Source organism: Pantoea stewartii (assembly GCF_011044475.1).
GTDB lineage: Bacteria > Pseudomonadota > Gammaproteobacteria > Enterobacterales > Enterobacteriaceae > Pantoea > Pantoea stewartii.
In genome coordinates this window covers 576715-634385 of sequence record NZ_CP049115.1, presented here as the reverse complement: position 1 = coordinate 634385, position 57671 = coordinate 576715, and the positions used below count along the sequence as shown (strand labels likewise).

Here is a 57671-nt window from a genome sequence, read left to right as displayed (position 1 = left end):
TCAACTCTATTTCTACTATTCGGCAATGAACGCGGGTAAATCAACCGCGCTTTTGCAGTCTTCCTATAATTATCAGGAGCGCGGTATGCGGACCCTGGTTTATACCGCTGAGATTGATAATCGCTTTGGTACCGGTAAAGTCAGTTCACGCATTGGCTTGTCATCACCGGCCGTTCTTTATAATGCCGAAAGCCAGCTGGATGTGGAAATTGCACAAGAGCATGCGCGCCAGCCCGTACACTGTGTGTTAGTGGATGAAAGTCAGTTTCTGACACGGGAACAGGTGAAGGCCTTGTCTGACGTGGTGGATAATCTGGATATTCCGGTGCTGTGTTATGGGTTAAGAACCGACTTTCTGGGAGAATTGTTTACCGGTAGCCAGTATCTGCTGGCCTGGGCCGATAAACTGGTGGAGCTTAAAACCGTATGTCATTGCGGACGTAAAGCGGGCATGGTGCTGCGTCTCGACAGTGAAGGCAAACCCTTCCGGGAGGGGGAGCAGGTGGTGATTGGCGGCAATGAGCGCTATATCTCGGTGTGCCGTAAGCACTATAAAAAAGCGATTGAGCAGGGCTGTTTGCAGGCTATCCACGGCGCGCAAACGCCAGTCGCGTAATCCTGTTCCTCACCTCAGGTTCACGTGGTCGCAAAAGTCTTTCCTGGTGAACCTCATTCGTCTCTTTATCTTTATGGCAACCTGGGTGTCGGTCTGTCCGTGTGTGGTAGCGATTGCACTATTGCACATTCACTGACAGCGGGCAAACAGCCTGCTTATCCTCAACAGCCATAAAAAACCCCCTTGTGACCGAGCCACAAGGGGGATGGCGCACCCGCGCTAACGGGCTTGTTCCTGATTAGGCTTTTTTGACCTTTTTAGCGGCTTTGATATCGCTGACGGGCTGAGTCAGCGGCTGTTCAACCTGGGCATAAGGCTCAACAAATTTGCGGCCGTAGTAACTGTCCAGCATGATCTGTTTCAGTTCAGCAATTAACGGATAACGTGGGTTAGCACCGGTACACTGATCGTCGAACGCATCCTCAGCCAGTTTGTCCACTTTCGCCAGAAAATCCGCTTCCTGCACGCCAGCTTCACGAATCGAGGCGGGAATACCCAGTTCCGTTTTAATTTCATCCAGCCAGACCAGCAGTTTCTCAATTTTCTGAGCAGTACGATCGCCTGTGGCGGTCAAACCAAGATGATCGGCGATTTCCGCATAGCGACGACGCGCCTGTGGACGATCATACTGACTGAATGCAGTCTGTTTGGTCGGGTTGTCATTTGCGTTATAACGAATGACGTTGGAAATCAGCAGCGAGTTAGCCAGTCCGTGGGGAATATGGAACTCGGAACCCAGTTTATGGGCCATCGAGTGACATACGCCGAGGAAGGCGTTGGCAAAGGCAATACCGGCAATGGTGGCGGCATTGTGCACACGTTCACGCGCAACCGGATTTTTGGCGCCTTCGGCATAACTGGCGGGCAGGTTCTCTTTCAGCAACTTAAGCGCCTGCAGAGCCTGACCATCAGAATACTCATTCGCCAGAACGGAAACATAGGCTTCCAGTGCATGGGTAACCGCATCCAGACCGCCAAAGGCGCAGAGTGAACGCGGCATATCCATTACGAGGTTCGCATCCACAATGGCCATATCCGGAGTCAGTGCATAATCTGCCAGCGGATATTTTTGACCGGTGGCATCATCCGTGACCACCGCAAACGGGGTCACTTCTGAACCGGTGCCGGAGGTAGTGGTGATGGCTACCATGCGGGCTTTGACGCCCATTTTCGGGAACTTATAGATACGTTTACGAATATCCATAAAGCGTAATGCCAGCTCTTCGAAGTGGGTTTCGGGATGCTCATACATCACCCACATGATTTTCGCCGCATCCATTGGCGAGCCGCCGCCCAGCGCAATGATCACATCGGGTTTAAAGCTGTGCATTTGCTCTGCGCCTTTGCGAACAATGCTCAGTGTTGGGTCTGCTTCGACCTCGAAGAACACTTCCGTTTCAATACCGTGGGATTTCAGGACGCGGGTAACCTGGTCGGCATAGCCGTTATTGAACAGGAAGCGGTCAGTCACAACAAATGCACGTTTCGCGCCGTCGGTAGCGACCTCTTCTAAGGCGACAGGCAATGACCCACGACGGAAATAGATAGATTTCGGAAGTTTATGCCACAACATATTTTCAGCTCGCTTGGCGACGGTTTTCTTATTGATCAGATGCTTAGGTCCGACGTTTTCGGAAATTGAGTTACCTCCCCAGGAGCCACAACCCAGCGTCAACGAAGGCGCGAGTTTGAAGTTATATAAATCGCCAATCCCACCCTGAGAAGCGGGGGTATTAATCAGGATACGGGCCGTTTTCATTTTGTCGCCAAAATAGTGGACACGTGCGGACTGGTTATCCTGATCCGTGTACAGGCAGGAGGTGTGGCCAATGCCGCCCATGGCGACCAGTTTTTCCGCTTTACTGACGGCGTCTTCGTAATCTTTAGCCCGGTACATCGCCAGCGTTGGCGACAGTTTTTCATGGGCAAAAGGTTCGGATTCGTCGACCCGTTCAACTTCACCAATCAGAATTTTGGTATCGGTTGGTACCGTAATGCCCGCCATCTCAGCAATTTTTACTGCGGGCTGGCCCACAATCGCGGCGTTGAGGCCGCCATTTTTCAGGATAATATTCTGAACCGCCTGAAGTTCATGGCCCTGCAGCAGGTAGCCACCATGACTGGCGAAACGTGCCCGAACGGCATCGTAAATCGCATCGACAACAATAACGGACTGCTCTGAGGCACAAATCACCCCGTTATCAAACGTTTTCGACATCAGGATGGACGCCACCGCGCGTTTAACATCTGCCGTTTCATCAATCACGACAGGTGTATTCCCGGCACCGACACCAATAGCCGGTTTGCCGGAACTGTAAGCGGCTTTCACCATGCCCGGTCCACCTGTGGCAAGAATCAGATTGATGTCCGGGTGGTGCATCAGCTGATTCGACAGCTCAACAGAGGGCGCATCGATCCAGCCGATAATGTCTTTAGGGGCGCCAGCAGCAATCGCGGCCTGCAGCACAATATCGGCGGCTTTATTGGTGGCATCTTTGGCGCGAGGATGCGGCGAGAAGATAATACCGTTGCGGGTTTTAAGGCTGATCAGGGCTTTGAAGATGGCGGTAGAGGTGGGGTTGGTGGTCGGGACGATCCCACAAATCAGGCCGATGGGTTCGGCAATCGTAATGGTGCCAAAGGTATCATCGGTTTCCAGTACGCCGCAGGTTTTATCATCCTTATAGGCGTTATAAATATATTCGGACGCAAAATGATTTTTGATGACTTTGTCTTCGACAATGCCCATGCCCGATTCTGCGACCGCCATCTTCGCTAAGGGAATACGGGCATCAGCAGCGGCCAGTGCGGCTGCGCGGAAAATAGCATCGACTTGTTGTTGAGAAAAACTGGCGAACGCTTGCTGGGCTTTTTTTACCCGTTCAACCAGTGCATTGAGTTCAGCGACATTAGTAACGGCCATTGTGATCTCCTGAGGAAGTTAAACTTTTTTAGGAAACAAGCCTGAACGGAAAGTATAGCCAGGGTAAAAACCGCTCAATCACGGAGCATGAAAGTGCGGTTTTTCAGTTGTTTACTAAAAGAATTTTTTTCTCCGGTGGTATCGTGGCTGACAACAAAAGAGTATCGGGTTTAGGGGACAGCAATGATGATCCAAATCAATTTAAACCACAGCTGACACCTTTCAGCCTGCGGTTCATGAGGGGGAGGGCGATGAGGTTAAAAGCGCTAACAAAAGTAACATCTGCCAGCCTTTGTGGAATGGCTGGTTTAACGCCCTAAACTGTAAGTAAATTAACAGAATAAATAACTCTCGCTTCAACTGGCGTGCGCGGCGTTTTTACCTTACATTAGGCGCGTTTTTCATCTGGGATGGGGAGTGAACCGTGAATCCTGCGCTGTTAGATCTTTCTGGCTATATCAAGTTTTTCGTAGGCCTGTTTGCACTGGTGAATCCCATTGGCATCATTCCGGTGTTTATCAGCATGACGCGTTATCAGGGCGTGGCAGAACGTAATAAAACGAATCTCACCGCAAACCTTGCTGTGGCCATTATTCTCTGGACGTCGCTGTTTTTAGGGGATGCCATTCTGCATGTGTTTGGCATCTCAATTGATTCTTTCCGTATTGCCGGGGGCATTCTGGTTGTCACGATAGCGATGTCGATGATCAGCGGAAAGCTGGGCGAAGATAAACAAAACAAGCAGGAAAAAACAGAAACCGCGATTCGCGAAAGTATTGGCGTTGTTCCGCTGGCTTTACCGCTGATGGCCGGGCCCGGCGCAATCAGCTCAACTATCGTCTGGAGTACGCGCTATCACAGTTGGTTAAATCTGCTGGGATTTACCGTGGCAGTGGCCATTTTTGCCTTCAGTTGTTGGTTACTGTTTCGTGCCGCCCCTATTATGGTCAGAGTACTGGGGCAAACGGGCATCAACGTCATCACCCGTATCATGGGGCTGCTGTTAATGGCGCTGGGCATCGAATTTGTGGTAACAGGCATTAAAGCGATTTTTCCAGGGCTGGTAAGCTGAATACCCACTTATTTTAACAAGCATAAAAAGACAGGCATCAAAAGAGTGCAATACGACACAATATTGCACTCTAAACGGGCAATTATTTGCACCGCTGTATATCCCCTCCGGGTTATCACTTTCCCTAATACTCAGTGCGCGTCCCGATAGTACGCGCCTGGCCTTCCTGTCATCAATCTCACCTTATATTCTGCTTTGACGATGCATGTTGGCATGATTAATGCTGGTAAAGGCCCATTAATGCCTTTTTAAATGGCACATCGGGAAAGAATGACGCTACAACAACGCAGTCAAAATCGGTGAATGTAATATTCTGGTTAGAATAGCATCAAATCTATGAATATTTTTATAATTCAGTAGGTTAATGTATTTTTAGGCTAAAAATTAACACTTCCACTGGGAAAAATCTCATGATAAAAGAGAAACAGATAACATTTTAACTATTTAGTTTTGGCGCCGTCATTCAGCTTCTGCTAATTTTCGGCGCATTGAGCATGTTTTCCCGAAGGTCGAAATAGCAAGATTTTTTTCTTGATGCAGACGGGATTGCAGAATAAAAACGGGCAGGTCAACAAGGTGTGGTAAATGAACGCTCAGCAATATTGGTCTTGTCTGGCACTAGGTGTGATGACTGCTTTACCCGTCTGTGCGGCCAGCGTACCCGCCGGCGTGACCTTATCGCCACAGCAGCAAATTGTCATAAACAATGGCTCCGAAGTGGCCTCGCTTGACCCGCATAAGACGGAAGGTGTGCCGGAATCCAATATTATCCTGAATCTGCTGGACGGGCTGGTTAATACAGATAATAACGGTAAGGTTGTCCCCGGTGTGGCTGAGAGCTGGGAAAATCAGCAAGGAAAAATCTGGACCTTCACGCTGCGCAACGATGCAAAATGGAGCAACGGCGAACCGGTAACGGCTAACGATTTTGTTTACAGCTGGCGACGCCTGGCCGATCCGAAAACTGCATCTCCTTACACCAGTTATCTGCAGGCGGCGCATATTGCCAATGCCGACGAGATTATTGCGGGTAAAGCGGCACCAGACCAACTGGGCGTAAAAGCGATTGACGATCACCATTTACAGGTCACTTTAACAGAGCCCGTTCCCTATCTGATTGCCATGCTGGCGCATACGGCCATGAAACCCGTATATGCGCCCGCTATCCAGAAATGGGGCGAGGCGTGGACTCAACCCGGGCATTATGTTAGTAATGGTGCTTATACCTTAAGTGACTGGGTCGTCAACGAAAAAATTGTCCTGAAGCGCAATCCGCTATACTGGAACAACGCGCAAACCGTGATTGAGCAAGGGACGTTTCTGCCGATCAGTTCTGAGAACAGCGACATCAACCGCTATCGCAGCGGTGGCCTGGATATGACCAACAGCGCCATCCCGCCCAATATGTTCGCGAAGCTGCGTAAGGACATCGGCGACGAAGTCAAAGTCAGCCCCTTGCTGTGTACGTTTTATTATGAAATCAACAACAAAAAGCCGCCTTTTACTGATGCGCGCGTGCGCGCGGCTATAAAGATGACGCTGGACCGCGACATTATCGCCAAAAAGATTATGGGACAGGGCCAGATTCCGGCTTACAGTTTTACACCGCCCTATACCAATGGGGCCGCGTTAGCCACACCGGAATGGATGACCTGGTCCCAGTCGCAGCGCAATGAGGCGGCAAAGAAACTGCTGGCAGAAGCGGGTTTCGACAGTAAAAATCCTTTGCGTTTTACGCTGCTCTATAACACCTCCGATCAAAATAAAACCCAGGCGATTGCTGCAGCGTCAATGTGGCAGCGCAACCTCGGGGCGCAGGTCACCTTACAAAATCAGGAATGGAAAACGCTGCTGGAAACGCGTCATCAGGCACAGTATGACGTGGTGCGGGCCACATGGTGCGCGGATTATAACGAGCCCTCTACTTTCCTGAATATGTTCCTGAGTCAGTCGTCGACCAATACCGCGTTTTATCGTAGTGCGGTCTTTGATCGGCTGATGGCAGACACGCTAAGCGCCACAAAGGATGCTGACCGCGCGGCATTGTATCAGCAGGCTGAAACACAACTCGACAAAGACTCGGCAATTGTGCCAGTTTACTACCGCGTCAGCGTGAGGCTGGTTAAACCCTGGGTTGGCGGGTTCACCGGCCACGATCCGCAGGACATGACAGATCTGAAATATTATTTCATTAAACAACACTGATAACGCGCTTATCCGGCGGCACAGCCGGGAAGGGCGTTACCGTGCTGACCACGCTACAGGGTCAATGCTCCCCAGGTGAAAACACCGGGGCCCGAATACGGGGAACACTGAGGTCGCAAACACCCTCGGTGAAAATAAAAAAACTGGAGTTAAGAATGAACAACATCACGAAGAAAACCCTGATTGCTGCCAGCGTCTTTGCAGCGATGAGTGCGCTCACAGCCAACAGCGTTATCGCCGCCACGGTTCCTGCCGGGGTTGAGCTGGCCGCGAAGCAAGAGCTGGTAAAAGGAAACGGTAGCGAGGTTCAGTCGCTGGATCCGCACAAAATTGAAGGCGTACCGGAATCGAACGTCAGCCGTGACCTGTTTGAAGGACTGGTGATCAGTGATACCAACGGCCATCCGATTCCTGGCGTGGCAGAGAGCTGGGATAATAAAGACTTTAAAGTCTGGACCTTCCATCTGCGCAAAAGTGCCAAATGGTCAAACGGTGAGCCGGTGACTGCTCAGGATTTCGTTTACAGCTGGCAGCGTCTGGCCGATCCGAAAACCGCGTCTCCTTATGCCAGCTATCTGCAATACGGTCACCTGGCCAACGTTGACGATATTATCGCCGGTAAGAAACCGCCAACAGATTTGGGTGTGAAGGCGCTTGACGATCATACGCTGCAAGTGACCCTGAGCGAGCCGGTTCCGTATTTCTATAAATTACTGATTCACTCCTCAATGTCGCCGGTAAACAAAGCGGTTATTGAGAAATTCGGTGATAAGTGGACCCAGCCTGAAAATATCGTCAGCAACGGTGCCTTTAAGCTGGAATCTCACGTCATTAACGAACGTATTACCGTTGTGCGCAACCCTGATTACTGGGATAACGCGCATACCGTTCTGAACAAAGTCACCTTCCTGCCCATTTCGTCAGAAGTCAGTGATGTTAACCGTTACTTCTCTGATAACGGCAGTGACATGACCTATAACAATCTGCCGATTGAGCTGTTCAAAAAATTACAGCGTGACAACGGTAAAGAGCTGCATGTTGACCCTTATCTGTGCACCTACTATTACGAAATTAATAACCAGAAAGCGCCTTTCACCGATCCGCGCGTACGTGCCGCATTGAAACTGGGTATCGACCGCGACATTATCGTGGATAAAGTGCTGGCGCAGGGCCAGAAGCCAGCCTACAGCTACACGCCACCAGCAACAGATGGTATGGAGCTGGTGAAGCCAGAGTGGTTTACCTGGTCACAGGAAAAACGTAATGCTGAAGCCAAAAAGCTGCTGGCTGAAGCCGGTTACACGGCAGACAAACCGTTAACGTTTACGCTCCTGTACAACACCTCCGACCTGCATAAAAAACTGGCCATTGCCGCCTCGTCGATTTGGGCCAAAAATCTGGGTGTGAAAGTGAAGCTGGAGAACCAGGAGTGGAAAACCTTCCTGGATACGCGTCATCAGGGCAACTTCGACGTTGCACGTGCAGGCTGGTGTGCAGACTATAACGAACCGACGTCGTTCCTGAATACCATGCTGTCTGACAGCAGTAACAACACCGCGCACTACAAGAGCCCGGCCTTCGACAAGCTGATGAAAGATGCCCTGGCCACGACCGATGATAAAGCCCGGTCGGCTGACTATGAAAAAGCTGAGCAGCAGCTGGATAAAGACTCTGCCATCGTGCCATTGTACTACTACGTGAACACCCGTCTGGTGAAACCGTATGTCGGTGGTTATACCGGTAAAGATCCGCTGGATAACGTCGCAGACAGAAACCTGTACATCATTAAGCACTAACAGAACACCAAGAACAGCGGCGGCGCCATGAGCGCCGCCTGTATTTTTTAATGCAATGTGAAGCACCAGCCTGGTAGGTACGGCAATGTTAAAATTCATTTTGCGTCGGTTACTTGAAGCCATCCCGACGCTTTTCGTCCTTATTACTATCTCCTTCTTTATGATGCGACTGGCCCCCGGCAGTCCGTTCACGGGTGAGCGTACGCTGTCGCCAGAGGTGATGGCGAATATCGAGGCGAAATATCACCTCAACGATCCCATTGGCAAGCAATATGTTGATTACCTGATTCAACTGGCCCATGGCGACTTTGGCCCCTCGTTTAAATATAAAGACTATTCGGTAAACTACCTGGTTGGTCATGCCTTTCCGGTGTCGGCCAAACTGGGCCTGGCTGCCTTTATCCTGGCCGTGGTACTGGGCGTGACGGCAGGGGTTATCGCCGCGCTGAAGCAAAACACCCTGTGGGATTACGTCGTCATGGGGGTGGCAATGACCGGCGTGGTCATACCGAGTTTTGTGGTTGCCCCGCTGTTAGTCCTGATTTTCGCCATTACGCTGAAATGGCTGCCGGGTGGCGGCTGGAACGGTGGACAGTGGAACTATATGCTGCTGCCGATGGTGGCGTTATCCCTGGCTTACATTGCCAGTATCGCGCGTATCACTCGTGGCTCGATGATTGAGGTGATGCATTCCAACTTTATCCGTACCGCGCGAGCCAAAGGGTTGCCGTTACGTCGTATCGTTTTACGTCACGCGCTCAAGCCAGCACTGTTGCCGGTTATTTCCTATATGGGACCGGCATTTGTGGGCATTATTACTGGCTCTATGGTGATTGAATCTATTTACGGACTGCCCGGTATCGGTCAGCTGTTTGTCAACGGCGCGCTTAACCGTGACTACTCGCTGGTACTGAGCCTGACGATTCTGGTGGGGCTGTTGACCATTCTGTTTAACGCGATCGTCGATGTGCTCTATGCCGTTATCGACCCGAAAATTCGCTACTGATTCTGGAGTTCGCCATGATGTTAAGTAAGAAAAATAGCGAAGCTCTTGATGCATTCAGTGAAAAACTGGAAGTCGAAGGGCGTAGCCTGTGGCAGGATGCCCGTCGCCGTTTTATTCATAACCGGGCCGCGTTAATCAGCCTGATGGTGCTGATGTTAATCACGCTGTTTGTAATTTTCGCGCCCATGTTGTCACCGTTCTCCTATTTCGATACCGACTGGGGAATGATGTCATCGCCGCCAGATACCACGTCCGGACACTGGTTTGGCACCGACTCATCGGGGCGTGATCTGCTGGTGCGCGTCGCCATTGGCGGTCGTATTTCGTTGATGGTGGGCATTGCCGCCGCCCTGATCGCTGTGGTGGTGGGAACGCTCTACGGTTCCATTGCCGGTTACCTTGGTGGAAAAATCGACTCCGTGATGATGCGTATTCTGGAAATCCTTAACTCCTTCCCGTTTATGTTTTTCGTCATACTGTTGGTCACCTTCTTTGGCCGTAACATCCTGCTGATTTTTGCTGCTATCGGTATGGTGTCGTGGCTGGACATGGCGCGTATCGTGCGTGGACAAACTCTGAGCCTAAAGCGTAAAGAGTTTATTGAAGCGGCGCATGTCGGCGGCGTTTCGACCTGGAAAATCGTGACGCGCCATATCGTGCCTAACGTACTGGGCGTGGTGGTGGTTTACGCCTCGCTGCTGGTGCCCAGCATGATTCTGTTCGAATCATTCCTGAGCTTTCTCGGCCTGGGCACCCAGGAGCCGCTGAGTAGCTGGGGCGCGCTGTTGAGCGATGGGGCTAACTCCATGGAAGTTTCGCCGTGGCTGTTGCTGTTCCCGGCCATTTTCCTGGTGGTCACGCTGTTCTGTTTTAACTTTATTGGCGATGGCCTGCGTGATGCCCTCGACCCCAAAGATCGTTAAGGAGTTTCCCGATGACTATTCATGAATTTCAGCCTGCTCAGGCTGCACGCGCGGGAAGCGACCTGTTGCTTGAAGTGAAAGACTTACGTGTTACGTTCGGCACCCATGACGGTGATGTCACCGCCGTGAACGATCTCAATTTCTCACTGCGTGCCGGGGAAACCCTGGGCATTGTCGGTGAGTCAGGCTCGGGTAAATCGCAAACCGCGTTTGCGCTGATGGGCCTGCTGGCCAGCAATGGCCGCATTGGCGGCTCTGCGTTGTTCAACGGTAAAGAGATTCTTAATCTGCCGGAAAAACAGTTAAACCGGCTGCGCGCTGAACAAATCGCGATGATTTTTCAGGATCCCATGACATCACTGAATCCGTATATGCGGGTCGGCGAACAGTTAATGGAAGTGCTGAAACTGCACAAAGGCATGAGCAGCGCTCAGGCCTTTGAAGAGTCGGTGAAAATGCTGGACGCGGTAAAAATGCCTGAAGCCCGCAAACGCATGAAGATGTACCCACATGAGTTTTCGGGCGGGATGCGTCAGCGCGTGATGATCGCGATGGCGCTCCTGTGCCGGCCTAAGCTGCTGATTGCGGATGAACCGACGACCGCGCTGGATGTTACGGTGCAGGCGCAGATTATGACGCTGCTGAATGAGCTGAAGCGCGAGTTCAATACGGCGATCATCATGATTACCCACGATCTGGGCGTTGTGGCCGGGATCTGCGATAAAGTGCTGGTGATGTATGCAGGCCGCACCATGGAATACGGTCGCGCGCGCGATGTGTTTTATCAGCCGGCTCACCCCTACTCGATTGGTCTCCTGAATGCGGTGCCAAGACTGGATGCAGAAGGTGAAAGCCTGACCACCATTCCGGGTAATCCACCAAACCTGCTGCGTCTGCCGCAGGGTTGTCCGTTCCAGCCGCGCTGTCCGCATGCCATGGATATCTGTTCCAAAGCACCGCCGCTGTTACCGTTTGCAGAAGGGCGCTTGCGCGCCTGCTTTAAGCCGGTGGAGGAACTCGTATGAGCCTGGCAGAAAAAAAAGTCCTACTCGAAATTGCCGATCTGAAAGTTCATTTCGACATCAAGGATGACAAGCAGTGGTTCTGGCAGCCGCCAAAAACGCTGAAGGCCGTGGATGGCGTCAGTCTGCGCCTGTACGAAGGGGAAACGCTGGGTGTGGTGGGCGAATCCGGCTGCGGTAAATCCACGCTGGCACGTGCGATTATCGGGTTAGTGAAAGCCACGGAAGGCCGTGTCACCTGGCTTGGCCGTAACCTGCTGGGGCAGAGTGAGGAAGAGTGGCGTAAGGCGCGTAGCGATATCCAGATGATATTTCAGGATCCGCTGGCCTCGCTTAACCCACGCATGACCATCGGCGATATTATCGCCGAGCCCTTACGTACCTATCACCCTGAGCTTTCTCGCCAGGACATCAAAGATCGCGTCAAAACGATGATGATGAAAGTGGGCTTGTTGCCTAACCTGATTAACCGGTATCCGCACGAGTTTTCAGGCGGTCAGTGTCAGCGTATCGGCATTGCGCGTGCATTGATTCTTGAGCCTAAACTGATCATCTGTGATGAACCGGTCTCTGCACTGGATGTGTCCATTCAGGCGCAGGTGGTCAACCTGCTACAGCAACTGCAGCGAGAAATGGGGCTGTCGCTGATCTTTATCGCCCACGATCTGGCGGTGGTGAAGCACATCTCGGATCGCGTACTGGTGATGTATCTGGGCCACGCGGTGGAGCTGGGCACCTACGATGAGGTGTATACCCATCCGCAGCATCCTTATACCAAGGCGCTGATGTCAGCCGTACCGATTCCCGATCCGGATCTGGAAAAAAATAAGCAGATTCAGTTGCTGGAAGGGGAATTACCGTCGCCGATCAATCCGCCATCCGGATGCGTTTTCCGCACCCGCTGCCCGATTGCCGGACCGGAATGCGCCAAAACGCGGCCGCTGCTCGAAGGCAGCTTCCGCCATGCGGTGTCCTGCCTGAAGGTGGATCCGCTTTAAACCAAAACGCCGGGCTGTTGCCCGGCGTTTTCGTTACGAGGTGAGGACTATTCACGCCACAAAATATGGCACAGCTTGTGATCTTTTTCCCGACACAGCAGTACGCGCGCAAACACATCGGTAATAGGTTCGCCGTCTGCTTCGCCCAGACCAATGACCACTTCAGAGAAAAAGTCGGGGTTCAAATCGAAGTCCACGTGCTCCTGCCAGTCTTCGCCCGGATCAAACAGTTCTGCGCCGCCACGCTCTTCAAACTGCAGATTGAAAAGAATAATGTCTGCAGGGTCAAGGTTGTCACCTGCCAGTTCAAGAAAAATGTCGTAGGCCTGTTCCAGCGTTTCGTCTTCTGTCAGGCGGTTGTTCAGATCCATTTTCGGTCCCGTTTATCTGAGGGCGGTTCGTAATTTCGCTCGTTTTACAGTAAAGGACTAAAGAAGTAAAACAGTCGTTCGACAATCCGCTTCCACCAGGCACGTTTTGCCCACCGTCTGGCGTCAAGCAGACGCGAACGGGCAATATAGTCGTCCTGGACGCAGGCCAAGTCGCTGCCAAATCCGGCATCATCGACGGCGAGTGTGATTTCGAAATTCAGCCATAAGCTGCGCATATCGAGATTTACGGTCCCCACTAAACTCAACTGACCATCGACCAGCACGCTTTTGGTATGCAGCAGGCCATCTTCAAACTGGTAGATCTTAACGCCGGCCTCAAGCAGCTCACTAAAAAACGAGCGGCTGGCCCAGCTTACCAGCAAAGAGTCGTTGTGCCGGGGAACCACCAGACTCACATTGACGCCACGTAGCGCAGCCGTGCAGATGGCATGCAGCAGATCGTCACTGGGCACCAGATAAGGCGTGGTCATGATCAGCTGTTCGCGGGCAGAGTAGACCGCCGTAAGCAACGCCTGATGAATTAAATCCTCGGGGAAACCGGGACCGGAAGCGATCACCTGAACGGTATGACCACTTTCCTGTTCGAACGGCATAATATTGCGGTCGGGCGGTGGGGGCAGAATACGCTTGCCGGTCTCAATTTCCCAGTCACAGCTGTAAACGATCCCCATGGCGGTTGATACCGGCCCTTCCATACGCGCCATCAGATCGACCCACTGACCCACGCCCGCGTCCTGTTTAAAAAAGCGCGGGTCCACCAGATTCATGCTGCCGGTATAGGCGATATAGTTGTCAATCAACACCATTTTGCGATGCTGACGTAAATCCATACGACGCAGAAAGACACGCAGCAGGCTGACCTGTAGCGCCTCAACCACATCAATACCCGCATTACGCATCATCCCGACCCACGGGCTGCGGAAGAAGGCGACGCTCCCTGCGGAATCCAGCATAAGGCGGCAGTGAACACCGCGCCGCGACGCGGCCATCAGGGATTCGGCGACTTCATCCGCCAGTCCGCCCGGATTCCAGATATAAAACACCATCTCAATATTGTGCCGGGCCAGCTGAATATCCCTGATAAGGGCTTTCATTACATCGTCCGAACTGGTCAACAGCTGTAACTGATTCCCTTTTACCCCTGCGATGCCCTGACGGTTGTTGCACAACTGAAATAACGCCTGCGCGACATCGCTGTAATCGGTGGCAAAGATTTCGGTACGCTTTTTAAGATCATTCAGCCAGCGGGCGGTAGAGGGCCACATCGTTCGCGCGCGTTCAGCCCGGCGTTTACCCAGATGCAATTCACCAAACGACAGATAAGCAATAATGCCAACCAGTGGCAGAATAAAAATAATCAGCAGCCATGCCATTGCCGAGGTTACGGCTCGTCGCTTCATCAGAATGCGCAGGGTAATACCCGCAATCAATAACCAGTAACCAAATACCAATAACCAACTGATAAGCGTATAAAACGTCGTCATTAAGTGGACATCCTGTTCGCGCTTGAATCTGAGAAGTTTACGTGGAGATGGTAGGGAGTGAAACCCTTAATCATCGTGGTATGTCAATGCGAGATCCGATTTGGCATTAGCGCAGAGATCTCTATAATGCGTGCGCGTGAGTCAGATGTCAGAGAGGAAGTTATGAGACGAAGCAGAAACGAAGTGGCCCGCTGGAGAATGTTGCGTCAGGTGCAGCGTCGACGTTCGCGCTGGCTGGAAGGGCAGTCACGCCGCTATAAACGCATCCACGGGATTCGCCATCAACTGGCGCAACAGCAACGTCGTTCCATTCTGTTTATCACACAAAATCTCTGATGACGCAGCCGCGCGAAGCGGCTGTTAAATTACTGTCCGGTCATCAATAAGTTGACGTTAACCAACTGGACGGCTGCCGCCAGTACAATCAGCATGACGATCAGGTGCTTTTTGTTTCGCCAGCCGTGCTTTCGCCACAGATACAACGCGCCACCCACAAGCAGGGTGATGACCAGCAGCAGGGCCATGATAATGGCATGCATTCAGACTATCTCTGTAGAAGCGTCAGTGTTGTCGGCGGGCTCAGAAAACCCGCTTAAACGGCTTGACGCTGACGTGTTTGTAAACACCGGCCGCAATATAGGGATCGTCCGCTGCCCAGGCCTGGGCCGTTTCCAGTGACGGGAACTCTGCAATCACCGTGGAGCCGGTAAAACCGGCTACGCCAGGATCGTTACTGTCAACCGCAGGCATGGGGCCTGCAACGATCAAACGGCCTTCTTCATGCAACAGCTTCAGACGCGCAAGGTGAGCGGGGCGCACCGCGTTGCGTTTTTCCAGAGAATCGGCGTTATCTTCAGCATAAATGACGTAAAGCACTAGGGCGCTCCCATTGACTCTATAAATTTTGCAACACGGTAAGGGATAGTTAAGTAGAGTGCAAACGAAACCTTGCGTCAATAACGTGCTGAGCATATTGGGCTAAAGGGGCTTTTTTCGCCCGGCACTAAGGTGATTATTGAAACTGATTGCTATTTGCATTTAAAATCAGGGCTTCATTTGATAACTGCGATTGTTATGACCACGCTGACTATGCCTTTACCGAAACGCACGCCTGTCGCCATGATGTTGTCCGTTGTGCTCCATGGTGCAGTCATTGCCGGTATTCTCTATGCGTCTTTTCATCAAACCCGAGAACTGCCCAAAGCATCCCAGCCAATCATTGTGACAATGGTCGCGCCCGAGGTTCAGCCTGAACCCGCAATCACACAACCGACACCGCAACCGACCCCCCAGCCAGCCCCTGAGCCTGTGGCCGAGCCGAAACCCGCTCCGGAACCGCCTAAAGCTGAGCCAGTGCCGATTCCCAAACCGGAACCCAAACCTGAGCCAAAACCCAGACCGCGGCACCAGCCCAAACATACACAGCCAAAACGCGAAGTAAAACCGCGTGAGGAAGCGAAGCCCCAGGCCAACCCCTTTAAGCAGGATGCGCCTGCAACACAGACTAAGCCTGCGACAGCGCCGAAAGCGACACCGTCAGCAACACCTGCGCAGACCGCCTCAACCGGCCCAAAAGCGCTGAATATCAGCAAGCCAGCCTATCCACCACGCGCGGCGGCCCTGCGAGTAGAAGGCCGTGTCAGAGTAAAATTTGATGTGGACAGTGACGGACGGGTCGACAACATTGATATTCTGTCTGCGGAACCGCGCAACATGTTTGAGCGCAGCGTCAAACAGGCCATGCGTTCGTGGCGCTATCAAAGCGGTAAGCCCGGTACCGGTCTGACGATGAATATTGTGTTTAAAATTAACGGCGGGGCCAGCCTTGAATAAGGCTTGTGAGGCGTTTCAGCAACGTGAAGTCGGCTAAGCGCGCCCGGACCCGCCCGAGTCCGGTTCAGATTCAGCCTGTCTGCGATGTCAGGCTGAACCGCACTCAGGCGGGGGCTGACTGATTATCCCGTCCCGCAGGCAGCTGACGGGGATGGCCTTCATTGTCCACCGCAACATAAATAAAGACCGCTTCGGTCGCGCAATAGGTCTGACCAATAGGCTCAGACGACACTTTCTTAATCCATACCTGCACATTGATCGTCATTGAGCTGTTGCCCGTGCGAATGCACTGTGCGTAGCAACTGACAACATCGCCGACCGCGACGGGTTTTAAAAAGGTCATACCATCCACTCTGACGGTGACGACACGGCCCTCGGCGATTTCTTTTGCCAGAATGGCACCGCCCATATCCATTTGCGACATTAACCAGCCACCGAAGATGTCGCCGTTTGCGTTAGTATCCGCAGGCATCGCGAGCGTCCGCATGACCATTTCGCCCTGGGGCAATTTATGTTTTTCGTCCATTGCGTTGTTTTCTTATGTAATGAATGAAAGAAAGGCCGCCCGCACAGACGGGCGGCAGGTTTATTTTTGCTGTTGTTGCGGCATTTTACGCCAGATATAGAGCCCACTCAGTAAGGTAAAGAGTAGCGTCAGGCCGGTCAGCCCAAACACTTTAAAGTTAACCCAGACTGACTGAGGTAACCAAAATGCCACATAGATATTCGCCAGACCACACAATAAAAAGAAGAGGGCCCAGGCAATATTCAGATTGCGCCATACGGTGTTGGGTAACTCCAGTTCTTTTCCCAACATGGTCTGAATTAACGGCTGTTTCATAAACCACTGGCTGAACAGTAACGCCAGCGCAAACAGGCTGTAGATCACCGTGACTTTCCATTTAATAAATTCATCATTATGGAAAACCAGGGTGAGCGTGCCAAACACCGCCACCAGCACAAACGTAAAAATGGTCATTTTTTCAAGCTTGCGATAGAGCACCCAGCTTGCCACCAGCGCCAGGCCGGTCGCGACAACCAGGGCTCCTGAGGCGATGAAGATGTCGTACAACTTATAAAAAATAAAGAAAACCACAAGGGGAAGAAAGTCGAGTAACTGCTTCATAGTCATTCCAGTTAAGGCGGTATTCCCGGCCAGTGCGCCCGAAGGCGCACGGACAATCAACGTAACAGCATATAAAGCCGATACAGGTAAATTACTAACAGGGTTGAAATCAGATTCCCGATAGCGGTGAAAATCACCGTCGATACGTTCATCGGCAGCACCACTAACGAGGTAAAGAAAAACATCACTGCCAGTTTTGCCAGCAGCCACAGAATAATGGCTGGCGCAATCAGTCTGACGTTTTTCCAGGCCATGCGCATGCTGGCGCGCATGGCGGCGATAACGCCCAGTTTTTCATTTGCCAGAATGATTGGCGACAACGAGAGCACGATGGTAAGCAGCACGCCAGGCACCACCAGAACCATAAAACCCAGTTGGGCGACCAGGGTGATCAAAAAGGTCAGCAGCAGCAGTTTCGGTAATAAAGGCGCGGATGTACCAATGGCACGCAGCGCGCTCACGCGCTGGCCAGACGATACCAGCGGAATCAGGCACAGCATACCGCCCAACAGCAGCGTATTGCCGACAAGGCCTGCAAAAGTACCCGCAGCAGACGCACGCAGCAGAACCTGCTGCTGTTCGGGTGACATGCTCTGCACCATTTCAAACAGCGAGGCACTGCTGATATCGCCTTGCTGCAGGATCGCCATTTGATCGTCACCCGGTGTGAAGGCATGTAAAAGCATCACTGTGACAAACGCGGTCAACAGTGACATCAGCACCAGGGTAATCAGTTGATGACGAAAAAAATTTCCTGTGTCACGGTATAACGAGCTTGCCGTGATAGACATGTACACTCCTTGAAAGAACCGGGTTAATTAACCCGTCGATTGTACATGTTCTGGCGGCTCGCTGGCACCCGCAACCGGATAACTTTCTGTCATAACAGGTAAAGATGGGTGAAACAGTGCGGGAAGGCCATAGCGTGCCCGGGCCCGATCGCAGCCTTCATTCCCGATCCCGTTTTCGCCGGACATAGCAAACTCCCGGCAGGGCGAGGGGCGGTTCTCATAAATACTGCACGACACGCAGTGGCCGATTTCCCCTTCAAGCGCAATACAGCGCGGCGAACGATCGTTCGTCCCACGCATATTTCGCATCATCAGACTTAAAGGTTCCGTTAATTCTGTGGGAACGGGGCCGCCCGCATCGTCGGCTTCAGCCCAGTAAAACGAGACGCGGAAGTGGGCACAACAGGCACCACAGCTAATACAGGGGTTTGTAGTTTCACTCATTTGATCGCCCGCCACCTCTAAGGCATCGAACCAAAATCACAGGGGGAGATGAGCAAAGTAATGCCGCTCCATTTTTTCGGCAAGCACTATTTGTGTCCGGGATACGGGCATAAAATTGATCTGAGTCAATCCATTGTTTTTTAAATCATTTTTCCGTCTTGATTTAGATGCATTTATAAAAAAATCGCGCTAAACCTGTGCGCACAAAAAAATGATTCAGTGCAGGCACCTTACTTTCTCACAGGAGTGACTATGAAACTGGCTAAATGCGCCATGCTGCTGGCGCTTGCGTTACCTCAACTGGCACTGGCCCACCAGGCAGGTGATTTTTTTATTCGCGCAGGTAGCGCCACCGTTCGACCTAACGAAGGCTCGGATAACGTACTGGGTATGGGCGGATTCAGTGCCAGTAATGATACCCAACTGGGTTTAACGTTCACCTATATGGCGACAGACAATATTGGCGTCGAGCTACTGGCCGCCACACCGTTCCGCCATAAAGTTGGCCTTGGCCCAACGGGCACGCTGGCGACGGTCCGGCAATTGCCGCCAACGCTGATGGCACAGTACTACTTCTTTGACAGCCAAAGCAAAGCGCGACCCTATGTCGGCGTCGGCATTAACTACACGACGTTTTACGATGCAAAGTTTAATCAGACCGGTCGTGATGCGGGATTAAGTGATCTCAGTGTGAAAGACTCGTGGGGCATTGCCGGTCAGGTAGGGCTGGATTATCAGATTAACCGTGACTGGCTGCTGAATGCATCATTGTGGTACATGGATATTGATACGAACGTGAAATTTAAATCGGGCGATCAGCAGCAAAATATTCATATGCGTGTTGACCCCTGGGTATTCTTCTTTGGCGCAGGTTATCGCTTCTGAAGAAAAAAGGGCCACGCAATGCGTGGCCCTTTTGGGTTTAAAACGGCGTTATTTAATTTGCATGTTATTTACGACGGATCTTACCCCAGCAACGCTTCGGGTCACCTGAACGGCACGGTTAGCCATTTGTGGTGAGCTGACAAAGCCGCTGAGCTGCACTTTACCTTTAAAGGTTTCAACGTTGATTTCGGTTGATTTCAGCGACTCATCTTTTAACAATTCGGCTTTCACTTTGGTGGTAATCACGGTGTCATCAATGTAACCGCCGGTGCCTTCTTTCGTTGGCGTTGGCGCACAGGCGCTGAGTGTTAATGCAACAACAGCCGCGACCATGGCACTTGCCAGCACTTTAAACCATTTCATTGCTTCTCTCCCTGTCACAAATAGGATACGTCGTTACCATAACGGCGCCTGTTAATTGTGGTGCAGAAAATCCGAAATGGGCAAACGGACAGCGAAAAAAAACAGCGAAATCATGCCTTACCGGGCGGTAAGGCATAAGGTGAAGGCTGTTAGCGGGTGGCGGCTTTGAGATCGTGGATAAATGTTCTCAATGCGTCCAGCATGACCTCTGGCTCGGCGTGATGCTTTTCAATAATTTTCACAACAGCGGAACCTGAAATTGCACCGGCTGTGCCTGCCGCGAGAGAGTCTTTTACCTGGGAAGGTTCGGAAATGCCAAAGCCCTGTAGCGGCGGGGCTGCATGGTATTCCTTCAGGCGGGTTATCAGATGATCAAGTGGCAGGCTGGCCCGCTTTTCAGTACCCGTGACGCCCGCTCGTGATAACAGATAGGTGTAACCGCGACCGTGAGAAGCGATTTCGCGCAGAAGTTCATCGCTGGCGTTCGGTGGGCAGATGAAAATGGGCGCAATACCGTGACGCATAGCCGCCTGACGGAACGGTGCCGATTCCTCTACGGGCACATCAGCCACGAGGACAGAGTCGACCCCCGCTTTGGCACAACGCGCATAAAAGTCATCAATACCATTGCTGAACACCAGATTGGCATACATCAGTAAACCTATCGGGAGTTCGGGATATTTTTGACGAATCGCCGCGAGCATTTCAAAACACTGTGCCGTCGTCGTTCCACCAGCGAAGGCACGCAGTGTTGCACTTTGAATAGTAGGACCATCTGCCAAAGGATCAGAAAAGGGAATTCCCAGTTCAAGTGCGTCAGCCCCGCCTTCTACCAGCGCATCGATAATGCGTAATGACAGGGCAGGTGACGGGTCACCCAGAGTTACGAAGGGAACCAGCGCACCTTCTTTCTTCGCCGCCAGACGCGTAAACAGTCGATCATAACGTTCCATCAAATTTCTCCCTGCGCAGTCAGAATATCGTGAACGGTGAAGATATCTTTATCACCCCGCCCAGAAAGGTTCACCACAATCAGCTGCTCTTTCTCCGGCTCCGCCTTCGCCATTTTTAACGCATGGGCCAGCGCATGGGCGGATTCAAGCGCAGGGATAATGCCTTCCGCACGACACAGCGTTTTAAAGGCTGCCAGCGCTTCATTGTCGGTGACGGAAACATAGTCCGCGCGGCCGATGCTGTTCAGATGGGCGTGCTGAGGGCCGACTGACGGGAAATCGAGGCCGGCAGAAATCGAGTAGGACTCTTCGATTTGCCCTTCGCTGGTCTGCATCATCGGGGCTTTCATCCCAAAGTAGATGCCGACCCGGCCGTGTTTCAGCGGTGCGCCGTGCTCACCGGTTTCGATACCGTGTCCCGCTGGCTCAACGCCAATCAGTTTGACGCTCTCTTCCTCGATGAAATCGGCAAACATGCCAATCGCATTGGAGCCGCCGCCGACGCAGGCGATGACGGCGTCGGGCAGACGTCCTTCTTTTTCCAGAATCTGTTTTTTCGTCTCTTCACCGATCATGCGCTGGAACTCACGCACGATGGTCGGGAAGGGGTGCGGGCCGGCCGCGGTGCCCAGCATATAGTGGGCGGTTTCATAGCTGCCCGACCAGTCACGCAGCGCCTCGTTACAGGCATCTTTCAGGGTGGCGGAACCGCTGTGAACCGGAATCACTTCGGCACCCATCAGGCGCATACGAAAGACGTTAGGTGACTGACGCTCAACATCCTTGGCGCCCATGTAGATGCGGCATTTCATGCCCAGCAGCGCACAGGCCAGGGCAGAAGCCACACCATGCTGACCGGCTCCGGTTTCCGCAATAATCTCGTTTTTGCCCATCCGTTTAGCCAGCAACGCCTGTCCCAGTACCTGGTTCGTTTTGTGCGCGCCGCCGTGCAGCAGATCTTCACGTTTCAGGTAAAGGCGGGTTTGAGTGCCTTTGGTCAGGTTACCGCACAGGGTTAAGGCTGTCGGGCGGCCGGCATAGTTTTTCAACAGGTCGGTAAATTCAGCCTGAAACTCAGGGTCTTTTTGGGCGCTGACAAAGGCTTCTTCAAGCTGCTTCAGCGCAGGCATCAGAATTTGTGGCACGTACATGCCGCCAAACTCGCCGAAATAGGGATTAAGTAAAGTCATGGATCTATCCTTTTGTGTGTCCGCCTTCAGGCGGGCCAGTCCAGTCAGTAGGCGCGAAGCGTTCGGAACACCGCCGCAATTTTGCTGGCATCTTTGATGCCTGGCGCGCTTTCTACACCGGAATTAAAATCGAGTCCTGCACAACCCAACTGTGCGGCTTCCACACAGTTATCCGCGCTCAGCCCACCGGCCAGCAGAACATTCTTCAGGTCCTGCCCGTGTAGCAGCGACCAGTCAAAGGTCTGGCCCGAACCGCCCTGACCATTATCGAAAACGTAACGGTCAATATGCGGCCAGTTACGTTCTGGCAACGCGTCGCTGATGCTGAGCGCTTTCCAGATTTGTACCTGTTCAGGCAGTGCCTGATAAAGCGCAGCCACATAAGCGTGGTCTTCATCGCCATGCAACTGCACAGCAGACAGCTGCAATGATTCCACTTTAGTGACAATGTCACTTATTGCCGCATTGCGGAACACACCCACATAGTTAAGCGGGGCACCGGCTATCACGGCACGTGCTTTCTCGGTATCCACCTGACGCGGCGAGCCCTCGGCAAAAATAATTCCGCCGTAAATAGCGCCGGCATCACAGGCCGCGCAGGCATCTTCAGGGCGCGTCAGTCCGCATACCTTGTTGCTGCCCAGGGTGACACGTCGCACCGCAGCGTGAAGATCCTCTTCTTCCATCAATGCCGAACCGATCAGGAAGCCATTTGCAAAATGACTCAGTTCACGCACATCGCGGTAATTGTTGATGCCCGATTCGCTGATAACGGTCACACCTTGCCCCAGACGCGGCGCAAGCTGACGCGTCCGGTTGAGATCAATCGACAGATCGCGCAGGTCGCGGTTATTAATGCCGACCACTTTGGCTTCCAGCGCAATAGCGCGTTCCAGCTCCTGCTCATTGCTGACTTCAGTCAAAACGCCCATCTGCAGGCTGTGTGCGATGGCGGAAAGCTGACGATACTGCTCATCATCCACGACCGACAGCATCAGCAGGATGGCGTCAGCCTGATAAAAACGCGCCAGATAAATTTGATAAGGGTCGATGATAAAGTCTTTACACAGCACCGGCTGCGTAATCGCAGCACTAACGACGGGCAAAAAGGCAAAGTCGCCCTGGAAATATTTTTCGTCGGTTAATACCGAAACGGCAGAAGCATAATGGCGATACACCCCGGCGATCATTTCGGGATCGAAATCATCGCGGATCAGCCCTTTTGAAGGCGAAGCCTTTTTGCATTCCAGAATAAAGGCAGTGCGGGTGCCCTGCAGTGCGTCATAAAAGCTACGGCTGGAAGGAACAATGCGCGGCTGGAAGCTTTCCAGCGGTTGCTGCTGCTTACGCGCTTCAACCCAGACGGCTTTGTCTTTCACGATTTTATCTAACACTGTACCCTGCATGATTATCCTCTTGATGCCAGAGCCACCACGCGCTCATAAGCCTGACCGCTACGGATGGCGTTAAGCGCACGCTGTGCATTTTCACGGAGATCTTCATTACCAAATACTTTCAGGAGCATGGCCACATTCACGGCAACCGCCTCCTCATGGGCCTGCTCGCCATTACCCTGGAGTAAACGTGTCAGAATGTCACGGTTTTCTTCGGGTGTGCCGCCTGCCAGCGCGTCTTTAGGATGGAATCCGAAACCAAAATCCTCCGGACTTAACTGATAGCGGGTGATTTCCCCTTCGCGCAGCTCGGCCACCTGTGTCACATCGTGCAGGGCAACCTCATCCATGCCGCCGCCATGTACCACGGCTGCACGCTGGTAGCCTAATACTTTCAGCGTCTGAGCAATCGGCAAGACCAGCTCAGGGCTGTACACGCCAATAACGGCTAACGGTGGGCGCGCAGGGTTGATCAGTGGCCCCAGAACGTTAAACAACGTGCGGGTCTTCAACTGCTGACGCACCGGCATAGCATGGCGAAAGCCCGTGTGGTACTGCGGTGCGAACAGGAAGCAGACATTCAGATCGTCCAGTGCGCGCCGCGCCAGCTCAGCGGGCATATCCAGGTTAATCCCGAAAGCGGCCAGCAAGTCGGATGACCCCGATTTGCTGGATACGCTGCGATTGCCATGTTTTGCCACCTTCAGACCACAGGTAGCGGCGACAAAGGCACTGGCGGTTGAAATATTAATGCTGTTACTGCCATCCCCGCCGGTGCCCACAATATCGGCGAACGCATAATCCGGACGCGGAAACGGTTTGGCATCTTCAAGTAAGGCACAGGCTGCCCCGGCGATTTCCTCCGGGTTCTCGCCCCGGACTTTCATCGCAACCAACGCCGCCGCCAGTTGGGTAGGTTCAAGCTGGCCGGTAATAATGGCGCTGAACAGCTGGTGGCTTTCTGCCTGCGTCAGACTATGCGACTGGTAAAGTTTTTCCAGAATCGGTTGCATTGCGTTCTCCCTGTTACTTCGCCAGCGCCCAGGCAAGTGTCTGTTCAAGCAGACGTGCGCCCTGAGTGGTTAAAATGGATTCAGGATGGAACTGGAATCCGCAAACCCGATCGTGTTCATGACGGACGGCCATCACCATGCCGTTGTAGCTGGCATTGACCGTTAATTCGTCTGGTGTATTGCTGCCCACCAGTGAGTGGTAACGGGCAACGGGAAGAGGATTACTCAGTCCGGTAAACATCGCCTCGCCGTCATGGATAATGGATGACGCTTTGCCATGCAAAATTTCACCGGCCTGACCGACATGGCCGCCATACGCTTCCACAATCGCCTGATGGCCCAGGCAGATCCCGATAATCGGTAACTTTCCGCGTAGCGCACGCAGCAGTTCGGGCATACAGCCCGCGTCTTTCGGCGCGCCAGGGCCGGGTGACAGCATCAGGACAGGATTGTCCATGCTCTGCAAACGTTCAATCAGCAAAGCGGCCGGTACGTTGTTGCGGTAAATCACCACGTTGTGCCCAAAGGTGCGCAGTTGATCGACAAGGTTGTAGGTAAATGAGTCGATGTTATCCAGCAGCAGGATGTCAGCCATCAGAAGATCTCCTTGCAGTGATGAGCAGTGGCGATAGCGCGCAGCACCGCGCGGGCTTTATTGCGGCTTTCATCGGCCTCGGCCTGTGGGTTAGAGTCGAGCACCACGCCCGCGCCGGCCTGTACAGTGGCCACGCCGTCTTCCACGTAGGCTGAGCGGATCACAATACAGGTATCCAAATCACCGTTGGCGGTGAAATAGCCGACAGCGCCGCCGTAAATACCGCGTCGGGTGCCTTCGGCTTCAGCGATCAGTTGCATGGCGCGAACTTTAGGCGCGCCGCTCAGCGTGCCCATATTCATGCAGGCGCGGTAGGCATGTAGCACATCCAGATCCTCACGCAATGTCCCCACCACGCGTGAGACCAGGTGCATAACAAAGGAATAACGATCAACCTTGGTCAGATCCGCAACGTAGCGGCTTCCGGGACGACAAATGCGCGCCAGGTCATTGCGTGCGAGATCGACCAGCATCAGGTGCTCGGCCAGCTCTTTATGATCGGTGCGCATTTCAAGTTCGATACGGCTGTCCAGATCGCGGTCCAGCGAGCCATCCGCATGTCGACCGCGTGGACGCGTTCCGGCAATCGGGTAAATTTCGATCTGTCGTGAGGCGGCGTCGTACTTGAGCGAGCTTTCCGGCGAGGCGCCAAAGAGCGAAAAATCCTGATCCTGCATAAAGAACATATACGGGCTGGGATTACTGCGTTTTAACGTATCGTAAGCGGCCAGCGGCGACGGGCAGGGCAGTGAGAAGCGACGTGATGGCACGACCTGGAAGATCTCACCAATACGAATAGCATCCTGCATCTTCCTCACCACATTACAGTATTCCTCATCGCTCTGGCTGGTGGTCAGCGTCATCGTTTCGACCGGCTTGACGGGCAACGCAGGTGCAGGTTGCAGCATTTGTCCGTGTAACTGCTCAATACGGCTTTGCAGACGCTGGAATTCGTGGGTGGACGGACAGAACAGGCTGGCCTGCAGGCGGGCACTGTGTGCCTGGTGATCGAGCACCAGCAGGGTTTCCGCCAGATAGAAACAGTAGTCAGGGCAGCGCTGCTCACTGCTGAGCGTCGGCAGGTCCTCAAAACCCGCGACCAGATCATAGGCAAACAGGCCGCCAACGAACACGGCTTCGCGCTCATCGGCGGGCGAGTTCACTAACTGCGGAATCACACGCAGGGCATCAAACACCGACAGGGCGCGTAAGCGAGAGTCTTCATCTTGCTGATCGTGAGTTGTCGTAAATGTTAACACCCGGCCATCAGGGCGCGATTCATTTTTGATTTCGGCGGGAAGCGCCTCGTCCAGCAGCGGCAGCAGCGCCCGACCATTATCAGACAGGGCCTGCACAGTGACGCAGTTACCCAGCGCGCTGATACGCAGGGCACTGTCGATGATCATCAGACTTTTTAAATTTTCCTTGCTGTCGATATCCGCAGATTCAAGCAGCAGCGTTGACGGGCGCGCGCCGCATAACTGATGAAAAACCGCGGCGGGATCTTCCCGATAAGGGGCGTTACCGGTAATTAACTTCACTGTAGGTTTTGCATTGAGCATGATGATTTCTCTGAATGTCTTCCAAAAAAAAGCCCGCTTGTTGGCGGGCTCAGGTATCTGCACAGGTTTACGCTAAGTGTGCACGACAACGCCGCCCGACCGGGAAACATTGCGCCACCAACCAGTGAAAAGCGTAATAACCATTTTCATAAACACATACCCGTCTGCGGTGAACTTGTGTACTAGTTAACTGGTTCGTGACAAAAATGTCAATACACTTTTTCAGTGACCCATAAAATCGTTATCATGCTGACCTGTTCCATCGCCAGCAGGAGTTGTTTTGAGCGATATCGCCCGTTTTCCGCTTTACGATCTACATAGTCATACACGGGCTTCCGATGGATTGCTATCCCCGCAGGCGCTGGTCGAGCGTGCGGTTGAAATGCGCGTAGGTGTGCTGGCCATTACCGATCACGATACCGTGGCGGGCGTCGCCGAGGCACAGCAGGCCGCATTACGTGCTTCGTTGCCAGTCAATGTCATAGCCGGCGTCGAGATTTCCACGCTGTGGGAAAATCATGAGATCCATATTGTTGGATTAAATATCGATATTCATCATCCCGTCATGACGCAGTTCCTCGCTGGTCAGTATACGACGCGACTGGAACGCGCCCAACGCATTGCTGAGCGGCTTGAAAAAGCCCAGATTCCCGATGCACTGGCGGGCGCCCTGCGTTTAGCCGAAGGGGGAATGATCACGCGGGGACATTTTGCCCGCTATCTGGTTGAGGTTGGCAAAGCGAGCACTATGGCGCAGGTATTCAAAAATTATCTGGCCCGAGGCAAAACCGGCTACGTGCCGCCGCAATGGTGTACAATTAATCAAGCCATTGATGCCATTCACCATTCTGGTGGCTGTGCGGTGCTGGCTCATCCGGGACGCTACGGATTGTCGGCAAAATGGCTGAAACGCCTGATCGCGTATTTTCGCGCTGCGGGGGGTGATGCTATCGAGGTGGCACAATGTCAGCAGGCACCCGATGAGCGTACCACGTTAGCCGGGTACGCCCGGGATAACGATCTGGCCGCATCGCAAGGTTCTGATTTTCATCAACCCTGCCCGTGGATTGAGTTAGGCCGCAAACTGTGGTTACCCGCAGCCGTAGAACCCGTCTGGGAACGCTTTCCCGCACTGGCTCCGGCTGCTGAATGCACGGAAAGGTGACAAGAGGTTTTTATGAGTCAACTGTTTCATATTCATCCGGATAATCCGCAACCGCGTCTGATTAACCAGGCTGTGGAGTACCTGAACAAAGGTGGCGTGATTGTTTATCCGACCGATTCAGGCTATGCCCTGGGATGTCGTCTGGAAGAAAAAGGCGCGATGGAGCGCATTTGCCGTATACGACAACTCGGTGGCCATCATAATTTCACACTGATGTGCCGCGATTTGTCTGAGTTGTCGGTGTATTCACAGGTGGGCAACAGCGCGTTCCGCCTGATTAAAAATAACACGCCGGGCAATTACACGTTTATTCTGAAGGCGACGAAAGAAGTCCCGCGCCGTCTGATGAACGAGAAACGTAAAACCATTGGTTTACGTGTCCCGTCGAATCCAGTGGCCCTGGCGTTACTGGAAGCGCTTAATGAACCGATGATGTCGACATCCTTGATTCTGCCAGGCAATGATTTCACTGAATCTGATCCGGAAGACATTCAGCACAGTATTGGTAAGCTGTTGGACTTAATCATTGACGGCGGCACGCTGGGACAGCAGCCTACCACCGTGATTGATTTGACCAGTGATGCCCCTGAAATTGTCCGTGAAGGCGCTGGCGACACAACGCCTTTTATGTAAGACCGTCAGGTTTTACGGGTGTCAGGAATCGTCGCCTGTAACCAGTTTTTAAACTGGCCGTAAGGGATATAGAGTGACACATCTTTCAGTATCACTTTCCCGCTACGGCCATTTTTAATTGAATCGGAATACCCGACGATCACGCCGCCGATGGTATCGTCACTATTGAAGACCCCACCGCCAGACATCCCCTGAACCACGCCAGCATTGGAAGCCATCGCGATGCACGGACTTTTATTCCAGAGGTTACGAATGGCGGTGCGTGCGAGATTCACACCCTTTGATTCAACAGGTAGCGCCGAAATATAGCTGTAACCGTACATCTTTACGTGATCGCCAATATCGGTGCTGCGGAAGTGAGCCAGCGTATCCGGCGGATTCTTGTGATAAATAATCGCAAGGTCGCAGTAAGGGTGATAAGACTTCACGCGCTGCACGGCAAATTTTGCCACATGCGCGGCAGTCAGGCTGTATTCAGGCGTCAACGGAATAGTGGTGCCCAGCGTGCCTAAACCCAGAATCGTCGGAATGCCTGTCACGCTCATATCCACGTGCTGCATTGCCGTTCGGCTGTACTCGGTATGGCCCACGGAACAACCGCTCAGCGCCAACGCAATCAACGCTGAACTTACAAAACGTTTTTTCATGGTGGTGTCTTCGCTTAAGCATGCCAGTAAAATCCCTGGTGAAGATTAAGGACATGCAAATTAAAGCTCATCGTGAGCCGTATTAACGCAGCGTTTCCCGATGCGCCAGTATTAAGATTAATAACAACCCTTTAGCGTGCTGCAATTTAATGCCCGGGTCAGAAATAACTGACACCGTACGGATTAAAATCTGCTCACTGTCCGGTCGCATAATGTGTTATCGGCAATAGATTGCAATAGTCCAATTTTTTTTAACTTTACGAGGGTAGAAAAAAAAGTCATTGCGGACTTAATGATAAAAAACAGGGTGATGACCACCTTCTTATTCTTTCATTATCGGCTGATGAATAAAATTGTACAGTGATTTTTATGTTGTATAGCTTTTCCCGACGCAACCTGTTGATAATAGAGTAAACAGGATGCATTGAAGATGCGAGACGGGCTAACAGAGGGCTGGCGGGGCCCACAATGATTTTATTTGACTTAAGTAGCGGTATTTTGCTTTTATTTTTTGTAAACAGCCACAAAAATAAAACTGTTTAGCGCGCCGACTGAGTGTGAGCCGTTAATGCAAAGTATCAGGCCAGATACCTGGAGACTTAATCATTAATGCGCTACCGGTTTTGGCAGGAAATGATTTATAAGAGCGAGTAAAGACGGAAATAAAGCCAATAGCTGCGATAAGTAACATTAATTAAAATGAAGTAACCAAGTGTGACATTCAGATAATATCCTCCCCCTGTTACGGTTGTGTCATTTGACTTAATTACCCTAAATAAACGTGTGTGCTTATAATGATCTTCTCGCGCGATCACCAGGACGCAACTCAGCCATTTAATTCGACCAGATCTTAACCGGACCTGGCGTGAGCGCGTAGGGATCGTCACGCCCGGGACAGGTGTCGTAAGGCACGGGTCAGCAGCCAGGCCCCGTACGCCGCTTCCGGGCGGCACATTACGGGTTACAATGCCTCAGACATGCTGTATAATGGGGCCAACAGGAAAATATAACCTATTGATTTTAAAGGTTTAATTACCTAATCCATCCGACGCCTGGGAAGGCGACAATGAGGTAGCTCCATGAGCGAGAAGTTACAAAAAGTCTTAGCGCGTGCCGGTCACGGTTCGCGTCGTGAAATTGAAGCGATGATTGCGGCCGGACGCGTGAGCGTTGACGGTAAGCTTGCCACACTCGGCGATCGCATCGAAAACAATAAAGCCCTGAAAATCCGTATTGATGGCCATCTGGTATCAATTGCTGAATCTGCAACAGAAGTGTGCCGTGTGCTGGCGTATTACAAACCTGAAGGTGAACTCTGCACACGCAGCGATCCTGAAGGGCGGCCTACGGTCTTCGATCGTCTGCCGCGCCTGCGCGGTTCACGCTGGATTGCCGTTGGCCGCCTTGACGTGAACACCTGTGGACTCATGCTTTTTACAACGGATGGTGAACTGGCTAACCGCCTGATGCATCCCAGCCGGGAAGTGGAACGTGAATACGCGGTGCGTGTGTTTGGCCAGGTTGACGATGACAAAATTCGTCAGCTCAGTAAAGGTGTGCAACTGGAAGATGGTCCGGCAGCGTTCAAAACATTGCGTTTTGCGGGTGGAGAAGGCATCAACCAGTGGTACAACGTCACCCTGACTGAAGGACGCAACCGTGAAGTTCGCCGTTTATGGGAAGCCGTGGGTGTGCAGGTCAGCCGCCTGATGCGTGTCCGCTATGGCGACATCACCTTGCCAAAAGGTGTACCACGCGGTGGCTGGATGGAACTGGATCTGCCAGCGGTCAATTATCTGCGCAATCTGGTAGGAATGGATGACGAAACCGTCACCAAACTGGCGGTTGAGAAAGATCGCCGTCGTACAAAAGCCAATCAGATTCGTCGGGCCGTGAAACGCCACAGTCAGGCCAGTGGCAGACCCGCTCGTCGTAATGCCAGTAGCAAACGCAACGCAACCTGAGTGCCTGCCGGGTTGATATAAGGCTATAAAAAAGCCGCAACATCGTCTGTTGCGGCTTTTTACTTTCTGGCTGACGCTCCCGGACATCTTACCGGTGGAAGAGGGGAAACGCGCCGGTTACTAAGCCGCCCGCCATCAGCACCAGGCTAATCAAAATCCCCCATTTTATGGCAAAACGTTGATGGTCACCGATATCCACTTTGGCCAGACCGACTAACAAATAGACCGACGGCACCAGTGGACTCAGCAGATGGAAGGGTTGGCCCACAATAGAGGCTCGGGCAATTTCTTCTGCTGAAATGCCATAGCTGGCGGCCGTCTGCGCGATGACAGGCAGAATGCCAAAGTAGAAAGCATCGTTGGACATAAAAAAGGTAAACGGCAGACTGATCAGGGCGGTAAATAGCGCAAGATAAGGTCCGAAACTGTGCGGAATAAAGGCCAGCAGACTTTTCGCCATGGCGTCCACCATGCCGGTACCTGACAGTATGCCGGTAAAAATACCTGCCGCAAAAATCAAGGCAGTCACTGCCAGCACATTACTGGCGTGTGAACCGATACGGGCTTTTTGCTCTTCAAGCGAGGGGTAATTAAGCATGACGGCAATTGCAAAAGCCAGCATAAACAGAATCTGGATGGGCATGGCACCCACCACCAGAAGCACCAGCAGTACCGTGGTCAGAATAAAGTTTGGCCAGAACATTTTGGGCCGGCGATTTGCTGCGCATTCGTCTGCATCACCCAGGCCCAGTTCGATATTATTCAGATGGTCGTCGCTGATGCGCATGACGCCCAGACGTTTACGTTCCTGTAGCCCAAACACGAAGGCCAGACCGACAAGAGCAACACAGGCGATAAGGATGGCCGGTAGCATGGGAATGAATATATCCAGCGCATCAATGCGCAGCGCGGCCGCCGCACGGGCTGTGGGGCCTCCCCACGGCGACAGGTTCATGATGCCGCTGGCCAGGTTAACCAGGCAGGTCATTGCCAGCACATTCATGCCCAGTTTCCGGTAGAGGGGAAGAAACGCGGCAATAGCAATCATATAGGTGGTGGAACTGTCGCCATCCAGCGAGACCAGCAAGGTTAATACAGCGGTACCGACCAGCACTTTAAGCGGGTCGCCACGCACAATTTTCAGGATGAAACGCACCAGCGGATCAAACAGTCCGGCATCGATCATCAGGCCGAAATAGAGAATAGAAAACGTCAGCATCACACCCGTCGGAGCCAGCGTTTTGACCCCGTTCAGCATCATTTCCCCAAGTCCGTGATAAAACCCGCCGATAAGCGCAAAAAGCGTCGGGATAAGAATGAGCGCGATTAGCGCTGACATGCGTTTGGTCATGATCAGATACATGAAACAAACCACCATCGTAAAGCCCAGTATGGTCAGCAAAATAAGAGCCCTCTTATTGGCAAAAGTTATTCAATTGTTATCAGAAAGAACATTTAATTATGGAATCGATTAGCACGGTAATGATTAACCTGTTGATTTGATTAACCACGCGCAATGGGATGATATTAAAGCTAAATATTTTTTATCATTTATTTAACATTGAAGAGTGATCCCGATCGGTTTTACGTCTCTCAACGGTAAAAATATGTGATTGAGATCAATCATGGCGGCGGCGGATGACGCCGGTTTTCAGGCAGGATTTCTGGAAAAGGCGCGTAAAACGTTTCGCAAAATTAACATGAATGGAAAATAAAAGCGGGAAAAGCCCTGAGGACCAGCTGTGCCAGGCTGCAATGACAATAAGCGGGCATGCAGGCCGATAAACAGGGAAAAGGAAGTACAGAGGGGGCACAGCGTAAGATAAGCAGGCCGGATGCATAAGGGCAGCCAGCCTGCGGTAAAGGCTACCAGTCTATTCCCTGCTGTGCCTGGATACCGGCGTCAAAGGCATGTTTCACCGGACGCATTTCCGTCACGGTGTCAGCCATATCCAGTAAGGTGCGATGGCAACCCCGACCCGTAAGGATGACGCTTTGGTGGGCAGGACGGCCTTGCAGAGCGGTTACCAGCTCGTCGAGTGGCAGATAATCCATACTGATCATGTAGGTGATTTCATCCAGAATCACTAAATCAAGCGTGTCATCCGACAGCATGCGTCTGGCATGATCCCAGACGGCCAGGCAGGCCGCTGTGTCGGTCTGGCGATTTTGCGTTTCCCAGGTGAAACCCGTGGCCATTACCTGAAACTCCACCCCGTGCCGGGCCAGAAGGTTGCGTTCGCCGTTGGGCCATTCTCCCTTAATGAACTGAATGGCCGCGGCACGTTTGCCATGCCCGCAGGCGCGTAGAGCCGTGCCAAACGCAGCGGTGGTTTTCCCTTTACCGTTTCCGGTAAACACCATCAAAATGCCTCTGACTTGCTGAGCGGCAGCAATGCGGGCATCCACCTGTTCTTTCAGACGCTGTTGCCGCTGTTGATGACGATCGCTGGTCATTACTCTGCGGCCCCGGGTTTTCTGCCTGGCTGCGCATCGAAGCTCATACCGGTTTTACGGCGGCTGTCATCGCCCATTAAATAGAGGTAAAGAGGCATGATATCGGCAGGCGTTTTGAGTTTACCGGCGTCTTCCTGAGGAAACGCACTGGCGCGCATTTTCGTACGCGTACCGCCAGGATTAATACAGTTAACCCGCAATGCCTGATTTTTATACTCGTCGGCCAGCACCTGCATCATGCCTTCTGTGGCGAACTTTGATACCGCGTAGGCACCCCAACCCGCGCGCCCGGTACGGCCCACACTTGACGTCGTAAATACCAGCGAGCCGCTTTCGGATTTGAGCAGCAACGGCAATAGCGCCTGGGTAAGGTAAAACGTGGCATCAACATTAATTTTCATGACCTGTTGCCAGATTTGCGGATCCAGGTCGGCCAGCGGAACAATCTCACCTAAGATACTGGCGTTATGTAACACACCATCCAGACGGGAGAATGTTTGCGCCAGTTCCTGCGCTAGCTGCGCACAGCGTGCCGGCGTGGCGTCTGAAAGATCCAATACCACCGAATGGGCAGGGCGCTTGTTCAGTTGGTTTATCAACGCTTCTGTCTGCTGCAGCTTTTCAGCGCTGCGCCCCAGTAAAATCACCTCCGCGCCGAAGCGTGCGTAGGTCAGGGCCGCTTCGCGTCCAATGCCGTCAGAAGCACCCGTCACCAGGATAATACGATGGGCAAGTAGATCATCTTTCGGTTGATAATGCATGTTGGGAACCTCCCGCAACGTCTGGGTTTTTCGCTTTATGCCCTAATTCAGGGCACGACGCAATTAGCAATAGGGACAATCTGTGCCAGATGCTGGCATTTCAGGCGACGCAGTAGCATAAACCCGTTAAACTAGGCGTTTGTCAGTAATCCTCTGTTTAATAAGGCGACACGATGGATCTTCTTTTGAGTTATGGATTGTTTTTAGCAAAAGCGGTGACGGTGGTCGTTGCCATTGCTGCCATCGTCATGATTGTTGTGCATGCCGCTCAGCGTAAACGTCACCCGGGCGGACAACTGCGATTAACGCGGTTAGATGACGATTACAACAAGATGAAAGAGGCGTTGCAGCTTGAGAAAATGAAACCGCAGGCGCAAAAACTGTGGTTAAAAAACCATAAAAAGGCTGAAAAACAGAAGGCGAAAGCAGAGAAACGCGACGCGAAGCAGGGCAATGTCGACACCGTTAAACCCACGTTGTACGTGCTTAATTTCAATGGCAGCATCGATGCCAGTGAAGTGAAATCGCTACGCGAAGAAATTTCAGCCATTCTGGCGGTTGCCCAGCCGGGCGATGAAGTATTACTGCGTCTGGAAAGCCCGGGCGGCATGGTTCACGGTTATGGCCTGGCGGCGTCACAATTGCAGCGCCTGCGTGATGCCGGGTTGAACCTGACAGCGGCCGTGGACAAAGTGGCGGCGAGCGGCGGCTATATGATGGCCTGTGTGGCCAATACCATCGTGGCCGCGCCTTTTGCCGTCATCGGTTCCATCGGGGTTGTCGCGCAAATCCCTAACTTCAACCGTCTGTTGAAACGTAATGACATTGACGTTGAGTTACACACGGCGGGTCAGTACAAACGTACGCTGACGCTGTTTGGTGAAAACACCGAAGAAGGACGTGAAAAGTTTCAGCAGGATTTGAACGAAACCCACCTGTTGTTTAAACAGTTTGTTCATGAAATGCGTCCTTCCCTCGACATTGACCGGGTGGCAACCGGCGAGCACTGGTATGGCCGGCAGGCGCTTGGACTGGGCCTGATCGATCGCATTTCGACCAGTGACGATCTCATTATCGCGAATATGGCGAAATTCACGGTACTGGGCGTGACGTATGTGCGCCGTCGTTCAAAAATCGATCGCCTGACGCAAAGCGCAGGGCAGGTGCTTGAGCGCATTATGCTTAAATGGTGGCAGCGCAGCGACAAACGGTTTTTGTGATGCATCGACCCGGCTCAGGCCGGGTTTTTTATACCAGGTGATAACGGGGTGACAGCAGAACGGCCAGGTGTTTGAACAGGTTGAACACCGCCGTGGTTTTTGCGGTCGGCAGGCCTTCCGTGTCCAAAAAGTACGGCCCTTTAAACACCAGCACATCGCCCTGCTGGCTGACGGCAGTAGCTTCAATACCGGCGATAAAATCATCATGTTCCCTGAGCATCGCGTTAGCGATATCTAACAGTGCCTGGGACGACACTCCCTCAGTCAGATTCTGCATATGTTTGTGCCTTTTTGACAGCCTGATAATTCTTTCTATATTACTTCCGTACTGCACTGTTCGACAAATCGTGGGCAGGGGTAAAAAAGGGCTTTCCTCACACCAGATGCTAATTAAGTTGCGTAACAGATTTTATCAGGTACAGTGTGGGCGTTTCAGATTCCAGGGATATTGCACCGGGAAGTGCGATTAAGTCAGGCAGAAAAAGCGATTTTTATCATAAAGTTGCACTGTAAAGAATCGACTGACCAGAGATTGAGCCCCACGTCTTGAAATACCAAACAGGCGTAGCAATATTGAACCCGATGGGTTTTCAGGGCGTCCAATCCTCTCCCGTTGAGCAGGATGTATTCATTAGGTAAAGGTAAATATGGGTAAAGCACTCGTTATTGTTGAGTCCCCGGCAAAGGCTAAAACAATCAATAAATACCTCGGCAGTGGCTACGTGGTGAAATCCAGCGTGGGCCATATCCGGGATCTGCCGACCAGTGGTTCAACCGCCAAAAAAAGTGCTGAAACCCCGACAGATAAGAAAGCCAAAAAAGTTAAGAAGGATGAGAAAGCCGCGCTGGTCAGTCGTATGGGCGTTGATCCCTATCACGGCTGGGAAGCGGATTATCAAATCCTGCCCAATAAAGAGAAAGTGGTAGCGGAACTCAAAGCTTTAGCCGAAAACGCCGACCATATCTATCTCGCAACCGACCTTGACCGCGAAGGGGAAGCCATTGCGTGGCACCTGCGGGAAGTGATCGGGGGTGACCATAAGCGCTTTAGCCGCGTTGTGTTCAATGAGATCACCAAAAATGCGATTCGCCAGGCGTTTGAAACGCCGGGCGAACTCAACATTGACCGCGTCAATGCACAGCAGGCACGCCGCTTTATGGACCGTGTCGTGGGGTACATGGTATCCCCGTTATTATGGAAAAAAATCGCGCGAGGCCTGTCTGCCGGTCGCGTGCAGTCTGTTGCTGTCCGGTTAGTGGTTGAGCGTGAGCGTGAAATCAAAGCTTTTGTGCCCGAAGAGTACTGGGAACTGAGCGCTAACCTGACCACGCCGAAGGGCGATGAGCTGACGATGGACGTCACTCATGCGGGCGATAAACCGTTCCGTCCGGTCAATCACGACCAGACGCACGCCGCGCTGGCTCTGCTGGAAAAAGCGCGCTTTGCGGTCACGGACCGTGAAGACAAGCCAACCAGCAGCAAACCCGGCGCGCCGTTTATTACCTCCACGTTGCAGCAGGCGGCGAGTACCCGGCTGGGCTTTGGCGTGAAAAAGACCATGATGATGGCGCAGCGCCTGTATGAAGCGGGCCATATCACCTATATGCGTACCGATTCCACGAACCTGAGCCAGGATGCGGTTTCGATGGTGCGCGGCTACATTGAAGGCCATTTTGGTAAAAAGTACCTGCCCGATGCGGCGAATACCTTCGCCAGCAAAGAGAATTCGCAGGAAGCGCATGAAGCCATCCGTCCATCAGATGTGGAAGTGCTGGCCGAGCAGCTCAAAGATATGGAAGCGGATGCGCAGAAACTGTATCAGCTTATCTGGCGTCAGTTTGTCGCCTGTCAGATGACACCGGCACAGTACGATTCGACCACGCTGACAGTCACGGCAGGGGATTACAAACTGAAGGCCAAAGGGCGTACGCTGCGCTTTGACGGCTGGACCAAAGTCATGCCTGCGCTGCGTAAGAATGATGAGGATCGTACTTTACCGCCGGTTAACGTTGGCGATGAGCTGAGCCTGCAGGACCTGTTACCCAGCCAGCACTTTACCAAGCCACCGGCCCGCTTTAGTGAAGCTTCACTGGTCCGTGAGCTGGAAAAACGCGGTATCGGCCGTCCTTCGACCTATGCGGCCATCATTTCCACTATCCAGGATCGTGGCTACGTCAGGGTGGAAAACCGCCGCTTTTACGCTGAAAAAATGGGCGAAATTGTCACCGATCGTCTGGAAGAGAACTTCCGCGAGCTGATGAATTACGACTTTACCGCTCACATGGAAAACAGCCTCGACCAGGTCGCCAACAATCAGGCGGAGTGGAAGGCGGTTCTGGATCGCTTCTTCTCCGATTTCAGCCAGCAGCTGGAACAGGCTGAGAAAGATCCGGAAGAAGGCGGAATGCAGCCGAATCAGATGGTCCTGACCTCCATCGACTGCCCAACCTGCGGCCGTAAAATGGGGATTCGGACAGCCAGCACCGGTGTTTTCCTGGGGTGTTCAGGCTATGCGTTACCGCCGAAAGAGCGTTGCAAGCAAACCATCAACCTGATTCCGGAAAATGAAGTTCTGAATATTCTGGAAGGGGACGATGCCGAAACCAACGCGCTGCGTGCCCGTCGTCGTTGCCAGAAATGTGGCACAGCGATGGACAGCTATCTGATTGATAACGGACGCAAGCTGCACGTTTGCGGTAACAACCCTGAGTGCGATGGTTATGAAATCGAAGAAGGGGAGTTTCGTATCAAGGGCTACGATGGTCCGGTCGTCGAGTGCGAAAAATGTGGTTCTGAAATGCACCTGAAAATGGGGCGTTTCGGTAAATACATGGCCTGTACCAATGATGACTGTAAGAACACCCGTAAGATTTTGCGTAATGGCGATGTCGCCCCGCCGAAAGAAGATCCCGTGCCGTTGCCCGAACTGCCGTGTGAAAAATCGGATGCGTATTTTGTGTTGCGTGACGGTGCTGCCGGTGTGTTCCTGGCCGCCAATACCTTCCCCAAATCGCGTGAAACCCGCGCACCGTTGGTGGAAGAGCTGCAGCGTTTCCACGACCGTTTACCTGAGAAGTTGAAATATCTGGCCGAAGCGCCAGCAACCGATCCGGAAGGCAACAAGACGCTGGTGCGCTTTAGCCGTAAAACGAAACAGCAGTATGTGGCGTCTGAAAAAGACGGCAAAGCGACAGGCTGGTCAGCGTTTTACATTGACGGCAAGTGGCAGGAAGCGAAAAAGTAACCCTGTAAGGCCAGCATTGCTGGCCTTTTTTCCCCGCCTTATATCATTCCGTTCTACATTGATACTTAAAATGCTATAGTGGTTATAGCATTTCCGATCCCTTCTTTCTGCTCAGCACCTTTCACCCGCCTGGGCGACAGTACGCCACCCGGGGATGCGACTCTGTAACCGACCAGGATAACAACAGATATGAAATTACAGCAGTTGCGCTATATCGTAGAAGTCGTGAACCACAACCTGAATGTTTCATCGACAGCAGAAGGGCTTTACACTTCGCAGCCGGGCATCAGTAAGCAGGTCCGTATGCTGGAGGATGAGCTTGGGGTGCAGATTTTCGCCCGCAGCGGTAAGCACCTGACGCAGGTTACGCCCGCCGGTGAAGAAATCATTCGCATTGCGCGCGAAGTGCTTTCCAAAGTGGATGCCATTAAATCTGTCGCAGGTGAACATACCTGGCCGGATAAAGGCTCGTTATATGTTGCCACTACGCACACTCAGGCGCGCTATGCGCTGCCCGGCGTGATTAAGGGCTTTATCGAACGTTATCCACGTGTCTCGCTGCATATGCATCAGGGTTCACCAACGCAGATTGCCGAGGCGGTTTCTAAAGGCAACGCAGACTTTGCAATTGCCACGGAAGCGCTCCACCTCTACGACGATCTCATTATGCTACCGTGCTATCACTGGAACCGCGCTATCGTGGTCACGCCAGACCATCCGCTGGCGGGAAAAGGGCAGGTGACGATAGAGGAGCTGGCCGATTTTCCGCTGGTAACCTATACCTTCGGCTTCACCGGACGCTCCGAGCTGGATACCGCCTTTATGCGCGCGGGGTTGACGCCACGTATCGTCTTTACCGCAACGGATGCCGACGTCATTAAAACGTATGTTCGCCTGGGGCTGGGCGTAGGGGTGATTGCGAGTATGGCGGTGGATCCCGTTGCTGATCCTGACCTCGTCAGAATTGAAGCCTCTGAAATCTTCACCAACAGTACGACGAAGATTGGTTTCCGCCGCAGCACCTTCCTGCGCAGTTATATGTATGACTTCATCCAGCGCTTCGCTCCTCATCTGACGCGCGATGTCGTGGATACGGCTGTAGCGTTGCGTTCCAACGAGGACATTGAGGCCATGTTTAAAGATATCAAGCTGCCGTTTAAGTAACGGTTATCTGTCGTCGCGTATTCTCAGGCTGCTTAGTGCAGCCTTTTTTATGCAAGAATGTTAGCGCCATGTTTATATTGAGAAGTTTCATTATCTTTTTGTAAATGTAACGTCGATCACATGTTTAAAGCTTGCTGTATCTTAAATGCGAAATACGACACATTTTTGACGCGATTTCTTTGCGGGCTGCCAGGATTATTCCCATACTCCAGTTAACACTTGATGGAGAAGCTTTTATTTAGGGGTTAGTTAACACGGTCTTTAGTAATGACTGGATCTGAAGTTAAATTAACTCAAATTTTTGTCAGGCGGGTTTTAATAGTATGGGTAATAAGTCATTAATCGTTACTTAAGTAATTTTACATTTTTGATAAATTGCGTTAATCGTTTTGTGCAATAAAAATGACTGGATTTTTGGCCTTAACGGGTTTAGGATTCCTCCTAAATCTTAATCGATGTTATCAATCGTTTTATTGAGAGTGATTATCAAAAACTATGGCTACGAGACTGACTGTTGATCCGGGCTTCCCGGCTAAAAGCACCAAGGTTAAGCGTACAGGTAACACTCGTCGCAATGCCTGGTTAACTGTGTTCGCTGCCTCAGCGCTGTTCTGGGTGGTTGTAGCATTAATGATTTGGCGCATCTGGGGTTAAGCCATGTGGGCAAACGCACTCTGCCATAAGCACACCATGACGACTCGTCGGCATCGTCTCTCTGGCTATAAAGCGAAAGAGCCGGTTGCAAAGGCGGAAAAAGTGACTATCCCCGAAAGTTGGGATCTGAACGAGCATCAGCGTAATTTCATCGAGTCCTTTCTGGACCCGAAAACAAAATAATTTTACATCGCGTTTTTCTTTCGACATTTCTTCTGTCTTTCAGACTTACTTAATTAAGCGCTCTTCACACGTTGCATAAATGATGTCATCCCTTATCAGGATGCGAGTACGGCTTTTATTGCCTTTTCTACGCAGGAGTATTGCTATGAATATGATTAAAATGACCTGGTTTAGTGCTTATGCGTTCTCATTTACCGTGTGGATGGCAGCGCTCTGGGCAGCGCTATAATTTAAACGTGTCTATTTCTCAATAATGCCTCGCAACATTGCGGGGCATTTTTGTTTGCGTCCGATTGTAGCAATCTGTGTTGTAATCAAAACGTTAACAAAAAAGTGGTCTATCTTTATACTAAACCTTGTTGTCTCTGAGGTTTAAAGACCATGTATTATAAAGGAGGAGCTATGTCGTCATCCCTACGCGAGCAGAGTCAGGAAACACTGCAGGTAGATAATCACAACTATCACATCTTCAGTCTACCTCGCGCTTCACAACATCTCGGTAACATTGATCGGTTGCCTAAATCCCTCAAAGTGCTGTTAGAAAACCTGTTGCGCTGGCAGGATGGCGACTCAGTCACTGAGGAAGATATTCAGGCGCTGGTTGACTGGCAAAAAACCGGCCACGCCGACAGGGAAATTGCTTACCGCCCGGCCCGTGTTTTAATGCAGGATTTCACCGGCGTACCCGCCGTTGTTGATTTAGCCGCGATGCGCGAAGCGGTGAACCGACTGGGCGGAGACGTGAATAAAGTCAACCCACTGTCCCCGGTTGATCTGGTCATTGACCACTCCGTCACCGTTGACCATTTTGGCGACGACGATGCTTTTGAAGAGAACGTGCGGCTGGAGATGGAACGCAACCATGAGCGTTACGTCTTCCTGCGCTGGGGCCAGAAAGCCTTTGACCAGTTCCGGGTGGTGCCACCGGGAACCGGGATCTGTCACCAGGTAAACCTTGAATACCTGGGGAAAGCAATCTGGCAGCAGCAGATAAACGGCGAAACCTATGCCTGGCCGGACACCTTAGTCGGGACGGATTCTCATACCACGATGATCAATGCGCTTGGCGTGCTGGGATGGGGCGTCGGCGGGATTGAAGCCGAAGCGGCGATGCTGGGGCAACCGGTGTCTATGCTGATCCCGGATGTCGTGGGCTTCAAACTCACTGGCAAACTGCGGCCGGGCATTACCGCGACCGATCTGGTGCTAACGGTGACGCAAATGTTGCGTAAGCACGGCGTGGTGGGCAAATTTGTGGAATTCTATGGTGATGGCCTGGCCGATCTGCCGCTGGCGGATCGCGCAACCATCGCCAATATGGCACCGGAATACGGCGCTACCTGCGGTTTCTTCCCTGTCGATGAAGTGACACTGAGCTATATGACCTTAACCGGACGCGATGCCGAACAGGTTGCGCTGGTAGAACATTATGCTAAACGCCAGGGAATGTGGCGTAATGCGGGCGATGAACCTGTCTTCACCAGCAGTCTTGCGCTGGATATGAATGATGTTGAATCAAGTCTGGCCGGACCAAAACGCCCACAGGATCGCGTGTCCCTGGGCGATGTCCCGGCGGCGTTCGACGCCAGCAATGAACTGGAAGTCAACCACGCGCAGAAATCTCATAAAGAAGTCACCTACACGGACAGCGATACCGGACTTTCCCACACGCTTACTGACGGCGCGGTGGCCATTGCGGCGATTACCTCGTGTACAAACACCTCAAACCCAAGTGTCCTGATGGCCGCAGGTTTACTGGCGAAAAAGGCGGTAGAGCGGGGCCTGAAACGCCAGCCGTGGGTCAAAGCATCTCTTGCCCCGGGCTCTAAAGTGGTTTCCGACTATCTGGCCGTCGCACAACTGACGCCGTTCCTCGATAAACTGGGCTTTAATCTGGTCGGTTATGGCTGTACAACCTGTATCGGTAACTCCGGTCCGCTGCCGGATGCGATCGAATCGGCGATTAAAGAGGGCGACCTCACAGTAGGGGCCGTGCTGTCGGGCAACCGTAATTTCGAAGGCCGTATTCATCCGCTGATTAAAACCAACTGGCTGGCTTCACCGCCGCTGGTGGTGGCCTATGCGCTCGCGGGGAATATGAAGATCAACCTGCAAACTGATCCGCTCGGACAGGATCGGGATGGCAAGCCGGTCTTTTTGAAAGATATCTGGCCTTCACCTGAAGAAATCGCGACAGCGGTACAGCAGGTTACCAGCGATATGTACCACAAAGAGTATGCGGAAGTCTTTGACGGTACGCCCGAATGGCAGGCGATCAAAGTCAGCGAAGCCGCGACCTATGACTGGGACGAAGGATCAACCTATATCCGTCTGTCACCGTTCTTTGATGACATGGAAAAAACGCCCAAACCGGTCGAAGACATTCGTGGTGCGCGTTTGCTGGCTATTCTGGGGGATTCGGTCACAACAGATCATATTTCACCGGCAGGCAGCATCAAAGCAGAAAGCCCGGCAGGGCGCTATCTGTTGGCGCATGGTGTCGAGCGCAATGACTTCAATTCCTATGGCTCGCGTCGTGGTAACCACGAAGTCATGATGCGCGGAACCTTTGCCAACATTCGTATCCGCAATGAAATGGTGCCGGGCGTTGAGGGTGGCTATACCAAACATTATCCGAGTGGTGAACAACTGGCCATTTACGATGCCGCGATGAAATATCAGGCCGAAGGCGTGCCGCTGGCCGTCATTGCCGGTAAAGAGTACGGGTCAGGTTCGAGTCGTGACTGGGCAGCGAAGGGACCGCGTCTGCAGGGCGTTCGCGTGGTGATCGCCGAATCGTTCGAACGTATCCACCGCTCTAATCTGATCGGTATGGGGATCTTACCGCTGGAATTCCCCCAGGGCGTAACGCGTAAAACATTAGGACTGAAAGGGGATGAGTCGATTGACGTTGAGAACCTGTCACAGCTCACGCCGGGCTGCACCGTGCCAGTGACAATCACGCGTGCCGATGGCAGCAAAGAGAAGCTGGATACCCGCTGTCGCATTGATACCGGTAATGAGCTGACCTATTACCGCAACGACGGTATTCTGCATTATGTGATTCGAAATATGCTCAACTGATACGATAAAGCCGGGGAAACCCGGCTTTTTTATTCACTGCTTCGGCAACAGATGGCCCATTTTTTCGGCTTTGGTATCGAGATAGTGCGCATTTTTGGGATTCCGTCCCACCACCAACGGCACACGTTCAACGATGTTAATACCGGCTTCGCTCAGGATTTCAACCTTCCGCGGATTATTTGTAAGCAGGCGAACCTCGTTCACCCCAAGGAGCTTAAACATATCTGCGCAGAGCGTGAAGTCACGTTCATCAGCGGCAAAACCGAGCTGATGGTTAGCTTCAACCGTGTCATACCCTTTGTCCTGCAAAGCGTAAGCGCGAATTTTATTCAGCAGACCGATATTGCGGCCTTCCTGGCGGTGATAAAGCAATACACCCCGTCCTTCTTCGGCAATGGCATTCAGCGCAGCTTCAAGTTGAAAGCCGCAATCGCAACGCAGGCTGAACAGCGCATCACCGGTAAGACATTCCGAATGAACGCGCGCCAGGACCGGTTCGTTATCATTGATATCGCCAAAGACCAGAGCAACGTGGTCGTGACCGGTTGCCAGTTCTTCAAAACCTACCATCAGGAAATCTCCCCATGGCGTTGGCAGTTTGGCTTCTGCCACCCGTTTAAGCTGCATGTGACTCTCCAGAACCATCAGAGGATGCACTATCATCATGATAGTGCACAGGCCGATGTGGCCCGACAAACGTGCAATATTGTGCCACAACCGCGAGGTTGGCTGTTAATCTGTGTAAACGATTGTTGTGATAAAGCACGATTATCTAATCCGTAAAGGTTATGTTATTCTTTTTTAAGCTAAAGTTTTACCGGTATGACGGCTTTTCATCAGCAAAAAGGGAAAAGGGATGGTTAAAATTTTGCAACGTACCACAGCAGGGATGGTGTTACTGCTGATGATGCCATTAGCCGTGTGGCTGTCCGGCTGGCAATGGCAACCCGAGGAAAGTAACACGTTTCTGAGAGTCCTGTTCTGGATGACAGAAACGGTGACCCGGCCATGGGGCATACTGACCAGCCTGGTGTTAAGTGCCTGGGTATTATGGTGTCTTCGCTTTCGGCTTAAACCGGCATTGCTGCTGTTGCTGATCATGAATGTCACGATTCTGGCGGGCCAGTATACCAAATCATTCATTAAAGAGCGGGTGCAGGAACCCCGACCTTATGTGGTATGGCTGGAGAAAACGCACGGTCTGGATGACAAAACCTTCTATCAGTTAAACCGCACCCAGCGTGGTGAACGCGTTACCGCACTGATTGCGGATGAATCGCATATTCCGGTCTGGCTGAAAAAGCACTGGGCGTTTGAAACAGGGTTCGCCTTCCCGTCAGGTCATACCTTGTTCGCGGCGAGCTGGGCATTACTGGTCATTGGCCTGCTATGGCCGCGCCGGCATTATAAAACGATAGTGCTGGTCGGCGTTTGGGCGGTGGGCGTTATGGGAAGCCGCTTGTTACTGGGTATGCACTGGCCGCGCGATCTTGCCGTTGCCACCGTGCTGTCCTGGTTTTTGGTGGTCATCGCCACCTGGCTTGCCCAGCGCTTTTGTGGACCGCTGACGTTGCCCCCCGACGAGCAAAAGGAAGTGGCAGAACGCGACCAGGGATTGTAATTGCGCCGTTCAGCCTCATATCTTGCGACTGAACCGCGCAAAAGTGCTTCGCCTGATGCTGCAAGGAGCAGTATTTCTGCCGTAATTTTGGCATACTTTGATTCGACAACCTCACAACAGGATGCACTGTGAAATATTTGCTGATTTTTTTAGTGGTTTTGGTCATTTTTATCATTTCTGTGACCCTTGGCGCACACAACGACCAGGTTATCACCTTTAACTATCTGCTGGCGCAGGGCGATTTCCGTATCTCCACTTTACTGGCAACGTTGTTCGGCGTGGGCTTCCTGCTGGGCTGGGTCATCTGTGGGCTGTTCTGGCTGCGTGTTCGCGTCTCGCTGGCGAACGCTCAACGTAAAATTAAACGTCTGCAGGCTCAGGTTGATCAGAATGCGCCTGGCACAGGTGGTAAACCGTTGCCGCCAACCGTGCAGGAATAAGATTCCATGTTAGAACTGCTGTTTCTGTTACTGCCTGTTGCGGCGGCCTATGGCTGGTACATGGGACGCCGTAGTGCGCAGCAGGACAAGCAACAGGAATCCAACCGCTTGTCACGCGAATACGTGGCGGGCGTTAACTTTCTGCTGTCTAACCAACAGGATAAAGCGGTCGATCTGTTCCTTGATATGCTGAAGGAAGACAGCGGCACCGTTGAGGCGCATCTTACGCTGGGAAACCTGTTCCGCTCCCGCGGTGAAGTTGACCGTGCGATTCGAATCCATCAGTCGTTAATGGAAAGTGCCTCGCTGAGCTATGAGCAGCGTTTATTAGCTATCCAGCAACTGGGGCGCGATTACATGGCCGCGGGGCTTTATGACCGCGCAGAAGACATGTTTAAACAGCTCACCGATGAAACGGATTTCCGCATTGGTGCCCTGCAGCAGTTATTGCTTATTCATCAGGCGACCAGCGACTGGCTTCAGGCGATTGAGGTCGCTGAGCGCCTGGTGAAATTAGGCAAAGACAAGCAGAAGGGCGAGATCGCGCATTTCTACTGTGAACTGGCTTTGCAGGCGATGAGCAGCGACGATCTTGACCGCGCAATGACGCTGTTGAAAAAGGGCGAGGCGGCAGATCGCCAGAGCGCGCGAGTCTCCATTATGATGGGACGCATTCTGATGGAGAAAGGGGAGTACGGCAAAGCGGTTGACCATCTGCAACGTGTACTGGATCAGGACAAAGAACTGGTCAGTGAAACGCTGCCGATGCTGGAGACCTGTTTTCAGCGACTTAATCAGCCCGACGCCTGGGCTGCCTTTCTCAAACGCTGCGTGGAAGAAAATACCGGCGCCGCCGCAGAACTTTATCTTTCCGCGATTCTGGAGCAAGAGCAGGGCGCGGAAGCCGCACAAAATTACATTAATCATCAGTTACAGCGTCATCCCAATATGCGCGTGTTTCATCGCCTGATGGAGTTTCACCTGCATGAGGCGGAAGACGGTCGCGCCAAAGAGAGTCTGATGGTCCTGCGCGACCTGGTCGGCGAACAAATCCGGACCAAGCCGCGCTACCGTTGCCAGAAATGTGGGTTTACTGCCCATGCGCTCTACTGGCATTGTCCTTCCTGCCGCACCTGGTCATCGGTCAAACCGATTCGGGGACTCGACGGGCAATAACTGCGCACGTGATGCGCACTGTTGCCTGTCTTTCTTGTGCCTACTTTAGTTACAACATACTATTTGAGCCCCGATCCTCAAGCTTACATCAGCACCGTGCGAATATCGCCTCGCAGGATAACAGGGATTGTGATGGGAAATGCGGGCAGGTAGAATGCGTGCCGTTTGTCTAACGCGCCAGCAGGTGCCTACCGCAGAGGAAATAGCATGGCCTTATCCCCGACTTCACCCGTGTTAGTGGCGCTTGATTACCACGATTTAAACAGCGCGCTGCATTTTGTTGATCAGATAGAGCCAGGTAGCTGTCGCCTGAAAGTGGGCAAAGAAATGTTCACCTTATTTGGCCCTCAGTTGGTCAAAACGCTGCAACAACGCGGCTTTGAAATCTTCCTCGACCTGAAATTCCATGATATCCCCAATACAACGGCCCATGCGGTCGCCGCCGCCGCCGATCTTGGTGTCTGGATGGTGAATGTGCACGCCAGCGGCGGTGCGCGTATGATGAACGCCGCCCGGGAAGCGTTAGTGCCTTTTGGGCAGCAAGCGCCGTTACTGATTGCCGTCACCGTCCTGACCAGTATGAATGCAGATGACTTGCTGGGTCTGGGTATCACGCTTTCGCCGGCAGAGCAGGCCGAGCGCCTGGCGAAGCTGACCCACGATTGTGGCCTGGATGGTGTGGTTTGTTCCGCCCACGAAGCCGCCCGATTTAAACAGGTCATTGGCAGGGACTTCACGCTGGTCACGCCAGGCATCCGGCCAGCAGGCAGCGACGCCGGCGATCAGCGTCGCGTAATGACGCCGCAGCAAGCGAAGCTCGCCGGGGTGGATTATATGGTCATTGGCCGCCCGGTTACACAGTCTGCTAACCCGGCGGCGACGCTGAAAGCCATAATCAATGATCTGGAGGCGGTAAAATGAGTCGTGACAACCCACTTGTATATTCCACAGATTCAGGCCGCATTGTGCAACCCGAACAGAAAGTGGAACGTCCTAAAGGGGACGGCATTGTCCGTATCCAGCGCCAGACCAGCGGCCGGAAAGGCAAGGGCGTTTGCCTGATAACTGGCGTGGACATGGATGAAGGTGCACTGAATCTGCTGGCTGCCGAGCTAAAAAAGAAATGCGGTTGCGGCGGATCGGTGAAAGACGGTGTGATTGAAATTCAGGGCGACAAACGTGATTTACTTAAAAGCCTGCTGGAAGCCAAAGGTATGAAAGTAAAACTGGCGGGCGGTTAAATAAAAAACCGGGCGACTTGTGTAGCCCGGCTTATGGTGTAGATGCGCTGCGTAGCCGTTAATTATTTTAATTGCGGTTCTTAGTGAATCTGATGACCGATAATGCCACCTACTGCGGCGCCGCCGACTGTACCCAGCGCGCTGCCGTTGGTCAGTACTGAACCACCAATGGCACCCGCACCTGCACCAATCGCAGTATTGCGGTCACGCTTAGACCAGTTAGAACAGCCGCTTAACGCCACAACCAGGGTGGTCGCTAATACCGCAACGGTCAATTTTTTCATTGTAATTGTCATAAACTTCTCCTTTATTGTGTTTGCAGAGGCAACACACTAAGTATAGCTTTGAAATTTTTTCAGGCCGCCTGTGCCGCATTATTACCGCATCCTTTTAGTATAAAAACGCGGACACCATGGACGATCTGTTTGTAGCGGCTGAAAAGCACCAGTAGCAGGTGGACCTGCCCGACGCCTGACAGAATTCTATTCATTTTGAAGGTTTTCCGAAGAGGGATAATTCTTAATTCTCAGCACAATTTTCCATTCACAGCTATTTTCCGCTGCTTTTTAGCCATTTGCTCCATAACGTTTTTTCTGCCTGCTCCGCAAAATGTTAAGACCTTATTCAGCAGGAGAAAAAAATGCTGGAACATCTGAAACAACAGGTTCTGGAAGCCAATCTCGATCTTCCTAAACATAACCTTGTTACCTTCACCTGGGGCAATGTCAGCGCCCTCGATCGTGAGCAGGGTTTGCTGGTGATTAAGCCTTCCGGCGTCAGTTACGATGTAATGAAAGTGGATGACATGGTAGTGGTGGATCTGGCGAGCGGAGAGGTTATCGAAGGCACAAAACGTCCTTCCTCTGACACGGCTACGCACCGGGCGCTTTATCTGGCCTGGCCCGAAGTAGGTGGAATTGTCCATACGCACTCACGCCACGCCACCATCTGGGCGCAGGCTGGTCGTGCCATTCCGGCCTGGGGAACCACACACGCGGACGACTTCTACGGTGAAATTCCCTGTACCCGCGCCATGCGTGACGAGGAGATTCAACAGCAATACGAGTGGAATACGGGTGAAGTGATTATTGAAACCTTTGCGCAGCGTGGGCTTTCTCCCACTGCGATTCCCGCCGTGCTGGTGAATTCACATGGCCCCTTCGCGTGGGGCAAAGATGCCCATGCGGCGGTGCACAGCGCGGTGGTGCTGGAAGAGGTGGCGTATATGGGATTGTTCAGTCAGCAGCTGACGGCCGGTCTTCCCCCCATCCAGCAAACCCTGCTCGATCTGCATTACTTGCGCAAGCATGGTGAAAATGCCTGGTACGGCCAGAAATAAGGTTGAGGGCGCAGCCTGGTCTGCGTCCTGATTTGCGCGTTACGCACGGCTTACGTGGCGTGAAAGTCTCTTCAGTGCCCGTTATCGGTTGGCGCTGTTCTGCCAGCGAGTCGCGTGCTATCAAGAAATCATACTAATCAATTAAATGTCGTGCATCAGGGATCACTCTGGAATTTATCTTGTAAATCAATCTCTCATTTGGTCTGGCCTCACTCTGGATTAGGCTGATGTGGCGCAATTAGCGCATCAAAATAACAGAGGATGAGACAATGACCGTGATTAACCAACCCACATGCAGACTGTTTTCCGAAGCCGGACAAACCACGCAGTTAGTGGCTTATTACGAAGAAGGGAGACGTACCATGTGGATGATGTTACGCGCCCAACCGCGCCCCAGCTTTAATCATGAACTGATTGAAGAGATCATGAATCTCAGTTACGCGGCCCAGCGTTCTGGCTTACCCATCGACTTCTGGGTCACCGGCTCGTTAGTGCCACAAATGTTTAATGCCGGTGGTGATTTGCGCTTCTTTGTGGAGTGTATCCGTAATAATCGCCGGGAAGCGTTGCGTGCCTATGCACGCGCCTGTGTTGACTGCATTCATTCTGCCGCGCGTGGCTTTGACACCGGAGCCGTGACGCTGGCAATGATTGAGGGCAGTGCACTGGGCGGCGGTTTTGAGGCAGCGCTGGCGCATCACTTTATCCTGGCGCAAAACAACGCCCGTATGGGTTTTCCGGAGATTGCGTTTAACTTGTTTCCGGGTATGGGCGGCTATTCATTAGTCGCCCGGCGTTCGGGCATGAAGCTGGCGGAGGAGCTGATCATCGAAGGCGAATCCCACAGCGCAGAATGGTACGAAACGCGGGGGCTGGTTGACAAAGTGTTTCAGCCAGGCGACAGCTACCGTGCCACCCGGACGTTCATTGATACCTTGCGGCCCAAACTCAATGGAGTGCGCGCTATGCTGAAGGCGCGCCAGCGCGTATTGCAGCTTTCCCGCGCCGAGTTAATGGACATCACGGAAGACTGGGTCGATTACGCCTTTTCGCTTGAAGCAAAAGATATCGCCTATATGGAGCGTTTAGTCCAGTTACAAAACCGCCACACCGCATCACTGCGTAAAGCGGGTTAGGGACTTAAGGTTTACTTGCGGGCAGGATGCTGAGCCAGCCAATGCCCAAACTGTTCGGCGGGCATTGGTTTTGCGTAGAAATAGCCTTGTCGACCATCGACGCCATTCTTCAGCACGAAGGCCTCTTCATCGGCGGTTTCTATGCCTTCGGCAATAACCTGTAAATCCAGCGCCTTGGCAACCGCAACAATTGCGCGCACCAGCGACTGGGAGACAGGGCGTTTATTCACATTGCGGATAAAACTTTGATCCAGCTTAATGGCGTTAATAGGCACTCGTGCCAGCTGTGATAACGAGGAATAACCGGTACCAAAATCATCCAGATGGACCTGGGCACCCAGCTCCTGGAACTTATGCATTAACTTCAGCGCTTCCGCTTCGTTCTCAATCAGACAGCTCTCCGTGAGTTCGATATCGATCGGGCTTTCCGTTAAACCGGCGTCAGTCAGCGCCTGCTTCAGATCGCTGTAGATCGACTGATCCATCAACTGGCGCGCGGAGACGTTGACGGCCACGCGCAGATGAATATCCTGCTGGCGCCACGCGATAATCTGTTTCAACACATTGAGCATCACCCAGCGCCCCAGCGGCACAATCAGTCCTGAATCTTCAGCATAGGGAATAAAGTCAGCAGGCGAGACCAGTCCGCGCTCGGGTGAATGCCAGCGCACCAACGCTTCGGCACTGCGTACTTTTCCGTCCGTGTCCACTTTGGGTTGGTAGTGCACCAGTAAATGGTCCTGCTCCAGCGCTTTGCGAAGATTGGTATCAAGCCACAGATATTCAAATACCCGCCGGTTCATCTCTTCAGCAAAAACGCAATATTTACCGCGATTGTTCTCTTTGGCGTGATACATCGCCGTATCGGCATTGCGGATCAGGCATTCACGATCTTCCCCATGCAGCGGCGCGATGGCAATGCCGATGGAGCAGCCGCTGTAAACTTCGATAAGGCCAATGCGGAAGGGCTGACGTAACCGATCCAGAATGCGCGTCGCCATCGCTTCCAGCGCCGCCTGGCTGGTCTGTTCGGCCAGCACCACAAACTCATCACCGCCGAGGCGTCCCAGCGTCTGGTTCTTACTCAGACAACTCAGAATAGCCAGCGACACCGCCTGCAGCAGTTGATCGCCAAACATATGGCCATAAGCGTCATTCACTTTTTTGAAATTATCCAGGTCCAGATAGACCACACCGGTTTCACTGCCTTCCGCCCGTTCCAGCGCCTGACTGATTTGCTGATGTATCGCGTGACGGTTGGGCAGGCCGGTAATACCATCCGTATTGGCCATGACACGCAGTCGCTCCTGAGCGCGACGTTCTTCGGTAATATCCGTTCCGGAACAGATGAGGAAAATTTCATTTTTTCCGCTGCCGCTGTGAACAAACTTATTACGAAACAGAAAGAGTCGCTGTCCCTTCATCGTTTTGATCCAGCGTTCGACTTCATAAGAGTTACCATCACGGAAGAAGCCCGCAATGTTGCGACGTGACGCTGCCGCCTCCTGCTTGGTCATAAACAGCTGAAAAACATTCCGGCCAATCACATCCTGCTCATACAAGCCGGTGTACTCTTCGCTGAGTCGGTTAAAGCGCTGAATATTGCCCCGCTGGTCAAGAATGACGATAACGGAATTGGCCTCTGAAACCACCTGTTCCGCAAAGGACAGCCCCAGCGTCAGATCGCGTGCGACCGCCGATGTATCGCCCCAGGCGGATGCGGTACCGGCCCAGACGGACTGATTGATGCGCCGTCCGACAAAATGCATGGCCACCTGCTCACCATGGATTGTTAACGTCAGGTTGATACTGGAAGTAATCACTGGCATAGCTCGCAGTAAACTGCACTGGCCAGGCGTCAGCGGCACAGCAACACTCGTATTCGATGATTCATCTAAGGCAAAAAGCAGCGCATCGCTGTCCGCGCTTAACCGCCAATGAGGGCTGGTTGTACCAAACAAGGTATACAACAATGATTGCCCTTGTTCATCGGTCATGATCACTCCCTCCGGGAAGTCCATAGCTGACGTTATCTCATTATTTTAGCAACAGTATTCATCTACTGATGTCAGCACAAGATGAAAGTGTATTTATTTTACTTTCCAGAAAAAACAGGAACAAAAAACCCCGCCGAAGCGGGGCCGGCAGGCGGTTCAGCACGGACATTTACCCAGTTTTCCAGCCTGACTGGGAAAGCGGGCGTCCAGACAATAACGATGAAAGTCACGCTCGCTCATCGGTGGCAGGTCTGGATGCTGCTGCCGCATGTGCTGCAGGTATTTTTGGTAGTCCTGAACGCCCACCATCAGACGAAAGCTTTGCTGTAGCCCCTGCCAGAATGCCCGCCAGCGAAAACCAGGGCGGACGGGAGCATAGCGTAATTCGCAGCGCACAATTTGCCACGACCCTGTTGGCCGTGTTACACGATGAATGCTGTCAGACATGGCGAATCTCCTTCCGCAGCGTGGTCGCGGACTCATGCGTGGTAGGCACCTCACTGCGCAGGGCGCGACGAATCACAAAAAAAGCCGCAATGAGCATGGTAACGGCGACCAGCATAAAGAACCCGCACAGGGCCGCGTTAATCTGGTTGCTGAAAACGATGGTGTGCATATCGGCGACGGTTTTCGCCGGTGCGATAATCACGCCTTCATCCAGACCTTTACGGAATTTATTGGCCTGCGCCAGAAAGCCGATGGACGGTTTTTCGTGGAAAATCTTCTGCCATCCCGCGGTCATTGAGGTAATAAACAGCCAGATCGTTGGCAGAATGGTCACCCACGCATAACGCTGCTTCTTCATTTTAAACAGCACCACGGTGCCCAGAATCAGCGCCATGGAGGCCAGCATCTGGTTACCGATGCCAAACAATGGCCACAGCGTATTAATGCCGCCCAGCGGATCAATCACGCCCTGATACACAAAGAATCCCCAGCCAGCCACCGCAACGGTTGTGCCCGCAAGGTTACCCAGCCAGGAGCGGTTATTGGCCATTGATGGCACCACGGTGCCCACCAGGTCCTGCACCATAAACCGACAGGCACGCGTACCGGCATCGACGGCAGTCAGAATAAACAGGGCTTCAAACAGAATGGCAAAGTGATACCAGAAGGCCATCATGGCGCGACTGTTAACCACCTCGGTAATGATATGGGCCATACCGACGGCAAACGTCGGTGCGCCGCCAGCACGGGACAGAATGGAGGCTTCCCCTACATCCCGTGCAATTCCACTTAACATCTCCGGTGTAACAACAAAGCCCCAGCCGTTGATCACCTGGGCGGCATTTTCAACGGTGGTACCAATCAGCGCCGCCGGGGCATTCATTGCAAAATACACGCCGGGATCCAGCACTGAGGCGCAAATCAGCGCCATTATGGCGACAAACGACTCCATCAACATCGCGCCGTAGCCAATAAAGCGAATGTGGCTTTCCCGCTCCACGAGTTTTGGGGTGGTTCCGCTGGAAACCAGCGCATGAAAGCCGGAAATCGCCCCGCAGGCAATAGTGATAAACAGGAACGGGAACAGAGCCCCTGAGAAGACCGGGCCGGTGCCGTCAATGAAGCGGGTCACGGCGGGCATCTTCATCTCTGGCATGGCGAACACAATACCTACAGCCAGACCAACGATGACGCCAATTTTCAGAAAGGTCGAGAGGTAGTCCCTCGGTGCTAACAGCAGCCACACCGGTAATACCGATGCGATAAAACCATAAATGACCAGCACCCAGGTCAGTGACGTGCCTTTCAGGGTAAAGAACGGCCCCCAGTAGGGATGTTGTGCGACATCGCCACCGTAAATAATGGCCGCCATCATCAGCACAAAACCAATCAGTGAGACTTCAGCAATTTTACCGGGGCGCAGAAAGCGCATGTAGATGCCCATAAACAGCGCGATAGGGATCGTTGCGGCAATGGTAAACAGGCCCCAGGGGCTGTTCGCCAGTGCCTTCACCACCACCAGCGCCAGCGCGGAAAGGATAATAATCATCACGCCCAGCGCACCCAGCATAGTGATGACGCCAGCGAAGGCCCCCAGCTCCTGACGGGCCATTTCGCCCAGTGAACGGCCATCGCGTCGGGTCGAGATAAACAGCACCAGGAAATCCTGAACCGCACCGGCCAGCATCACGCCGACCAGAATCCAGATCGTGCCAGGTAAAAAGCCCATCTGCGCGGCCAGAATCGGACCGACCAACGGGCCCGCACCGGCGATAGCGGCAAAATGGTGACCAAACAGCACCCATTTGTTGGTGGGGACGTAGTCCAGACCGTCGCTGAGACGTTCAGCAGGCGTCAGGCGACGATCGTCGAGTTCGAAAATGTTGCGGGCGATAAAGAGGCTGTAAAAACGATAGGCAATGCTGTAACAGGCGACTGCGGCAACCACCAGCCAGACTGCGTTGACGTGTTCGCCGCGATTAAGCGCCAGCATCGCGAACGCGCCCGCGCCAGTTAACGCCACCGCTAACCAGATCACGCCGGTTTTGACGTTCTTCATAACTCACTCCTTGTAGAGACCGAATGGAAGGCGATCGAATACAACGAGCTAACGTTAATGTAATGGAATGTAAGTGAAAGTTAATAAGGAGAGAACTGTGAAGCGCAGTGCAAATTTAGCGTGTGCGGAAGCGGTACGTCAGGAATGAGCGGGACAGGCTATCCTGTCCCGCTGGATAATACTCAGGCTGCGGGGCGAGCGACGACGCTGCGGGTTTCCATACGCACTTCGGCGATGGTCACGTCGATCACATCGGTCACGCGGTAAACCACTTCACCTTTGATCTGCACTGTGCCGCTTTCCTGGCTGCATACCAGTTCGTCACGAACGGAGTGCAGGAACGGAGCAGGGATAAACGCCACTGCGCCATTCTCCAGCAAACGCACGCGCATGCCACCACGGGAAATATCGATAATTTCCGCGCTGAATTTACGATCTGTCGCCGCAAAAGGTGACAGGTAACGGGCATAAAGCCAGTCGCCCACGTCACGCTCGGCCATGCGGTTAAGACGGCGGCGCTCGCTCATGGTGACCGTGACAGCGTCATCGGGCCGGGCGATCGACTCACCACGCACGATGGCTTTCAGCAGGCGATGGTTGATCATGTCGCCAAATTTACGAATCGGTGAGGTCCAGGTCGCATAGGCTTCCAGGCCCAGACCGAAGTGCGGGCCAGGTTCGGTGGTGATTTCCGCATACGTCTGGAAACGACGAATACGGCTGTCCAGGAACTGGGTCGGCTGGGCATCCAGCTCCCGGCGCAGCACGCGGAAACCGTCCAGCGTGGTAATCGCTGAAGGATCTGCCGTAATCCCATATGTCGCCAGCACGGCGGCGGCCTGCTCGGCGTTGGCAGTATCGAAGCCTGCATGGACGTTATAGATCCCAAAGCCCAGCTTATCGCGCAGCACCTCGGCCGCACAGATGTTGGCCAGAATCATGGCTTCTTCAACGATTCGGTTGGCAATGCGACGCGGTTCAGCGACGATATCCAGCACTTCGCCTTTCTCGCCCAACAGGAAGCGGTAATCCGGGCGATCTTTAAACACCAGCGCGTGGGCCTGGCGCCATTCGCCGCGAGACAGGCACAATTGATGCAGCAGGCGGATCTGATTCGCAATCGCGTCATTCTGCGGCTGCCACTCGCCGCTGTTCTCCAGCCAGTCAGAAACCTCGTCGTAGACCAGTTTGGCTTTCGATTCGATCCAGGCCGCGAAGAAGTGCACATCAGACAGGCTGCCATCCTGCGCCACGGTGACGCGACAGGCCAGTACCGGGCGACGCACATCAGGGCGCAGGGAGCAGACATCATCGGAAAGCTCGCGCGGCAGCATCGGGATATTAAAGCCCGGCAGGTAGTTGGTGAACGCACGTTGCGCGGCAAGCTTATCCAGCTCGCTGCCTTCAGCCACGTAAGCGGTCGGATCGGCAATGGCGACCGTCAGGCGCAGGGCATTGTCTTCCAGCGCCTCAACATAGAGCGCATCGTCCATATCTTCTGTGCTGGCGCTGTCGATAGTCACGAAATCCAGCGCGGTCAGGTCTTCACGCTGCAGGTTTTCGTCCAGCATCTCGCCAAAACCCATTTCAGGGGCCTGGCGCTCCAGATTGTGACGTGACAGTGTCACCCACCACGGCGCAAGATGGTCTTCTGCGCTGACAATAAATTCGGTCAGTTCGGCATAAAAGCCGCGGTCACCCTTTAACGGATGACGTCGCATTTCCGCGACGGCCCAGTCGCCCTGTTGGAAATCGTGGGTCAGCCCACGTACCGGACGGCACTGAATGGCCTCTTTCAGCAGGGGATGATCGGGCACGATAGAAAGACGATCGTCTTTTTTCTGCACACGGCCTACAAAACGGCTCAGGAAAGGCTCGACCAGCGTTTCTGGTTCTGCGCTTTCACGATCTTTATCGGTGTGGATGACGGCAATAATACGGTCGCCGTGCATCACTTTCTTCATCTGCGGGGGCGGGATGAAATAACTTTTTTGTGCATCGACTTCCAGAAAGCCGAATCCCTTTTCGGTGCCTTTTACAACGCCTTCTGCACGCGGCGTTTGTGAATGGAGCTTCTCTTTAAGCTGCGCAAGCAGCGGATTATCCTGGAACATGATTTTTACGTTTCGTGGCCTAATAGCGGCTGACAGTTTTACGCGAATCGCGGTCCCGCGGCAAGGCAAAAAGCCGGACGAACCGGCTTTTTGCCTGGAGCAAAGCCTGAATCAGGCAATGCGTTGGGTGACCGTTGCCTGCGACAATTCCAGCTTAACCGGCACCGATTTCGAGGTTGGCGTACCGCTAATATCACCGTAGCTGTTCAGCGGAACCAGCGGGTTGGTTTCTGGATAATAGGCCGCCAGGTTGCCACGCGGGATGTTGTAAGGCACCAGCTTAAAGCCGCTCACGCGACGTGTTACGCCATCATTCCACAGGGTTTCAATGTCAACAT

At 52.8% G+C, this 57671-nt stretch carries 53 protein-coding genes, 1 pseudogene and 1 other annotated feature (2 of these 55 only partly in view); of the genes and pseudogenes, 27 read left to right on the top strand and 27 right to left on the bottom strand.

Annotated features, from left to right (window positions below):
• A protein-coding gene (gene tdk, locus G5574_RS02880; RefSeq protein ID WP_006119396.1) for a thymidine kinase crosses the window boundary here: on the top strand, nt 1–616 show its 3' portion. 5 nt of this gene lie to the left of the window's left edge; only the last 616 of its 621 coding nucleotides appear in the window; the start codon falls outside the window, past its left edge; it ends in the stop codon at nt 614–616.
• A gap of 238 nt (nt 617–854) precedes the next feature.
• On the opposite strand, the gene adhE is transcribed toward tdk, so the two are convergent.
• Entirely contained in the window at nt 855–3539 is a 2685-nt protein-coding gene (gene adhE / locus G5574_RS02875) for a bifunctional acetaldehyde-CoA/alcohol dehydrogenase (RefSeq protein WP_164482006.1), read from the bottom strand.
• Nucleotides 3540–3963: 424 nt separating this feature from the next.
• On the opposite strand from adhE, the gene G5574_RS02870 reads away from it, so the two are divergent.
• The 7 genes from G5574_RS02870 (at nt 3964) to oppF (ending at nt 12561) form a co-directional block, all read left to right on the top strand.
• Nucleotides 3964–4611, top strand: coding sequence for a YchE family NAAT transporter (locus tag G5574_RS02870; RefSeq protein ID WP_006119393.1), 648 nt, complete (start codon nt 3964–3966; stop codon nt 4609–4611).
• A 585-nt stretch (nt 4612–5196) separates the two neighbouring features.
• Nucleotides 5197–6816 carry an ABC transporter substrate-binding protein gene (locus tag G5574_RS02865; protein ID WP_164482005.1) on the top strand — a complete coding sequence of 540 codons (1620 nt, stop codon included), beginning with the start codon at nt 5197–5199 and terminating at the stop codon, nt 6814–6816.
• A 155-nt stretch (nt 6817–6971) separates the two neighbouring features.
• On the top strand, nt 6972–8612 hold the full coding sequence (gene oppA, locus G5574_RS02860) for an oligopeptide ABC transporter substrate-binding protein OppA (RefSeq protein ID WP_033741860.1): 1641 nt from the start codon (nt 6972–6974) through the stop codon (nt 8610–8612).
• 85 nt (nt 8613–8697) lie between these two features.
• A complete protein-coding gene (gene oppB, locus G5574_RS02855) occupies nt 8698–9618 on the top strand; it encodes an oligopeptide ABC transporter permease OppB (RefSeq protein ID WP_006119378.1) in 921 nt (306 codons plus the stop codon).
• A 14-nt stretch (nt 9619–9632) separates the two neighbouring features.
• The gene (gene oppC / locus G5574_RS02850; RefSeq protein WP_006119376.1) at nt 9633–10541 is read left to right on the top strand and encodes an oligopeptide ABC transporter permease OppC; all 909 of its coding nucleotides are present in this window, start codon (nt 9633–9635) and stop codon (nt 10539–10541) included.
• Nucleotides 10542–10552: 11 nt separating this feature from the next.
• Complete coding sequence (gene oppD / locus G5574_RS02845) at nt 10553–11566, top strand: ABC transporter ATP-binding protein (protein ID WP_006119374.1); 1014 nt, start codon at nt 10553–10555, stop codon at nt 11564–11566.
• Nucleotides 11563–12561: a murein tripeptide/oligopeptide ABC transporter ATP binding protein OppF gene (oppF, locus tag G5574_RS02840; RefSeq protein ID WP_039343011.1), complete on the top strand. Its 999-nt coding sequence runs from the start codon at nt 11563–11565 to the stop codon at nt 12559–12561. The genes oppD and oppF overlap by 4 nt, the downstream gene beginning before the upstream one ends.
• Nucleotides 12562–12608: 47 nt before the next feature.
• Here the strand turns inward: oppF and G5574_RS02835 are convergent, their stop codons facing one another.
• Nucleotides 12609–12932 (bottom strand): HI1450 family dsDNA-mimic protein, encoded by a 324-nt coding sequence (locus G5574_RS02835; protein ID WP_006119371.1) that lies wholly within the window; start codon nt 12930–12932, stop codon nt 12609–12611.
• Nucleotides 12933–12976: 44 nt separating this feature from the next.
• Nucleotides 12977–14437 (bottom strand): cardiolipin synthase, encoded by a 1461-nt coding sequence (gene cls, locus G5574_RS02830; protein ID WP_033741857.1) that lies wholly within the window; start codon nt 14435–14437, stop codon nt 12977–12979.
• Nucleotides 14438–14599: 162 nt separating this feature from the next.
• Here cls and G5574_RS02825 point away from each other — a divergent pair, with 162 nt between their 5' ends.
• The gene (locus tag G5574_RS02825) at nt 14600–14773 is read left to right on the top strand and encodes a YciY family protein (RefSeq protein ID WP_006119368.1); all 174 of its coding nucleotides are present in this window, start codon (nt 14600–14602) and stop codon (nt 14771–14773) included.
• A 29-nt stretch (nt 14774–14802) separates the two neighbouring features.
• Here the strand turns inward: G5574_RS02825 and G5574_RS02820 are convergent, their stop codons facing one another.
• Complete coding sequence (locus tag G5574_RS02820) at nt 14803–14976, bottom strand: hypothetical protein (RefSeq protein ID WP_006119367.1); 174 nt, start codon at nt 14974–14976, stop codon at nt 14803–14805.
• A 40-nt stretch (nt 14977–15016) separates the two neighbouring features.
• Complete coding sequence (locus G5574_RS02815; RefSeq protein WP_006119366.1) at nt 15017–15313, bottom strand: YciI family protein; 297 nt, start codon at nt 15311–15313, stop codon at nt 15017–15019.
• Between the two features lie 198 nt (nt 15314–15511).
• Here G5574_RS02815 and tonB point away from each other — a divergent pair, with 198 nt between their 5' ends.
• Entirely contained in the window at nt 15512–16270 is a 759-nt protein-coding gene (gene tonB / locus G5574_RS02810; RefSeq protein ID WP_164482004.1) for a TonB system transport protein TonB, read from the top strand.
• Nucleotides 16271–16373: 103 nt separating this feature from the next.
• On the opposite strand, the gene yciA is transcribed toward tonB, so the two are convergent.
• Genes yciA through G5574_RS02790 form a run of 4 tightly spaced genes read right to left on the bottom strand, consistent with a single transcriptional unit; the run spans nt 16374 to nt 18631 of the window.
• Entirely contained in the window at nt 16374–16796 is a 423-nt protein-coding gene (yciA, locus tag G5574_RS02805; protein ID WP_033741850.1) for an acyl-CoA thioester hydrolase YciA, read from the bottom strand.
• Nucleotides 16797–16856: 60 nt separating this feature from the next.
• Nucleotides 16857–17396: a septation protein A gene (locus G5574_RS02800; RefSeq protein ID WP_033741849.1), complete on the bottom strand. Its 540-nt coding sequence runs from the start codon at nt 17394–17396 to the stop codon at nt 16857–16859.
• A gap of 56 nt (nt 17397–17452) precedes the next feature.
• On the bottom strand, nt 17453–18187 hold the full coding sequence (locus G5574_RS02795) for a YciC family protein (protein ID WP_039342998.1): 735 nt from the start codon (nt 18185–18187) through the stop codon (nt 17453–17455).
• 27 nt (nt 18188–18214) lie between these two features.
• Nucleotides 18215–18631 (bottom strand): YkgJ family cysteine cluster protein, encoded by a 417-nt coding sequence (locus tag G5574_RS02790; protein ID WP_033741845.1) that lies wholly within the window; start codon nt 18629–18631, stop codon nt 18215–18217.
• A gap of 252 nt (nt 18632–18883) precedes the next feature.
• Here G5574_RS02790 and ompW point away from each other — a divergent pair, with 252 nt between their 5' ends.
• Complete coding sequence (ompW, locus tag G5574_RS02785; protein ID WP_033741844.1) at nt 18884–19516, top strand: outer membrane protein OmpW; 633 nt, start codon at nt 18884–18886, stop codon at nt 19514–19516.
• A 48-nt stretch (nt 19517–19564) separates the two neighbouring features.
• Here ompW and G5574_RS02780 read toward each other — a convergent pair whose 3' ends face one another.
• From G5574_RS02780 to G5574_RS02750, 6 genes and pseudogenes are all read right to left on the bottom strand, one after another.
• Nucleotides 19565–19879 (bottom strand): BON domain-containing protein, encoded by a 315-nt coding sequence (locus tag G5574_RS02780; protein ID WP_006119359.1) that lies wholly within the window; start codon nt 19877–19879, stop codon nt 19565–19567.
• Between the two features lie 149 nt (nt 19880–20028).
• A complete protein-coding gene (gene trpA, locus G5574_RS02775) occupies nt 20029–20832 on the bottom strand; it encodes a tryptophan synthase subunit alpha (protein WP_033741843.1) in 804 nt (267 codons plus the stop codon).
• Nucleotides 20832–22022 (bottom strand): tryptophan synthase subunit beta, encoded by a 1191-nt coding sequence (gene trpB / locus G5574_RS02770; protein WP_033741842.1) that lies wholly within the window; start codon nt 22020–22022, stop codon nt 20832–20834. Before trpB ends, trpA begins: the two co-directional genes overlap by 1 nt.
• 44 nt (nt 22023–22066) lie before the next feature.
• Nucleotides 22067–23428 carry a bifunctional indole-3-glycerol-phosphate synthase TrpC/phosphoribosylanthranilate isomerase TrpF gene (gene trpCF / locus G5574_RS02765; RefSeq protein WP_033741841.1) on the bottom strand — a complete coding sequence of 454 codons (1362 nt, stop codon included), beginning with the start codon at nt 23426–23428 and terminating at the stop codon, nt 22067–22069.
• Between the two features lie 2 nt (nt 23429–23430).
• Nucleotides 23431–25024: pseudogene (gene trpD, locus G5574_RS23590) on the bottom strand (bifunctional anthranilate synthase glutamate amidotransferase component TrpG/anthranilate phosphoribosyltransferase TrpD).
• Nucleotides 25024–26586, bottom strand: a complete 1563-nt coding sequence (locus G5574_RS02750) for an anthranilate synthase component 1 (RefSeq protein ID WP_054633693.1) — start codon at nt 26584–26586, stop codon at nt 25024–25026. Before G5574_RS02750 ends, trpD begins: the two are co-directional and overlap by 1 nt.
• 23 nt (nt 26587–26609) lie before the next feature.
• Nucleotides 26610–26712 (bottom strand) — a sequence feature (Trp leader region).
• 154 nt (nt 26713–26866) lie between these two features.
• Between G5574_RS02750 and rnm the strand changes: the two genes are divergently transcribed.
• On the top strand, nt 26867–27751 hold the full coding sequence (rnm, locus tag G5574_RS02745; RefSeq protein WP_006119350.1) for an RNase RNM: 885 nt from the start codon (nt 26867–26869) through the stop codon (nt 27749–27751).
• Nucleotides 27752–27763: 12 nt separating this feature from the next.
• Nucleotides 27764–28384: an L-threonylcarbamoyladenylate synthase gene (locus tag G5574_RS02740; protein WP_164482003.1), complete on the top strand. Its 621-nt coding sequence runs from the start codon at nt 27764–27766 to the stop codon at nt 28382–28384.
• A 5-nt stretch (nt 28385–28389) separates the two neighbouring features.
• Here the strand turns inward: G5574_RS02740 and G5574_RS02735 are convergent, their stop codons facing one another.
• Nucleotides 28390–29031 carry a hypothetical protein gene (locus tag G5574_RS02735; protein ID WP_006119348.1) on the bottom strand — a complete coding sequence of 214 codons (642 nt, stop codon included), beginning with the start codon at nt 29029–29031 and terminating at the stop codon, nt 28390–28392.
• Between the two features lie 1079 nt (nt 29032–30110).
• Between G5574_RS02735 and rluB the strand changes: the two genes are divergently transcribed.
• Nucleotides 30111–30995: a 23S rRNA pseudouridine(2605) synthase RluB gene (rluB, locus tag G5574_RS02730; protein ID WP_006119347.1), complete on the top strand. Its 885-nt coding sequence runs from the start codon at nt 30111–30113 to the stop codon at nt 30993–30995.
• An 88-nt stretch (nt 30996–31083) separates the two neighbouring features.
• Here rluB and G5574_RS02725 read toward each other — a convergent pair whose 3' ends face one another.
• The 3 genes from G5574_RS02725 to G5574_RS02715 form a co-directional block, all read right to left on the bottom strand.
• Nucleotides 31084–32397 carry a CitMHS family transporter gene (locus G5574_RS02725; protein WP_006119344.1) on the bottom strand — a complete coding sequence of 438 codons (1314 nt, stop codon included), beginning with the start codon at nt 32395–32397 and terminating at the stop codon, nt 31084–31086.
• A gap of 464 nt (nt 32398–32861) precedes the next feature.
• Complete coding sequence (gene cobO, locus G5574_RS02720; RefSeq protein ID WP_039340187.1) at nt 32862–33452, bottom strand: cob(I)yrinic acid a,c-diamide adenosyltransferase; 591 nt, start codon at nt 33450–33452, stop codon at nt 32862–32864.
• Complete coding sequence (locus tag G5574_RS02715) at nt 33452–34213, bottom strand: YciK family oxidoreductase (RefSeq protein ID WP_006119341.1); 762 nt, start codon at nt 34211–34213, stop codon at nt 33452–33454. The genes cobO and G5574_RS02715 overlap by 1 nt, the downstream gene beginning before the upstream one ends.
• Before the next feature lie 173 nt (nt 34214–34386).
• On the opposite strand from G5574_RS02715, the gene sohB reads away from it, so the two are divergent.
• A complete protein-coding gene (gene sohB, locus G5574_RS02710; protein ID WP_006119340.1) occupies nt 34387–35433 on the top strand; it encodes a protease SohB in 1047 nt (348 codons plus the stop codon).
• Nucleotides 35434–35461: 28 nt separating this feature from the next.
• On the opposite strand, the gene G5574_RS02705 is transcribed toward sohB, so the two are convergent.
• Entirely contained in the window at nt 35462–35710 is a 249-nt protein-coding gene (locus G5574_RS02705; RefSeq protein WP_006119339.1) for a DUF2498 family protein, read from the bottom strand.
• A gap of 370 nt (nt 35711–36080) precedes the next feature.
• Here G5574_RS02705 and topA point away from each other — a divergent pair, with 370 nt between their 5' ends.
• The 5 genes from topA to acnA all read left to right on the top strand — a co-directional run bounded on the left by topA (nt 36081) and on the right by acnA (nt 43763).
• A complete protein-coding gene (gene topA / locus G5574_RS02700; protein ID WP_164482002.1) occupies nt 36081–38678 on the top strand; it encodes a type I DNA topoisomerase in 2598 nt (865 codons plus the stop codon).
• A gap of 189 nt (nt 38679–38867) precedes the next feature.
• Complete coding sequence (gene cysB, locus G5574_RS02695) at nt 38868–39842, top strand: HTH-type transcriptional regulator CysB (RefSeq protein WP_033741825.1); 975 nt, start codon at nt 38868–38870, stop codon at nt 39840–39842.
• 495 nt (nt 39843–40337) lie between these two features.
• On the top strand, nt 40338–40496 hold the full coding sequence (locus G5574_RS02690) for a YmiA family putative membrane protein (protein ID WP_006119333.1): 159 nt from the start codon (nt 40338–40340) through the stop codon (nt 40494–40496).
• 36 nt (nt 40497–40532) lie between these two features.
• Nucleotides 40533–40679, top strand: coding sequence for a hypothetical protein (locus G5574_RS02685; RefSeq protein ID WP_244964662.1), 147 nt, complete (start codon nt 40533–40535; stop codon nt 40677–40679).
• A 402-nt stretch (nt 40680–41081) separates the two neighbouring features.
• Nucleotides 41082–43763, top strand: a complete 2682-nt coding sequence (gene acnA / locus G5574_RS02680) for an aconitate hydratase AcnA (protein WP_164482000.1) — start codon at nt 41082–41084, stop codon at nt 43761–43763.
• Between the two features lie 33 nt (nt 43764–43796).
• Here the strand turns inward: acnA and ribA are convergent, their stop codons facing one another.
• Nucleotides 43797–44390 (bottom strand): GTP cyclohydrolase II, encoded by a 594-nt coding sequence (gene ribA, locus G5574_RS02675; RefSeq protein ID WP_006119329.1) that lies wholly within the window; start codon nt 44388–44390, stop codon nt 43797–43799.
• Nucleotides 44391–44619: 229 nt separating this feature from the next.
• Between ribA and pgpB the strand changes: the two genes are divergently transcribed.
• The 5 genes from pgpB to yciH all read left to right on the top strand — a co-directional run bounded on the left by pgpB (nt 44620) and on the right by yciH (nt 48241).
• Nucleotides 44620–45384 carry a phosphatidylglycerophosphatase B gene (gene pgpB, locus G5574_RS02670; RefSeq protein ID WP_033741819.1) on the top strand — a complete coding sequence of 255 codons (765 nt, stop codon included), beginning with the start codon at nt 44620–44622 and terminating at the stop codon, nt 45382–45384.
• Nucleotides 45385–45512: 128 nt separating this feature from the next.
• On the top strand, nt 45513–45824 hold the full coding sequence (locus G5574_RS02665; protein WP_033741817.1) for a LapA family protein: 312 nt from the start codon (nt 45513–45515) through the stop codon (nt 45822–45824).
• A gap of 6 nt (nt 45825–45830) precedes the next feature.
• Nucleotides 45831–47000 (top strand): lipopolysaccharide assembly protein LapB, encoded by a 1170-nt coding sequence (gene lapB / locus G5574_RS02660; protein WP_164481999.1) that lies wholly within the window; start codon nt 45831–45833, stop codon nt 46998–47000.
• 207 nt (nt 47001–47207) lie between these two features.
• Complete coding sequence (gene pyrF, locus G5574_RS02655; protein ID WP_164481998.1) at nt 47208–47921, top strand: orotidine-5'-phosphate decarboxylase; 714 nt, start codon at nt 47208–47210, stop codon at nt 47919–47921.
• On the top strand, nt 47918–48241 hold the full coding sequence (gene yciH / locus G5574_RS02650; protein ID WP_164481997.1) for a stress response translation initiation inhibitor YciH: 324 nt from the start codon (nt 47918–47920) through the stop codon (nt 48239–48241). The genes pyrF and yciH overlap by 4 nt, the downstream gene beginning before the upstream one ends.
• An 80-nt stretch (nt 48242–48321) precedes the next feature.
• Here the strand turns inward: yciH and osmB are convergent, their stop codons facing one another.
• On the bottom strand, nt 48322–48537 hold the full coding sequence (osmB, locus tag G5574_RS02645; RefSeq protein ID WP_006119323.1) for an osmotically-inducible lipoprotein OsmB: 216 nt from the start codon (nt 48535–48537) through the stop codon (nt 48322–48324).
• A gap of 344 nt (nt 48538–48881) precedes the next feature.
• On the opposite strand from osmB, the gene araD reads away from it, so the two are divergent.
• Both araD and G5574_RS02635 read left to right on the top strand, forming a co-directional pair.
• On the top strand, nt 48882–49580 hold the full coding sequence (gene araD / locus G5574_RS02640) for an L-ribulose-5-phosphate 4-epimerase (RefSeq protein WP_006119322.1): 699 nt from the start codon (nt 48882–48884) through the stop codon (nt 49578–49580).
• A gap of 269 nt (nt 49581–49849) precedes the next feature.
• Nucleotides 49850–50716 carry a crotonase/enoyl-CoA hydratase family protein gene (locus G5574_RS02635; RefSeq protein WP_033741810.1) on the top strand — a complete coding sequence of 289 codons (867 nt, stop codon included), beginning with the start codon at nt 49850–49852 and terminating at the stop codon, nt 50714–50716.
• Nucleotides 50717–50727: 11 nt separating this feature from the next.
• Here the strand turns inward: G5574_RS02635 and pdeR are convergent, their stop codons facing one another.
• The 5 genes from pdeR to G5574_RS02610 form a co-directional block, all read right to left on the bottom strand.
• Nucleotides 50728–52713 carry a cyclic di-GMP phosphodiesterase gene (pdeR, locus tag G5574_RS02630; RefSeq protein ID WP_039340199.1) on the bottom strand — a complete coding sequence of 662 codons (1986 nt, stop codon included), beginning with the start codon at nt 52711–52713 and terminating at the stop codon, nt 50728–50730.
• Nucleotides 52714–52869: 156 nt separating this feature from the next.
• Nucleotides 52870–53160 (bottom strand): YbdD/YjiX family protein, encoded by a 291-nt coding sequence (locus G5574_RS02625; protein WP_164481996.1) that lies wholly within the window; start codon nt 53158–53160, stop codon nt 52870–52872.
• Nucleotides 53153–55219, bottom strand: a complete 2067-nt coding sequence (locus tag G5574_RS02620; RefSeq protein ID WP_033741806.1) for a carbon starvation CstA family protein — start codon at nt 55217–55219, stop codon at nt 53153–53155. Before G5574_RS02620 ends, G5574_RS02625 begins: the two co-directional genes overlap by 8 nt.
• A 182-nt stretch (nt 55220–55401) precedes the next feature.
• The gene (locus G5574_RS02615; protein WP_164481995.1) at nt 55402–57333 is read right to left on the bottom strand and encodes an exoribonuclease II; all 1932 of its coding nucleotides are present in this window, start codon (nt 57331–57333) and stop codon (nt 55402–55404) included.
• 111 nt (nt 57334–57444) lie between these two features.
• Nucleotides 57445–57671 carry the final stretch of an FdhF/YdeP family oxidoreductase gene (locus G5574_RS02610; RefSeq protein ID WP_039341548.1) on the bottom strand. 2077 nt of this gene lie beyond the right edge of the window, so the window shows 227 of its 2304 coding nt (coding positions 2078–2304); the start codon falls outside the window, past its right edge; it ends in the stop codon at nt 57445–57447.

What these genes read in the sequence shown, in the direction of transcription:
- adhE (WP_164482006.1), bottom strand. Translation starts at nt 3,539, where the DNA reads ATGGCCGTTACTAATGTCGCTGAACTCAATGCACTGGTTGAACGGGTA.
- G5574_RS02865 (WP_164482005.1), top strand. Translation starts at nt 5,197, where the DNA reads ATGAACGCTCAGCAATATTGGTCTTGTCTGGCACTAGGTGTGATGACT.
- oppA (WP_033741860.1), top strand. Translation starts at nt 6,972, where the DNA reads ATGAACAACATCACGAAGAAAACCCTGATTGCTGCCAGCGTCTTTGCA.
- oppB (WP_006119378.1), top strand. Translation starts at nt 8,698, where the DNA reads ATGTTAAAATTCATTTTGCGTCGGTTACTTGAAGCCATCCCGACGCTT.
- oppC (WP_006119376.1), top strand. Translation starts at nt 9,633, where the DNA reads ATGATGTTAAGTAAGAAAAATAGCGAAGCTCTTGATGCATTCAGTGAA.
- oppD (WP_006119374.1), top strand. Translation starts at nt 10,553, where the DNA reads ATGACTATTCATGAATTTCAGCCTGCTCAGGCTGCACGCGCGGGAAGC.
- oppF (WP_039343011.1), top strand. Translation starts at nt 11,563, where the DNA reads ATGAGCCTGGCAGAAAAAAAAGTCCTACTCGAAATTGCCGATCTGAAA.
- G5574_RS02835 (WP_006119371.1), bottom strand. Translation starts at nt 12,932, where the DNA reads ATGGATCTGAACAACCGCCTGACAGAAGACGAAACGCTGGAACAGGCC.
- cls (WP_033741857.1), bottom strand. Translation starts at nt 14,437, where the DNA reads ATGACGACGTTTTATACGCTTATCAGTTGGTTATTGGTATTTGGTTAC.
- G5574_RS02825 (WP_006119368.1), top strand. Translation starts at nt 14,600, where the DNA reads ATGAGACGAAGCAGAAACGAAGTGGCCCGCTGGAGAATGTTGCGTCAG.
- G5574_RS02820 (WP_006119367.1), bottom strand. Translation starts at nt 14,976, where the DNA reads ATGCATGCCATTATCATGGCCCTGCTGCTGGTCATCACCCTGCTTGTG.
- tonB (WP_164482004.1), top strand. Translation starts at nt 15,512, where the DNA reads ATGACCACGCTGACTATGCCTTTACCGAAACGCACGCCTGTCGCCATG.
- yciA (WP_033741850.1), bottom strand. Translation starts at nt 16,796, where the DNA reads ATGGACGAAAAACATAAATTGCCCCAGGGCGAAATGGTCATGCGGACG.
- G5574_RS02800 (WP_033741849.1), bottom strand. Translation starts at nt 17,396, where the DNA reads ATGAAGCAGTTACTCGACTTTCTTCCCCTTGTGGTTTTCTTTATTTTT.
- G5574_RS02795 (WP_039342998.1), bottom strand. Translation starts at nt 18,187, where the DNA reads ATGTCTATCACGGCAAGCTCGTTATACCGTGACACAGGAAATTTTTTT.
- G5574_RS02790 (WP_033741845.1), bottom strand. Translation starts at nt 18,631, where the DNA reads ATGAGTGAAACTACAAACCCCTGTATTAGCTGTGGTGCCTGTTGTGCC.
- ompW (WP_033741844.1), top strand. Translation starts at nt 18,884, where the DNA reads ATGAAACTGGCTAAATGCGCCATGCTGCTGGCGCTTGCGTTACCTCAA.
- G5574_RS02780 (WP_006119359.1), bottom strand. Translation starts at nt 19,879, where the DNA reads ATGAAATGGTTTAAAGTGCTGGCAAGTGCCATGGTCGCGGCTGTTGTT.
- trpA (WP_033741843.1), bottom strand. Translation starts at nt 20,832, where the DNA reads ATGGAACGTTATGATCGACTGTTTACGCGTCTGGCGGCGAAGAAAGAA.
- trpB (WP_033741842.1), bottom strand. Translation starts at nt 22,022, where the DNA reads ATGACTTTACTTAATCCCTATTTCGGCGAGTTTGGCGGCATGTACGTG.
- trpCF (WP_033741841.1), bottom strand. Translation starts at nt 23,428, where the DNA reads ATGCAGGGTACAGTGTTAGATAAAATCGTGAAAGACAAAGCCGTCTGG.
- G5574_RS02750 (WP_054633693.1), bottom strand. Translation starts at nt 26,586, where the DNA reads ATGCTCAATGCAAAACCTACAGTGAAGTTAATTACCGGTAACGCCCCT.
- G5574_RS02740 (WP_164482003.1), top strand. Translation starts at nt 27,764, where the DNA reads ATGAGTCAACTGTTTCATATTCATCCGGATAATCCGCAACCGCGTCTG.
- G5574_RS02735 (WP_006119348.1), bottom strand. Translation starts at nt 29,031, where the DNA reads ATGAAAAAACGTTTTGTAAGTTCAGCGTTGATTGCGTTGGCGCTGAGC.
- rluB (WP_006119347.1), top strand. Translation starts at nt 30,111, where the DNA reads ATGAGCGAGAAGTTACAAAAAGTCTTAGCGCGTGCCGGTCACGGTTCG.
- cobO (WP_039340187.1), bottom strand. Translation starts at nt 33,452, where the DNA reads ATGACCAGCGATCGTCATCAACAGCGGCAACAGCGTCTGAAAGAACAG.
- G5574_RS02715 (WP_006119341.1), bottom strand. Translation starts at nt 34,213, where the DNA reads ATGCATTATCAACCGAAAGATGATCTACTTGCCCATCGTATTATCCTG.
- sohB (WP_006119340.1), top strand. Translation starts at nt 34,387, where the DNA reads ATGGATCTTCTTTTGAGTTATGGATTGTTTTTAGCAAAAGCGGTGACG.
- G5574_RS02705 (WP_006119339.1), bottom strand. Translation starts at nt 35,710, where the DNA reads ATGCAGAATCTGACTGAGGGAGTGTCGTCCCAGGCACTGTTAGATATC.
- topA (WP_164482002.1), top strand. Translation starts at nt 36,081, where the DNA reads ATGGGTAAAGCACTCGTTATTGTTGAGTCCCCGGCAAAGGCTAAAACA.
- cysB (WP_033741825.1), top strand. Translation starts at nt 38,868, where the DNA reads ATGAAATTACAGCAGTTGCGCTATATCGTAGAAGTCGTGAACCACAAC.
- G5574_RS02690 (WP_006119333.1), top strand. Translation starts at nt 40,338, where the DNA reads ATGGCTACGAGACTGACTGTTGATCCGGGCTTCCCGGCTAAAAGCACC.
- G5574_RS02685 (WP_244964662.1), top strand. Translation starts at nt 40,533, where the DNA reads ATGACGACTCGTCGGCATCGTCTCTCTGGCTATAAAGCGAAAGAGCCG.
- acnA (WP_164482000.1), top strand. Translation starts at nt 41,082, where the DNA reads ATGTCGTCATCCCTACGCGAGCAGAGTCAGGAAACACTGCAGGTAGAT.
- ribA (WP_006119329.1), bottom strand. Translation starts at nt 44,390, where the DNA reads ATGCAGCTTAAACGGGTGGCAGAAGCCAAACTGCCAACGCCATGGGGA.
- pgpB (WP_033741819.1), top strand. Translation starts at nt 44,620, where the DNA reads ATGGTTAAAATTTTGCAACGTACCACAGCAGGGATGGTGTTACTGCTG.
- lapB (WP_164481999.1), top strand. Translation starts at nt 45,831, where the DNA reads ATGTTAGAACTGCTGTTTCTGTTACTGCCTGTTGCGGCGGCCTATGGC.
- pyrF (WP_164481998.1), top strand. Translation starts at nt 47,208, where the DNA reads ATGGCCTTATCCCCGACTTCACCCGTGTTAGTGGCGCTTGATTACCAC.
- yciH (WP_164481997.1), top strand. Translation starts at nt 47,918, where the DNA reads ATGAGTCGTGACAACCCACTTGTATATTCCACAGATTCAGGCCGCATT.
- osmB (WP_006119323.1), bottom strand. Translation starts at nt 48,537, where the DNA reads ATGACAATTACAATGAAAAAATTGACCGTTGCGGTATTAGCGACCACC.
- araD (WP_006119322.1), top strand. Translation starts at nt 48,882, where the DNA reads ATGCTGGAACATCTGAAACAACAGGTTCTGGAAGCCAATCTCGATCTT.
- G5574_RS02635 (WP_033741810.1), top strand. Translation starts at nt 49,850, where the DNA reads ATGACCGTGATTAACCAACCCACATGCAGACTGTTTTCCGAAGCCGGA.
- pdeR (WP_039340199.1), bottom strand. Translation starts at nt 52,713, where the DNA reads ATGACCGATGAACAAGGGCAATCATTGTTGTATACCTTGTTTGGTACA.
- G5574_RS02625 (WP_164481996.1), bottom strand. Translation starts at nt 53,160, where the DNA reads ATGTCTGACAGCATTCATCGTGTAACACGGCCAACAGGGTCGTGGCAA.
- G5574_RS02620 (WP_033741806.1), bottom strand. Translation starts at nt 55,219, where the DNA reads ATGAAGAACGTCAAAACCGGCGTGATCTGGTTAGCGGTGGCGTTAACT.
- G5574_RS02615 (WP_164481995.1), bottom strand. Translation starts at nt 57,333, where the DNA reads ATGTTCCAGGATAATCCGCTGCTTGCGCAGCTTAAAGAGAAGCTCCAT.